Source organism: Psychrobacter sp. AOP3-A1-26, from assembly GCF_052378235.1.
GTDB lineage: Bacteria > Pseudomonadota > Gammaproteobacteria > Pseudomonadales > Moraxellaceae > Psychrobacter.
On sequence record NZ_JBQSXN010000013.1, the window covers coordinates 1 to 53,535 of the forward strand.

A 53,535-nucleotide genomic window follows, 5' to 3' on the forward strand; every position below is an offset into this window, starting at 1 on the left:
ACTTAATATAAGTCGTTATTGCTGAGCAGGTGTTTTGTCCATAATTTATTGATTATTTGTTAAAATTTTATTAAAAATATTAACATTTCTATTTAAAATAAGACTCCGTTAGTTGCATACTGCTAAGTTATCTTTGTTTGCAATAATTCAAAACAGATACGCTAAAGTCTTTGACTTTGCTGCTATTTTTAATTAAAATAGGCGCCCTTGTGCTATTGCGCAAGATTATCCTAGTTTGAGCTGATGCCAGTAATCTTGAGATATTACGGCTAAATACTAATACACAGCCAAACTAATGCCCTTATATCTCATCCTAATCGAGGAGTCTTCATGCCTGCAGTTAAGGTTAAAGAAAACGAACCAGTTGACATCGCTATCCGTCGTTTTAAACGTGCTTGTGAAAAAGCTGGTGTATTATCAGACGTACGTAAGCGTGAGTTTTATGAAAAACCAACGCAAGTACGCAAGCGTAAAAAAGCAGCTGCCGTAAAGCGTTATAAGAAAAAATTACAACGCGAAACTATTCGTACCACTCGTATGTACTAATCGACAATACGATTAGCTAAATACTAGCGCTACACTAACGCCACTGTTATCGATTGATATCAGTGGCGTTTTTTATGCTACAATTTTTTTATCACGCCCTAGGTAGGCGCTGTATAGAATTCAGCCCCTAATACTCAGCCCCTAACACCAAGTCTTTTTGCAGAAAAAATTATCAGCAGTTTATTATCTAAAGCTTTATCCATACTAATAAGGAATAATAACCGTGAGCCAACTTAAACAGACTCTATCAGACAGCATTAAAACGTCTATGAAAGCGCGTGAGCTTGAGCGTGTTAAAGTATTGCGCAACGTGCAAGCAGTCGTCAAGCAAATCGAGATTGACCGTCAAATAGAACTCGATGATGCAGCTGTTTTAGACGTGTTACAAAAACAGCTAAAACAGCGCCAAGAATCGCTTGGTATTTTTACAGAAAATGATCGTGATGACTTAGCCGCCAAAGAGCAGTTTGAAATCGATATCATCAATGAATTTATGCCCAAACAAATGGACAATGACGAGCTTGCTGCCTTGGTCAATGCAGAAATCGCGGCGCAAGGTGCCACTTCTATGCGTGATATGGGTAGCGTGATGGGTGTATTAAAGAATAAAACCGCGGGTCGCGCTGACCCTGCCCTCATCTCTAAGCTGGTAAAAGACGCTCTACAAGGCTAAAACCTATTATTCATTAGCTGATTTACGACAGTAGTGGCAGTTTAGAAATTGGTAAGTTAAAAGCTGACACGTTAAAAAAATAACCGCCTAAGGCTCGAAGTCTTTGGCGGTTTTTACCGCTTTGATTTCGGCATTAATATTGGCAAGTAGTGGACGAGCACTATTGGCTTGCGCAGTCGTTTGCAGCTTCTCCGCCAGTTGCTTGGCTTGGGTCAATGAGGTCAGTGCGCGCTCATAACGACCACTCCACAACTGGTCATGGCTGCGATAGCGTAGCGCATTAATAGTGGCAATGTTTTTTAGTGGTGTAGAATCGGTGGTTTTGGCCAGTTTTTCATTGGCCAATTGCAAACTTTGCCAAGCATAACGGTCACTTGGCTGCTGTTCGGTCAATGGTTTGAGTAGTGCCTGTGCTTTGATGGGCTGATTGCTATTGGTCAGTGCTTCAGCCAGATACAGACGCAGGTCACGGCGTTCAGGAGATAGCCGCTGCTGGTTCTCTAATATCTCAGCAGCTTGTGACCACTTACCTTGTTCCGTCAAAATTTGACTATGGGTAATTGACAGTAAAGGCTCTAGTTTTTGACGCTGTACAGGCGGTAGTTGATTAATCTCAGCCAGCACGTCGATAGCATCTGTAAAGCGCTGCTGCTCACCATACCAATGCATCAGAGCCAACTTAGCACCCGCGCTATTTTTGGCGGCTGTCGTTAATTCTGTCTCAGAGGCATGCTTGCCAGTGCTTTGAACACGCCAATAGAGCAAATCAAATAACGCTTGATGGCGCTGCTGCCGATTCAATGACAATGGTGGATAGTGCTGCGCGCGACTCTGTGATTCACTTAAGCGCTCATTACTCAATGGATGCGAGCGTACAAAACTGGGTAAAAATCGATTTTCAACTTGATTCAGCTGGCTGCGTTGGTTCATCGTGGCGAAAAACCGTGGCATGGCTCTCGGGTCATAGCCCGCTTGGGTCATGATTTGCATCCCTACCCGATCAGCTTCGCGCTCATTACTACGGCTAAACGCCATGGTGTTATTCATCGTCACAGTTTGGCTGCCCATCATCACTGCCGCCGCCGCATCACCATCGACGGCTGACGCTGCAATCGCTGCTAGCATACCGCCTATCTGCATCAGCAGAGCTTTTTTGCGCTCATCAACACCACTTTCATAATGACGCTGGCTAATATGAGCGACTTCGTGGGCGACCACACTAGCCAGCTCATCCATACTGCTGGCGGCCAATATTGTCCCTGTATTGAGACCAATGACACCGCCTGGTGCTGCAAAAGCATTGATACTTGGGTTATCAATAATAACCAAGCCCATTGGTGCCTGCTGTCGTGCTTGGGCATTGAGGCGCCAGGTCATATTTTTGATCGTTTCTTGAATCCAAGGGTCGTGCTCCATCTTGGTGCGACCATTGACGTTGCGTAGCGACCATTCACCGAGCAGCTTATTTTGATATTGTTCCGCGAAGCTTAAGCTTTGCCCGCGCAAATTGGGTAAGTTTAAATCTTTTGAGCCTGTAGACTGCCATGAGTTATCATTGAATGCCGCGATTTGGTTACCGCTCGCACCTCTCATGTTGCCATCACTACTATTGGCAGTACTAGTCACTATCAGTAATACCGCTAACCCTCCCAGCCTAATAACGCTCGACACGGCTATAGACAGAAGGCTTGTTTTGCCCTGAGACTTTCTATGCTGACACTTTTTATATTGGTACTTTTTATATTGATAAAAAGGCGATATCACCGCTCGCGAACGCGTGGCTTCCTCGTGTGTATTTGACTGGTGCATGAGCGCTCTACCAAGCATCGACTGTCTATTAGAGTGGTACAAGTGCGTATCCTATACAGGTGAGTAATGACAATGTTTTTTCGACTATACGAGCTTGTTTATATAAGGTCAATTCTAGTCTGTACTCGACTACCAATAACTCAGCTGCCCGTCACTATTGTGCAACATGGCTTTAGTCAATCCCATATAAAATGGATACGTTTATAATAAAGCAAATAGTAACCTGCTATTGCTATAAACTTTTCTTGCTTGCTGTTCGCAGGCGTGACAGAGGCGGCAAAAAATTTATAGCCAATAGCACTGTCTCGGTTGTAAAGTGAATCCACTATATATATGTGATTCTAGTGAACCGAACATGGCGTTGATTATATTCAACTGCAATTGAATAGTGGCAATTTGCTATAATGGTGCACTGTAATGCATGCTGCACAGCAAAATAACCGCTGTGTCATCGTGAAATGTTAAAACCAACGAATATGGCCAAGTGGTGTACTAACATATTTATTGATATTTTAAAGGTTACCTTTATGTCCGCTGATAGCCACTCCATCATGATACGAGCCTCTTACCAGATACTTTTATCAGAGCATTTACCTGAGGCAGAGCAGCAGTCGATTAGACCACTGCTAGCATTGCTACCAGTAGATAGCGATAACAACAGTGTTGACGATGCTAACCTCAATGACACCACAAACGAAAAGCAACCTAGCCTCACTATCAAGCGTTTCGTCGATGGTCGCGGACTGGCTTGCCCGATGCCGTTACTAAAAACCAAGGTAGCGCTACGCAATGTTGGCCTTAATGAGTCTTTATACGTGGTCGCAACAGACCCCAACTCACAAGCAGATATCATGGCTTTTTGTCGACAAAGCCAGCAAACAGATACCACAGAGCAGCTGCTACTAACGCTACATAACTCCACTAAGCAGCCGCCTGCTGATAGCATATCATCACAGCCTTTTGATACAATATATCACTTCATCATTACCAAAACTGATAGCAACTAAGCATCGCTATCCTTTACAATTACAACTATAAAGATTTTATCTGACTATTTGCGTCACTATTTAACCAAGGTCAAGAATATGGCTAATACTTCTAATGATGCTGCAAAAACGAGTAAAAAAGACGATGCAGCTCCTGTAAAAAACGAAGCACGTGATGCAGCATTGAAAGCTGCCGCACAGCGACCCCCTTATGATTCGAGTGCACTTGGTAATACCAGTACCCGTGATTTGGTGCCAGCGATGCCGACCCATTTATCAGCGCCTGGGGTCAATCTGGGTGCTTATATCAACACTGTGCATCAAATTCCTATCTTGACACCAACCCAAGAGCAAGAGCTGGCTCATCGCTATTATGATGAAGGCGATGTGGAAGCCGCGCGGCTGCTGGTGATGTCGCACCTGCGTTTTGTCATTCATATTGCCCGTAGTTATTCGGGCTATGGCTTGCCGCAAGCGGACTTAATTCAAGAAGGCAACTTAGGCTTGATGAAAGCGGTGAAACGCTTTGATCCCAATAAAGGCGTACGCTTGGTATCGTTTGCTGTGCATTGGATTAAGGCGGAGATTCATGAATTCGTGATTCGTAACTGGCGCATTGTGAAAGTCGCGACGACCAAGGCCCATCGTAAGCTATTCTTTAATTTACGCAGTCTTAAAAAAACCAATAACCAGCTGACATTAGAAGAAGCAGATGCGATTGCCAACGATTTAAACGTGACGCGCAAGCAAGTGTTAGAGATGGAGTCGCGCTTGACCTCTTATGATGCCTCATTTGAAGCGCAATCTAGCGATGATGATGATGGACGTTATGCGCCGCAGCTGTTTTTAGAGGATGGTATTGATCCTGCTGAGCAGCTAGAAGAAGCAGACTGGGAAGAAAATAACTCATCAGCGTTGATAGCAGCCATGGATACCCTCGATGACCGTTCACGCGATATCGTCGAGCAGCGTTGGCTGTCTGAGCAAAAATCAACCTTGCATGAATTGGCAGCGGTCTATTCTATCTCTGCCGAGCGTGTACGCCAAATCGAAAAAAATGCCATGGACAAAATTCGCGATGCCATGACTATTGATAGCGTTATTTTGCCAGATGACATTCAATAGCTGTTATTTTCAGTCGCAGTGATATGGTCGATACCAAATAAAATACATACACGACATTATGATGCGTGACTGGTAAAAATTTTTCTTGCCTGCTGTGCCTACGCCGACAGAGGCTACAAAAAATTGATAGCAGTCCCACTACATCTCCTTTATATTGACCTGACTATATTCCAGTCGCGGGTACCCTTTGAATAAAGCGTTCTTAAATAAAGCGCCTTTAAATAATACGAGTTTGCCATGTTAAATTGGATAGGTATTGCAGCGATTAATATGGCCATCGCTGTGGCTTTGGGCGCCTTTGGCGCGCATGGTCTAACAAACATCGCCAGCACTCAACAACTCGAATGGTGGCATACCGCAACCCTGTATTTATTTGTCCATGGTCTTGGCCTACTGCTGGTTGGCCTATTGATTCGACTCAAATATGCCACTCAAACCACTGCATGGCTATTGCAAATAGGTATTTTAATATTTGCGGGTAGCTTATATGCGATGACGCTTGGCGCGCCGCTTTGGTTTGGAGCAATTACCCCTATCGGTGGCGTTCTGATGATTGCAGGTTGGCTATGGTTGGCGCTGTCGGCATTTAAACTCAATAACTCGGCGATGAAATAACCGATTGCTAATAAAAGAAATGTCAAATACCACCTGAATGGTGACAATGCTGCAAAAAGTAATCTTGATTGATAATGTTGGTTAATTAAGGAGTATATTTTATGAGCAATATCAGTGTGAACGGTAAAAACCTACAGACCACTCACCAGACGGTACAAATGGTCGTCAATGAGCTTGGACTCAGTAAAGGACGTTATGCCGTAGAAGTGGACGGTGACCTTATCCCAAAAAGTGAGCTTGATAAAATGCATATTGTTGAAGGTATGAGCATCGAAGTAGTACAAGCAGTTGGTGGTGGTTAAGCGTTTTTCTACGCTCAAAGAGGCTGGTAGTGTTAAGTTCACTATAGTCGATTTTCTAAAGAAGCGGACAATAAAAAAGACCTCAACGTCTCGTACGTTTGAGGTCTTTTTCCTTTTTATATGTTTGGTTTAGAGATATCTAAAGATATGGTCATTGATACTATTTGTTATTATATTAGCCAGCAGCCATTTATCCTCAAACACCCTAAACATACATTATAAAATCAAACTGCAGGAGCTGCATCTGCTGTCGTCAGCTCTTCATAGCGTCCATCACGCCCTGCACCCTGTGTCTTTTTACTCTCCATTTTGGTTTTATATTTGCGTACTTGTCTATCAAGTTTGTCTGCCATCTCATTGATAGCTTTATACATATCATCGTCAAGCGCTTGGACAAACATCTCTTTACCCGAGACTCGCATAATCGCTTCAGCTTTATGACTTTTTTTACCACCGTCACTTGCGCCGCTGTTATCTAGCGATAATATTACTTTAATACTTTGAATCTGATCGAAGTGACGCTCTACTTTTTCAAGCTTTTCACGAACTGCTGTGTCCATTGCATCGGTAATACTGATATGGTGACCACTGATAGAAACATTCATATTATTGTCCTTTTATCGTTGCTTACATTGATACTTACAGTCAACAGATGAGTGAGCATTCCTGCTTTTATCATCCTACGTTACCAATAACTGCCCTCGTTTTTTTATTAACCAAGGCTTTATAACCAGTGCCTTTAGCAAAATGTAAACGTACCATTCTCTCATCTCTTTAATTATTGAAGTGATTAAATATGCTAAATCGACACTTGGATTTTGTTGTTGGTATGACTCTAATTTGTCATGAAAATTGAATAGTAGCAAGCCAGTAAGTTGTAATTAAATGTAATAAAAGCAGTTGTTTCTTCAATGTTTCTATATAATCAAAAAATTTTATTTTTTATTTTTGAAATAAAATTGTTGATGATGCTGTCAGTCAGTTGATAACCTATTGAATTAAGACACTAATATTTCTTTTTGCGCTGGGTAGATGAACCAATATTCATTGCTTCACGATATTTGGCCACTGTTCTTCTGGCGATATCGATACCTTCTATTAATAAAAAATCTTTTATTCGACTGTCGGAGAATGGTTTTTTCGGATTTTCATCGGTGATGAGCTGCTTAATCATAGCGCTAATGGCAGTCGATGAGATGTCACCATCTGTGCTGCTGACGTGGGATGAAAAGAAGTACTTGAGGGAGAATAACCCTTGCGGGGTCAAAATGGTCTTACTCGTGGTGAGCCGCGAGACGGTAGATTCATGCAAGTCAACTTCTTCGGCGATTACCTTTAATATAAGTGGTTGCATGGCAGTCGCACCATACTGCAGAAATTGTTGCTGATAGCGCACAATACTCGTCGCCACTTTTAATAGGTTTTGATTGCGCTCTTCAATACTGCGAATAAACAAGCGTGCATCGGTAAGATTTTCGCGCAGATATTGATTATCGGGGCTGTCATCACCTCGCTTAACCAAGTTGGCATATTCTTGATTAACCCGTAGCTTTGGCAGGGTGTCAGGGTTGAGGCGCACATACCAGCCATCGTCTTGTGTTTCCATAAATGTGGTGACATTACCGTCGCGGCGACGAGTAGGCGTGACTAATACATCAGGAATATCATAGCTGGCTGGCGGCTGGGTATAGTCTGGCTGATTGCTTTGAAATAGCAATCCGGGTGAGGGGTTTAAGGTGCGCAATAGATTGAGTGCAGGTGTGATGTCATAAGCGGTGAGCCCTGTTTGCTCAATAAGCACTTTGATATTATTGCTAACTAAATGCTCACTGGCTGACAATAACGCTTTTGCTTGTTTTAGATACTCGGTGTCGGGCGCAAGCTTGGACAGTTGAATCGCCAGGCATTCACTTAAATGACGGGCACCAACACCAAGCGGATCGCAGGATTGAATAATATGTAACACCGCCATTATTTCGTCGTGTTCGACGCGCTCATCCCATTGATAAAAACTTGCCATGGTATCAAAGCTTTGTAACAACTCGTTAATGTCAAGCTGTATAAAACCCATGTCATCCATAGAATCCATTAAATATTCAGCAATGAGCGTATCTATCTCAGAGAGACGTTTAAAATTTAGCTGCCAGCGTACATGATCCTGAATCGTGGCGGTGGTGCTGCCTTGATAGCTATCAAAGTCATCAGAATCTGAGCGTGCTAATGCGCTCGATGTACTGCCCGAGCCGATATTGCTACTATCAAAGCGACTGTTATCAACACTATCACCATCATAGCTATCTATTGCATAGCTATCCATATCATAACTGTCTATTGCGTCATCATCGAAACTGGCTTGTTGCAACTTATCCAAGCTGTCACTAACACGGTCATCGTATTCAAAAGTATCGTCGTTATTACTAGCGGTAGAGGATGTGGTAAAAGAATCAGCCTCAGCATTTTGATTCCAAGTATCTAGCGTTAATGGCTCACCAAACTCATTTATCGCTTCATTATTTTTTTCATTACTGGTCTCGTATTCATCTTCATCTTCCTCAATACGCTCCAGCAATGGATTGCTGTCCAGCTTCGCCTGAACCTCCTGCGCAAGCTCAAGACTAGAGAGCTGTAGCAATTTAATGGCTTGCTGCATCTGCGGGGTCAGTTTTTGTGAGGTGCTTAGCGTGGTTGCCAATCCGAACGACATACTCATGGGTGGCTTATTACACTCCGATGCTGGTGATACGGTATAGGTTATGCTGGTTAATGCCTCTACTCGTTGGAACGAGGCTTTAACTCTATCAGGACGAGACGATAGCATTTTTTGCTATAATGTTGCTATGATAATTTATACCCTCTCCAGACGAGACTTTATAGCCGTTTTACCAAAACATAGAGATATTTATACTTTTGTGGCAATATTTAAATGATAAATACCAGAACACTTCTTAACTTTAGCCTCTTTTAACCTTATCACCTTTTGAATTTAGCATTTCTTAAATTTAACTTTTTAAAACCCAGCATCCTTCAATAGTTATTAGGCTTGATAATAAGAATACGCCAAAAGAGCCCTAAAGACTTTGAAAAACTATAAAGCATGAAAAATTGAGAATAATATGATGACTAACACCTTGATTAATGAGCAACTGACGGTTGCAGCCATTCAAATGAATAGCCAGCAGAATATTGAAGACAATTTGGCCAATATAAAAGCCGCTATTATCAATGCAAGCACGCAAGGCGCACAGCTTGTCGTCCTACCAGAAAACTGCTGTAGTATGGGTAGGCAGTTTGCTACCGCAGAGCGGTTCGATGCGCTATCAGCAACGATAGCAGAGTATGCCCGCACCTATGGTATCTATGTATTGGCAGGCTCGCTGCCCTGCCCTTATCGTCCCGATGGCGTTATCGTTCCTGACGGTAGACTACGTCAGGTCAGCCAGCTATTTGCACCCGATGGTACCTGTGTTGCGCGCTACGATAAAATTCATTTGTTTACCGCAACCGTTGCCGATAAACAAGGCAGCTATAACGAAGCGGCAACGGTTGAGCCGGGTACACAAACGGTCGTCGTAGCGCTGGAAGTTGATTCAAGCGTTTATCAGTTGGGGATGATGGTTTGCTTTGATTTACGCTTCCCAGCCTTGGCACAGCGTTTACGCCAAGCGGGCGCGGAACTATTAACTGCGCCGTCGGCATTTACTTATTTAACAGGACAAGCGCATTGGTCGCTGTTACTACGGGCGCGTGCTTTAGACAGCCAATGTATGGTGATTGGCGCAGCACAAGGCGGCGAGCATGCGTATAAGGATGGCAATACGCGTCAAACTTGGGGGCACAGCACAATTACTGCTTATGATGGCACGATTATCAACAGCTATAATGATAGTGAATTGAACAAAGAAGCTGTGAATAAAGAAGCGATGAATCAACAGCAGAAAAATTATGAAATTGTATTAGCTACTTTAGACAAGCCAGCCCAAATACAAGGACGACAAAAAATGCCTATTTTTGATTGTCATCGTTTGGCGTAAGGTGATTTTTTATAAAATAGTTTTTGATAATATAATTTATAACAAACCTTTAAAACTAAATTATTGAATCACTGTCTTTAGGGGCATGTGACGCGCGCGGATGGGCGCGGTCATAAACTTGGGTGAGTTTAGCAAAATCAACATGGGTATAGATTTGCGTGGTGCTAATATCGCTATGCCCAAGCATTTCTTGTACCGCGCGCAAGTCACCGCTGCCAGATAACATGTGTGAGGCAAAACAATGACGCAATAGATGCGGATACATGTTTTGCGCGATGCCCGCACGTGTCGCCGCGACTTTTAGCCGTTGTTGCACCGCTCGGGTTGATAGACGTGTGCCTAGTTTTTCACTGATAAATAATGCACTATCCATCTGCTCTACCCACAGATTGCGATGCGGTAGATAACGATTAATGGCTTCTGCTGCTTTTGCGCCCAATGGTACCAAGCGCGTTTTATTACCTTTACCCGTCACGCGAACACGCAAGTCAGCCAAATCTACATCTGCCATATCTAGCGCCACCAACTCGCCCACACGCAGACCGCTGCTATAAAGCAGTTCAAACATGGCTTTATCTCGTAACCACAAACGCGCTTGTTCGGGCGTATCAGGGATTTCTTGGTCGAGCAGTTGCGTGAGTAAATCGACGTCAGCGATAGACGGTAGCGGTCTAGGGCTACGCTTAAGCTGGTAGCCCGTCGTTGGATTGATACGCGCCAAACCCTCTTCAATCAACCAGCCATAAAAATGGCGGATAGCCGACAGCTCTTGCTGGACGCTAGCAAGTGCAAGCTTATCTTCATCAAGCCGTTGACTGATATGCTGGGCTAATTGACGCTTATCACAACGAGTCCACGTCAGCCGCTTACCACGCAAAAACAGCGCCAATTGATTCAAACCCGAGAAATAAGCCACCAGTGTGTGTTCGGAGTGGTTACGCACTGACAAGGTATTTAGCCAACGATGCACAGGTATCAACAGTTCGCGTAGCGCTGCATCTGCTTCGATGGTTTGAGCCAATTCTGCTGATAGCCATGATTGCGGGTCTGAATCTACTGTAGGCGCCATTGTCATATCGATTAGCCTTCTGAATTGGGTTTAATACCCGCTTGCGCCATCAGACCATCTGGACTAAATACCCCTTCATAAACAAAAGCGGTTGGCCCTGTCATCATCACAGAATAGCCTGGCTGCCACTTAACAATCATGCTGCCACCGTAGAGCTGGGCGCGCACATCTTCACCTTCATCGAGCCAGCCTTCGCGTATGCCAACGGCCACTGCCGCACAAGCGCCTGTACCACAAGCTTGAGTCTCACCCACGCCGCGCTCATAAACCCGCAAACGAATATGACGCTGGTTCATCACTTGCATAAAACCGACATTGACGCGCTCTGGAAAGGCTGGATGCGCTTCGATAGCCTTGCCCAGTTTTTCGACGTCAGCATCGAGTACGTTATCAACTTTGATAACGGCATGCGGGTTGCCCATATTGGCGACATATAACTGCACAGGTGTGCCATTAACATCGAGATGATAGGCGTTTTGAATCTTGGTGGTGGCTTTTGGGGTAAAGGGAATCTCACTTGGTTCAAACTTGGGTTTACCCATATCGACTTCTACCCAGCCATAGCGGTCAGTCGTCAAAGAAATAATACCGCTCGCCGTCTCAACGCGCAGGCGTTGTTTAAAGGACAGTTTACGTGCTTGCACAAAACGGGCAAAACAGCGTGCGCCATTGCCACACTGCTCGATCTCTGTCCCATCGGTATTAAAAATACGATAACTAAAATCAACGTCAGGGCGCATTGGTGGCTCAACGATGAGCAATTGATCGAAGCCAATGCCCAAATGACGATCGCCCAATAACTGTACCAAATCCTTGGTTAATTCTAAGCGTTGGGTCACCAAATCGATGACCATAAAATCATTACCCAGCCCATGCATTTTTGTAAATTCTATTAGCATATCCTTGTTATCCTATCCTATTTTTATGTATGGCTTATATTAGCACGCTGCCAGATACAATCATAATTATCACCGCTACCAAACACTAAGTTCACTTTATACTAATACCAAACCCAAAAAGTACGATTAGCTGCGTCAAACTCGTTTAGTCTACAGCTCGTAGCACTTACACTCGTTTTCCTTGCTACTCTAATTTTTGTGAATGGTATAAACTATATCTTATACAGGCAAACTGATGCCCTTTATTAGAGCCCACCATAATTAAAGCTCACCATAATTAAAGCTCACCATAAAAAACCCATCGCCGTTATGACAATGGGTCGTTTTTTATTAATAGATCGAGAAAAACGTAAAGTTAGCAATGATTAATAGGATTATTTATCCTGCCACAATACTTCATCCGCATATAGCGCTTCAATGGTTTCGCGCTGTCGAATCAGTTGATGACAATCATCAGCGACCATTACCTCACTAGCACGCGGACGCGAATTATAGTTGCTACTCATGGCGAAACCATAAGCACCCGCACCAGTTATCGCCAAGATGTCGCCTGTAGCTAACGATAATAAACGGTCTTTTGCTAGAAAGTCGCCCGTTTCACAAATTGCACCGACGATATCCCACGGCTGCGTGCCGTCAGTCTCCAAACCATTTTTAGGTAAGGTTGCAGGAATAACGGCCATTTCAGCTTGATATAAAGCGGGACGTATCAGATCATTCATTGCCGCATCGACGATGGCGAAATTTTTGTGCTCGGTTGGTTTTAACACATCGACACGTGTTAACAGTACACCAGCGTTGGCGACGATACTGCGACCCGGCTCGAAGAATACCGTCAAGCCAAGCTCGCTAAGTTTGGGTAATAACGCGCTTGCAAACTCACCGATAGATACAGGGGTTTCGTCGATATAGCGTACGCCAAGACCGCCGCCTAAATCAATATGACGCAGCTCGATACCTTTATCACGCAATTTATGTATCAGCTCAATAACTTTATCTAACGCAGCAACAAATGGCGCAACCTCGGTTAATTGCGAGCCAATATGGCAATCGATACCGACGATATCGATATGAGACAGCTCAGCAGCTTGTTGGTAAACAGCAACCGCTTCTTCATGGGCGATACCAAACTTATTGTCTTTTAACCCTGTTGAGATATAAGGGTGGGTCTTGGCGTCGACGTTTGGATTAACCCGTAGCGATATCGGCGCTGACTTATCAAGCTGCTGAGCAACCTCATTGATTAAAGTCAGCTCACTAATAGACTCGACGTTAAAGCAGCCAATACCTTGGTTAAGCGCGTATTCAATATCGCTATAAGTTTTACCGACACCTGAAAACACCACCCTTGACGCCGCGCCACCTGCGGCTAATACGCGCATCAGCTCACCGCGTGAGACGATATCGAACCCTGCCCCTGCCTGTGCCAATACACCAAGTACAGCCAGATTAGAGTTGGCCTTCACCGCATAACAAATCTGATGGTTTAAGCTGGCAAAGCTATCGGTATAAGCCTGATAGACATCCAAAATAGCTTGTTTAGAATACACGTAACACGGTGTATCGTAGCACTCGACCAACGCTTCAATACTCACTTGCTCCATATGTAAAGCATTATTTTGGTAATGCAGCTCGGGTAAGTGGGCAGTTAAAGCTTCAGGATTGACATAAAGTCCTTGCTCCGTTTGGGTAGTAACTGATTGATCGACGCCAGCATCAGTTGCGCCAGCTTGTAGCTCAGAATGACTCATATAAACATCTCTAATTTAATCAGGTTATCAAGGTAAACATAAAATTTAGGACCAACCCTAAAAACTCTGTGACAGATTTATTTTAATGCCAATCAATAATCATTGGGATCGTTACTAGGCTCAGGTAGCACTTGCTTTTGCTCTAGGTAGCGCTCTTTTTGATAATCGTTATCGTCAATACCGGCGAAGGCTGCATCTTGTGGGTTGCTGGTACTGTCGAGCGCGGGCGTATTGCTCTCAACCGTTTGACTGCTAGAGTCGACAAGATATAAACCACCTTTTTGCCCGCAGCCCATTAATGCGGCCGACCCTATGACCACAGTAGTACCGAGTATTAAATGATAAATGACATGACGGCTGACGCTAACAACTGAGTTAGCGCCTGTAAATTTTTCGGTACGGCTTATAGTAAACATAAAAAGTATAACCTGTAATCTTGCGACGGTTTATAAATGATAAATGGGGTAAATAAGACCACTTTTAATCATAGCATTATTTGATAAAGCTGTGCACATACTAGAGCGCATTGCACACAGCAAGTGAGGAAAAACTGTCCCAGCAGTGCTGTGTCTTTTAACTTGAATTGACTATATTAATAACAGCACTCTCCATTCAGCACTCAGCTAATGAAAGCGACTTTATGCTTATTTAGAAAAATTTACTTACAATTTTTATTAGTATTTGTTTTCAGTTGTGGCCTCTGATAAATACTGGCTAAGCTCGGTGTACAGTTGTATTGAGCCATCCGAAGCCCTAATTTTTAAACCTTATAGTTATCGTGGTATAGCCACCAAAATATGTTACATTATACTCAGGTCTTGTGGCTGTAATGAGGCGCTAGCGTGCGACTCATCGATACTGATAGTGTTACTGATAGACCGTGACAAATAGTTCCAGACCAAGAGTAACCGAGATCAGCAATGTACTTGTTTGGCGTTTGTCAGCATGGATATGGCTGGTTTTTGTGTATTTACCGGTGTTCATCTAGGATGAGTCACCATTTATAAAATATAATCTAAGGATAGAGTATGAGCGCCAGCCTAACCACCACTTTTGATGATAAAAACACCGAAGCATCAACCTTGACCAACCCTACCCTAGTCCTTAACTGCGGTTCCTCTTCTATCAAATACGCGCTGATTAGCGACGACGACACTACTCGTATCACTGGCCTAGCCGAAAACTTAGGACTCGATACGGCCCGTATCAAACATACTACCCTCAATGGCGACAAGTTAGAAATTGCCATTACTGGTGGCCGCCATGAACTTGCCTTGAAAAAAATTCTTGAACTATTAGAGCAGTACCACTTTATCGCAGTGGGGCATCGCGTGGTGCATGGTGGCCGTGAGTACTCTGAGGCGGTTCGTGTTGACGACCATGTCTTAGCAGAAGTTAAACGCTTAAAAGTATTAGCACCGCTACACAATCCTGCTAATGCTTTGGGCATCGAAGCGGTACAAGCCATTTATCCTGAAATCCCACAAGTGGTCGTCTTCGATACAGCTTTCCATCAAACCATGCCGCCTGTTGCCTTCCGCTATCCGCTACCAAAAGCTATGTACGAAGAGCATAAAATCCGCCGTTATGGTTTCCATGGTACCTCTCATGCCTACGTCTCAGAACGTGCAAGCGAAATTACTGAGTCTAAAGCGCCACATGGTTGGCTCACAGCTCATCTAGGTAATGGTTGCTCAGCGACGGCCGTTTATGATGGCAAAAGTCTTGATACCAGTATGGGACTGACGCCACTTGAGGGCCTAATGATGGGGACACGTAGTGGCGATGTCGACCCAAGCTTACACATACATCTAAAGCGTCAGCTTGGTATGAGCTTAGAAGATATCGATACGATACTCAATAAAGAAAGTGGTCTGCTTGGTATCTCAGGCCTATCCAATGATCTACGCACTATCGAGCAAGCGGCTGATGAAGGTCATCAAGACGCCAAACTTGCTATCGAAATGTTCTGCTACCGCGTCGCTAAATATCTTGCCAGTCTAAGCTGCGCTCTACCTACCTTTACTGGTATCGTCTTTACTGGTGGTATCGGTGAAAATTCTGTCACCACGCGTACACGTATCTTAGAGATGATGCCGCATTTTGGTATCAAAGTAGATACTGATAAGAACGCCAGCTTGGTCGGTGGTAGTGAAGGCAGCTTCCATTCAGACGATAGTAACATCGAGCTGTGGGTGGTGCCAACCGATGAAGAATGCCGCATCGCTCAAGAAACTCGTCAGGCTTTAAACTTAGATTAATCTCGATTATTTTTGCTCAGCGCTTCTTATAGAAATACTGTCTTTTAGAGACCTTTTTTTAGAAGTACTGTCTTTTAGAAATACTGTCTTTTAGAAATGAGACAAGAAGCGCGACGTTTTGCTCATTTCAGCACGGATGAATTGAGCTTTAAAAATATAATAAACCGTAGGATACTTTATGCAAACCATTTTACTCGTTCCCATCAGCCGCGGTATCGGTGTGACTTCAGCAGCACTTGGACTGATCCGTGCTTTTGATTACAACGGTATAAAAGCAGGCTTTATGAAGCCATTTTTGCAGGACGATACGCTCGATAAGCAAAACAGCTTAGACAGCTCAAGCGCCTTAACCATGCATGCTTTTGGCCTAACCCCGCCTAAGTCTATCAACCGTCAGCGTGTTGAGCGCATGATTGGTGATGGCAATCTCGATGATCTGCTCGAAGAAGTGGTCGTCAATTATAATACCATCGGTGACGACCATGACGTGGTCATCTGTGAGGGGCTGGTACCGACCACCGAGACCTCTTATGCCTCACAAATCAACCGCGCCATTGCTCACGCGCTTGATGCCAAAATTATATTTGTCAGTACCGCTGATACCAGCAAACCCGCTTATCTGGCCGATAAGCTCGATGTCCACGCTCGTGAGTTTGGCGGTATCGCCCATGAGCGCACGCTTGGTGTGATTTTGATGCGTGTGCAAAATGTACCAAACACTTTTGAGACCCAACCTGTCGCTCCTGGTGAAGCCGTCGTCAGTTTAGATGACAATTTCATGCAAGAAGTCCAGCGTTTATCACCTCATTTTGACACAGAAGCCTTTCGTTTAATCGGCGTGGTACCTTTTAGTGACTCACTCTCTGTGCCTCGCACCTGGGATATCGCCGCTGAGCTTGATGCCAAATGGCTCAATGTCGGTGAGGCAAAATCACGCCGTATCAGCCGTATTAGCTTAACCGCACGCTCCGTTGCCCGTATTGATGAAGTCTTTAAGCGCGGCACCCTTGTCGTGGTACCTGGTGATCGTGATGATTTGCTATTGGCGGCTGGCTTGGCCTGTATCAACGGCATCCCACTAGCAGGTCTGGTATTAACAGGTGGCGTCGAGCCAAGTGACACCGTCGCTGAGCTATGGCATTCTGCGCTCAAAACAGGCATCCCGGTGATGAGTGTCGAAAGCGACAGTTATGAGACGGTACAAAGCCTTGTCCATATGAGCGCTGAGATTCCAAGTGATGATACCGAGCGCGCCGAAGAAGTGGCTCGTTATGTTGCCGCACATCTAAATCTTGACTGGATTAAAGAGTATTTCAGCCAAGATTATGAGACGCGTTTGTCACCATCAGCGTTCCGCCATCAGGTAGTCAAAAAAGCACAAAATGCTAAAAAACGTATCGTCCTACCAGAAGGCTGTGAGCCGCGCACGGTAGAGGCGGCTTGTATCTGTCAAAGCCGTGGTATTGCCAATTGTGTGTTAATTGCTAAGCGTAGTGAAGTCGAACAAGTGGCCAAAAACCGCGACTTGGTATTGCCCGAAGGGTTAGAGATTATCGATCCTGATAGCCTCGATATGAGCAAATATATCGCTGCCGTCGTGGAACGCCGCAACGGCAAGACTGGCCCAGATGTCGCTGCTGAGTACCTAAAAGATACCGTTTATCTAGGCACTACCATGCTCCAAATGGACGAAGTCGACGGCTTAGTCTCTGGGGCGATTCATACTACGGCCAACACCGTCCGTCCAGCATTTCAGTTGATTAAAACCGCACCGCAGTACTCGCTCGTGTCGTCAGTATTCTTTATGCTGTTGCCTGAGCAAGTGGTGGTCTACGGTGACTGTGCCATCAACCCTGATCCGAATGCAGAAGAGCTGGCAGAGATTGCTATTCAATCAGCACAGTCTGCTGCCGCCTTCGGTATTGATCCAAAAGTCGCGATGATTAGCTACTCTACTGGCTCATCCGGAACGGGCGCAGATGTCGAAAAAGTCACTCGTGCGACCCAAATCGTACGCGAACGTGCGCCAGATCTAAAAGTCGATGGTCCACTACAGTATGATGCGGCCTCTGTGATGAGCGTCGGCAAGCAAAAAGCGCCTGACTCACCGGTTGCCGGACAAGCCAACGTCTTTATCTTCCCAGACCTCAATACGGGTAACACCACTTATAAAGCAGTTCAACGCAGTGCCAATGTCATTAGTGTCGGTCCGATGTTGCAAGGCTTGAACAAACCAGTAAACGACTTGTCACGTGGTGCACTGGTCGATGATATTGTCTATACCATCGCTCTCACCGCCATCCAAGCTTATAGCGATGCGATTTAATTGCGTTAAAATTTATTAAGCGTTTTCATATATAACCGACTGTCATTATGATAGTCGGTTTTTTATTAGCTGTTAAAGATGATATAGTCAATGCTGAATATATTCAGTGAAAAGTAATAAAGTAATATTGATACATCGTCTACAGCTGGTATAACTTTTTCTTGCTTGCTGTGCCTGCGCAGACAGAGGCGGCAAAAAACTGATACCAGCTGTACCCTAGTGTTTTGACAGTAAAATAAAAACCTCCCTTTTCTTATTATTTCCTTACTACTCATTCATTTATGTTAAATACGTCTAATAAGCAATCAAGCCAAAGTCAAAAGTCCAAACCTGCCATTCGTGCTTACTTAGGTGGCTCATTTGACCCAGTGCATGATGGTCATTTGCAAATGGCGTTGTACGTTTATGAATGTTTATTGCCGATAGCTAAGCAACAACAGCGTGCGCTACACGTCTCATTATTGCCCAATGCGCGCTCGCCATTTAAACAACATAGCACCAATCCTGAGCATCGATTGGCTATGTTAAAACTGGCGACCCAAAATACACCGCTAGAAGTTAATGAGCTTGAGCTATGGCAAACGCCGCCTGTCTATACCATCGATAGTGTGACAACATTGCGCGCGCACCACCCACAAGACAGTTTGATATTTATGATGGGAATGGACAGTGCGCGCAGTTTGGAAAAATGGAAAGACGGTTTAACACTGACAGATTACGTCAACTTATGGGTTTTTAATCGTAACGACCCCGTTAATATTAATAAAAACGTCTTTAAAAATAATATGCCGACTCAATTACAGTCTCAATTACAATTGCAGTCTCAACTTCCCACATCGCTACACCCTTTCGTCGTCGACTCGATAGCCAAGCTTTTAACGCCAAATACTCAAAGCTCAGCGGATAGCAGTGTTTTAAAAAATAGATATCAAGGCCATATTTATATAGACTCGCGCGCTATCGCCGCGGTATCGAGTACACAAATACGGCAGCAGTTACAGCAAGCGTCTATGTCATTAGATATAAAACACGCCACCCAAACGCAAATTGCCTCTGCTGTGCCAATAAATGATATTATGAGCCATCCCAAAGCCAATCCAGCAACTAAATGGCTAAATCCTGCTGTTTATCAATATATTATCGCCCATCAGCTATATTCTGCTGCTCAATTCCGTTAAAATCACCTTATCTTTATCATTTTGCCCATGCCAACTCTAAAAACGTCTGGCTACCTATACTCAGTTGGACAACACCAACTCAAGCAAGTTGATAATTTACCCCTTTATTTTTAATATTTACGATTCAAGAGATTAAGATCTATGACCAACACCATGACCGACGACCGCTTAAAAGAGTGTTTGACCCTCGTTGAAAGCGCGCTAGACAATATGAAAGCGAAAAACATCACCGTCATCGACGTCGAAGATTTGACCGACGTAATGGAGCGCATCGTCATCGCTGACGGTACGTCAAAACGCCATGTACGGGCAATGGCTGACAGTGTCGGCGCTGAAGCTAAGCAAGCGGGCTTCATGCCACTTGGCCGTGAAGGCGGTGTCGACTCTGACTGGACGCTGATCGATTTGGGCGCTGTCGTCGTGCATATGATGACCCCGCAAGCACGTGAGTTCTACGACCTAGAAGGTCTATGGTCATCGCCTGATCAATTGGCTGAGCTGGTCGCTGTACCACGTGAGAAAAAAGCGGGTCGTCGTAACTAAAATCACTTTGCTGCTATATGTTGTATAAATAAAAAAGGCTAGAATTATCTGGCCTTTTTTTATGCCTGAGCGTTGATAAATAGTCATAGGCGTGACCAGTTCAAAATCAAATCGATACGTCAATAATCAGGTGTTGCTGCATCGGTTTTAAAATGAATCTTCTATATCGTCCCTAAGTTGAACCTACTGCACGTTTTAAATAAGCTGAAAGCCGCCAACGATTACGCTAAGATAGTTGCCATGATTCAAGAATATTTTCTTAGGACATTCAATGAGCATAGAAACAGTAAAAACCTCTACCCGATCCACTCAGACCACCAAGGCTAACTTCAACCAAGCGCTGCCGCTACATATCGCTAACCTAATCTGTGTCCGTGCTGGCAAAGCCATGCCGTTCGCCCGTGAGCAAATGAGCGCTATCGATAAAGCGCCCATCAAAGCACCTGTCGCTGTCGATTTTATGGGCTTGACCACCGATGAACAAGCCGATCGACGTCATCATGGTGGCCCATTAAAAGCGGTGCATCAATTGCCAGTTGCGACTTATGAAAAAATTAACGCAGAATTTGCTTTAAAAGTACGTATCGGCACATTGGGCGAAAACCTAACCACCGAAGCGGTGAACGGTTTTCCAGAGATGGACGAGACGACTGTCTGTATCGGAGACGTTTTTCAGTATGGCGGGCAGTATGGAAAAGATGAAAAAAATGGCACTGATAATAATAGCGACAGCGTGCAATTACGCATTGTTCAGCCGCGCCGTCCTTGCTATAAAATCAATGACCAAATCGGACAGTTTAGCAAAGTACCCAATATAGCCTCGTGGGTGACCAAACAAGGTATCGCTGGCTGGTACTTTGAGGTAGAACGCGCGGGCATTATTAGCGCTGATTTGCCGGTTTATTTGATTGAGCGACCTTATCCGTTCGCAACAGTAGATAAGCTATGGCAGCTGTCAAACTCAAAAGAAAAATTTGACGCAGAAGTGATTGAGCCTTGGCTTGCGATTGGGTGTTTGGAGAAGAGTTGGAAGGTGGTTTTGGCGAAGAAGATTGAGAAGGATTGAAAACAAAGCCTTAAAGAACCTCATAATCATTTAATAGCAATACAAACTTAAAATAAGGTGATCTTATCAGCACGCCTTTATTCACATAGAGCATTTCATGGCAAAAAATATTACTGCTTTAGCATTTTCGACATTGTTTATAGCCTCGCTACTCACTGGATGTGCTACGACGACCTCTCAAGTAGCCACTCCTGAAAAATACATCATAGATAGCGAAACCTATCAAGCCACTGGCAAGAGCGAGCGTATTAAAACCATCGTCCTGCATTATACGGTAAGCAATAATGCCAGATCTATAAAAACATTGACCACCGGTCAAGTCAGCGCCCACTATCTGGTTTTAGACAGCAACGATGACAAGATTTATAACTTGGTACCTGAGTCTGAGCGCGCTTGGCATGCTGGTAATGGCGGCTTTGCAGGCAGAACGATACTCAACGATACCTCTATCGGTATAGAAATCGTCAATGCTGGTATTAAGCACGAATATCGCAACGCCTTAAAAAACGACAAACTCGACTACCATCCTTACGAGCACTATGTCGAATTTGATGAATTGCAGATTAAAAAAGTCGGGCAACTGGTACAAGACCTAGCAAAGAGATATGACATCTCACCAAAAAATATCATTGGTCATGCTGATCTAGCGCCTACGCGCAAAATCGACCCCGGTGCAAAGTTCCCTTGGCAGCGATTATATGTCGATTACGGTATTGGCGCTTGGTATGATGAATTTGATAAACAGTTCTTTATGAATAAAAACGAGTTTGCAGCGGCAACGATACCCGAGATCAAACAAGCCTTTCGCGACTACGGTTATCAAATTAACGACAGCGATGAGTGGGATAAAGCCAGTCGTGATGTGATTTATGCCTTTCAATTACACTTTAGACCACAGCAGTCAACTGGCGAGATGGATTTAGAGACTTATGCGATTTTAAAGGCACTAAACAATAAGTATGCGGATCGTGATGATTTTTATTAAGCTCATGTCTTATTGAGGACATGGCCTAATATAAGGCTCTTTAATGAAAGGTATAAAATGACACTACGCATCCACGCCCTATTCCATACCGATTACGAAGACCTGAGTTTCATCAAACACTGGGCAAATAACCACCATCATAGGATGAGCGTTAGTCGATCTTACGATAACGACTCCTTGCCAGCGCAAGACAGCTTTGATTGGCTCATCGTGATGGGTGGACCGATGAGCGTCCACGATGAGGAAAAACATCCTTGGTTAAGCGCTGAAAAGCATTTGATTAGACAAGCTATTGATACTGGAAAAACGGTAATCGGTATCTGCTTAGGAGCGCAACTGCTCGCGCATTGTTTGGGCGCTAGTGTCCAGCCGTCTGGCGTAAAGGAAATCGGTTGGTTGCCCATTCGTTTGACGCCCGAAGGACAGGCGCATCCTTTATTACAGGATTTACCTAAGCAAGATTTTACCGTGTTTCACTTTCATGGTGATGGTTTTGACTGTCCAGAAGGCGCGAGTATTATCGCAACGTCAGAGGCTTGGGCGAATCAAGGCTTTATCTATCAAACACCCCTGCATAAACAGCTTGGCACTTGGGTTGTAGGCTGGCAGTGTCATTTTGAAGTGACCAAAGACAGTCTCGTTAAAATGGTCGCAAATGGCAATGACGCTATCCAAAGTGGGCTTAAAGAATATCCCAAAACCGTGCAATCAGCGGCTGAGATCATCGCGCTGAGTGATAAATATATCGAAGAGAATAACGCAAGATTAGCCGCTATACTAAATCGGATAGCGAATAGCGGATAATTAAATAATCAGGAGAATAAACCATGGGTCACTCACAATATAACGAACAAGATGAGCTGCAAAAATATCTAGAAGAAAAAGCCAAACAAGAGCAAGAAAAAGAGCAAGAAAAAGAGCAAGAAAAAGAACAGAAATCTGAGCCCCTCTCTGCGTATGACGCTTGTGTATTAAAAGAAAGCGCTAAGATTCATGAGTTGATCGCTGAAGCGCAAGGCGAGACTTTAGAGAGTTCGAAGGATGAATAGCCATCTATCCGTCAATACCTTATATCATTGGCATTATGAAGATGCGCAAGTTGATGTCTTTTGCTTGATGAGACAGGAATAGGCAGCCTTGAGGCCAATACTATAATCAAACAACATATATAGTTTCAACAAAATAGTCTCTGTCAGTTCCTTAGCTGAATTCTATACAGCCCCTTAGCTATTTAGGCTACTTATTGAGATGGGCTAATGATAAAATTACCGCTTACGGGGTTATAGGTAGTATCACTGCTCGCACCATATCGCTGGTTTCTAATATCGTCAGTTTTACTGAAAGCTAGGGTGATGCGCGGCTTTGATAATTTGGTCTTATCATCGGCCCTAATATCTGCATTATCAAAGCAGACTCCCATAATATTAAAAAAGGAATCTTTATGTATCAAGCTTTTCAGAAGCATCTACAGCAAGAAATCAGCGATATACGCGCGGCAGGATTGTATAAAACCGAGCGCATTATAACTTCCCCGCAAGATGCGCTAATAAAGATCGCCGATGGCCGTGAGGTGCTTAACTTCTGTGCCAATAATTACCTTGGATTGTCTGACCACCCTGAGATTAAAAAGGCGGCTATTCAAGCCATTGAAGACTCAGGTTATGGCATGTCATCGGTGCGTTTTATTTGTGGTACGCAAGATTTGCATAAGCAATTAGAGGCGGCGATTTCTAAGTTTTTTAATACCGAAGATACGATTCTTTATGCGGCCTGTTTCGATGCCAATGGCGGTGCATTTGAGCCACTACTGACCGGCGAGGATGCCATTATTTCTGATTCGTTAAATCATGCCTCAATCATTGATGGTGTGCGCCTGTGTAAAGCCGTACGTTTCCGCTATGCCAATGCGGATATGCAAGATTTAGAGACTCAATTACAAGCGGCGCAAGCACAGCGTTTTCGTTTAATTGTCACCGATGGTGTGTTTTCAATGGATGGTAATGTGGCGCCAATGGATGAGATTTATGCGTTGGCACAAAAATATGATGCCATGGTGATGATTGACGAGTCGCATTCAGCAGGCGTCGTCGGTCGCACTGGTGGCGGCGTGACTGAATTGTTTAATCTACGTGGTGATATTGAGCTTATCACTGGTACCTTAGGCAAGGCATTTGGCGGTGCTATCGGCGGCTTTACGACGGGTAAAAAGGAAATAATTGAGATGTTGCGTCAACGCTCACGCCCGTATCTGTTTTCAAACTCCATTCCTCCCATGGTGGCTGCAGCTGGGGTAAAAGCGTTTGAGATGCTAGCGCAAGACAATACCTTACAAGACCAATTGCATGCAAATACCGCCTATTTCGTTAAGCAAATGCAAGATGCGGGCTTCGATATCAAGCCCACCGAATCGGCAATTTGTGCGGTTATGCTTTATGACGCAACTGTCTCTCAGCAAATGGCAGATGCGCTGCTTTGCGAGGGCATTTATGTGATTGGCTTCTTCTATCCTGTCGTACCTAAAGACGAGGCTCGCATCCGTGTCCAGCTCTCTGCCGCCCATACTCGCGAGCAGCTAGACCAGTGTATCGCCGCCTTCATCAAAGTCGCCAAGCAAATGAAGGTGATTGATTAGAACGTGTTTAACACACCCTAAGAGCAGTTCAGTATTTATCTAGATTCAACAATAAAATGCAACACAGCTAAATAAGAGAAAAGTATGAAAGCACTGGTTAAAGCCCATGACAAGAAAGGCATCTGGATGCAAGACATGCCAGAACCTACAGTTGGCATCAATGACGTTAAAATAAAAATTAAAAAAACCGCCATTTGTGGTACAGATTTGCATATTTATAAGTGGGATGAGTGGTCACAAAAAACCATAAAAACGCCAATGATTATCGGACATGAATACGTCGGTATCATTAGTGAAGTGGGCGATGGTGTGCAGCATTTTGAAGTGGGCGACCGAGTCACAGGCGAAGGACATATCGCTTGCGGGCATTGTCGTAACTGCCGCCGTGGTAAGCTACATGTGTGCGAAAACACTATAGGCGTGGGCGTTGACCGCGATGGCGCGTTTGCCGAATATTTGGTGATACCTGCCGATAATGCCATAAAACTCGATGAGCGTATCAGTGATGACATGGCAGCCATTATGGATCCCTTTGGCAATGCCACTCATACCGCCTTATCATTTCCTGTACTTGGTGAGGATGTGCTGATTACCGGTGCGGGGCTGATTGGTTCAATGGCAACGGCGATTTGCCGCTTCGCAGGGGCACGTAATATTGTGGCGAGTGATATCAGCGATTATCGCTTAGAGCTTGCCAAAAAAATGGGCGCGACTATGACCGTAAACCCAGCCAAAGGTGAAACCATCGAAGGCGCTATCGATACGTTAAACATGCACGGCTTTGATGTTGGGCTTGAAATGTCTGGCTCACCTCAAGCTTTTGATTCGATGATTAGTAACATGTATAACGGCTCTAAAATCGCTCTCTTGGGCATTTTACCTAACACCACCACGGTAGATTGGAGCAAGATTATTTTTAAGGCATTAACCCTGAAGGGTATTTATGGACGTGAGATGTGGGAGACGTGGTATCAGATGGAGCAAATGCTGATTAGCGGTATTGATTTGTCGCCCATCATTACCCATCGCCTGCACATTGATGACTTTCAAGAAGGCTTTGATATCATGGAAAGTGGGCAATGTGGTAAAGTGATTTTAAGCTGGGATTGATTTTGGTGACTCTTAGTTAGCTTTTAAATTATCATGACTTATAAAACGGCGCTGATTTCAGTGCCGTTTTTTGTGGATATTAAAAAGTAAGAAAGAGAAACGATTAATAACTCTGACCAAGATGATCTGCAAAAATATCTAGAACAAAAAGCCAAGCAAGCACAGGCAAAGGAGCAGGAACCTGAGCCGCTCTCTGCATATGACGTTTGTGTGTTAAAAGAAAGTGCCAAGATTCATGAGTTGATTGCTGAGGCTCAGAAAAATGTTAAAAAATAGCTGTGTGCAAATAGTATGCTAAAACCCAACTTTAAAATTATGGCAGCGTACAAAGCTCTAATAAATAAGAAAACACTTGTTATTGCATTTTTCGCTGTAGGATTGTTTGGATTTGGTCATGGTTACTTAATTACCAAAAAAAATCATAATGATGAATTAAATGACGCACGCTATCTAGTTGATAAGAATTATATACTTATGAAAAAATAAATTGATAAAATCATCATAGAAGAAGGAGTAGAGTCAGCAAATTAATATATAGACCAAATGGAAAATAAATATAACGAATTATATGGCTACTAATATTTTCAGAAGTTGAGTATTAATATGAAACATAGGAAGTTTTTTAGAAGAACTTCAATATCAATTGCTTTTAATATGGTTAAGTTTTTTTCTAATTGGAAAGGGTTTTTATCTTAATAGCGATGATTTTACTCCTTCTTGGCAGGTTTACTACAATGAATCACTGGACAGTTATGATTAACTGAGAGAATATATTAAGAGTAGAGAGTAATATAACGAAATGAATTTAATGCCAATAACAATATTAGGGCGTGTTCCTAATTCAGTTTACAATGAATCATAGTACAAGCCAAATACAGCATAGACTTATAATTTCGTGCCAGTTTTTCGTAGCGAGTCGCCATACTACAAATTGTTTTAGCCTTGCAAACGTGTTTTCAACCAAGTGTCGTATAGTTACTACACTACAAAAGAGTTATGATTTGGATGTATATCATAACTCTTTTGTAGGTTGGTATCGAAGAACGAAACCCAACAAGTTATTGGTTCAGATTATTAACTCTAAATTGTTGGGTGTCGCAAACTTCACCCAACCTACGCACTTTTTACTATTGTTAAATCAATAGACAATGTCCACTGTTATCCATACTTTGTCTGCTTGACAATCATAAAGATATGGATTTTTCCATTCCGTACTAGACCCCATATCGTTGTCCATAAGATCAGAGTAATCAATTGAGAACCCACCTAGGGTTACTGTATCTCCTATTCCAAAACTGACTTGGTTTTCCTCATCATACAAAGCTGATATATCCTCGTTAAAAGACAAGCTCTCGGTTTGAATCAAAATTAAATAGTCATCAATATAAAGGCACTTTCCCTTTTTATTAATTAAGCCTTTCATTGTATCGAAATCACTTTCAACGTAATCATCTTGTTCCGTAATCGGCGCCATCTTAACGTTATCTCCTGCTTCTTCATCGTCACTCATTATTTTAGAATCCATGTCTACTTCGAGGCTACTATTTGGTGTGTCGTTTGAATTATTATGTGCCTCTGGTTGACAAGCTATTAATAAAAAGCTTGCTAGGATAAAAATATATTTACGCATGCTTTAATCTCAAAATACAATATTTATTCAGATCTTCAGATAGTTCATAAGTAGATAATAGCAAGAACACGATGTTACTGCTAGCCCAGACTGGCAGATACAAGTGGAAGGCGGGAGTAGCTCCACTACTTCTCAAAAACCCAAGCCACAAACACAAAAAAGGTGAGCTTTGAGCCCACCTTTTCATTTTAAAAAACAGCTATCTAAAACTACAAGCAATTGCTAGAGGTTTGAGTAGCGAGGAAAACATGTGCAAGCACTACATGTCGTAGGCTCAGCAAGTTTGACAAAGCTAATCAAGCATCTAGGTTTGCGACTAGCGCAACCAAGCACGGGCGTTACGGAACATACGCATCCACGCGCCGTCCTCATCCCACGCTTCTGGTTTCCAGCTGTGGTTATAGGCTTTTAGGTTACGCTCAGGATGTGGCATCATAATCGTCACACGACCATCAGTGCTACACAGACCCGTGACACCGCCGACCGAACCGTTTGGATTAAGCGGATAAGTCTCGGTTGGATGACCTTGGCTATCGACATAACGCATGGCGAGTTGACCGTGTTTTTCCATACCGTCGATTTCAGTCGCATTAAGCGTGGCATAGCCTTCACCGTGAGCAACAGCGATTGGTAAGATGCTGTCTTGCATACCTTTAAACAAGATAGACTTGGTACGCTCGACTTTGACGTTGACCGTACGCGCTTCAAAGCGAGCTGACTTATTGGCGATAAAGCGTGGGAAGTTTTCCGCGCCTGGGATGAGGTCTTTTAACTGCGCCATCATCTGACAGCCGTTACAGACGCCTAAGCTAAAGGTATCAGGGCGAGCGAAGAAGCGCACAAACTGCATGCGCAATTCGTCATGGAACAAGATAGAGTTCGCCCAGCCAGAACCTGCGCCCAGTACGTCACCGTAACTAAAGCCACCACAAGCGACCAGACCGTCGAAGTCGCGTAAGTTAATGCGACCGCTAAGCAAATCGCTCATGTGGACGTCGACCGCTTCAAAGCCAGCTTGGGTAAAGCCTGCTGCCATCTCTGTCTGACCGTTGACGCCTTGCTCACGGAGGATGGCGACTCTTGGCTTGCTTTCACGGCTAGCTAAATATGGCTCTTCCACTTTTTGGTTAAGATCAAAGTTTGGTGCAGCGATAAGCCCTTGATGGCTAGCGTCACTAATCAAATCATATTCTTGCTGTACGCAAGCTGGATTGTCACGGCGGCGGGCGATTTGATAGCTGACCTGACTCCATTCTTGCTGCAACTCGCTACGGCTAAATCGTAAGGTTTTATTAATACCATCGTCACCCATATGCAGCGGCGTTTGGATGATTAAGCTATCTTCCTCAGTGCTTTGACCGACGAGGCTGAGCATATCGCTAACGTTAAACTCTTCTGCCATTTGCATTAAAGCGGCGACGTTTTCTGGCAACACTTGAATGACCGCGCCCAATTCTTCACTGAATAATTGACCGAGTAAGTTCTTATCATTCAATGACAGCTTGATACCTTGGCGGCTAGTGAATTGCATCTCAGCGATAGTAGCTAATAAACCACCATCACCGATATCGTGATAAGCGCTGATAACGCCTTGCGCATTGCCCGCTTGGATAAAGTTAAAGAAGTCGACCAAATCACTTGGCTGATCAAGGTCTGGGCACTCGTTACCCAGTTGGCTTGCCGTTTGCGCTAGGATTGAGCCGCCGAGGCGCAGTTTGCCTTTGGATAAGTCAATACGATAGAACGCGCTGTCACCATTAATGAGTTCAGGCGTTAGCGTTTTTGCGACATCAATAACAGGCGCAAAAGCGGTAATAACAAGGCTCATTGGCGAAACGACTGATTTATCAGTGCTGCCTTCATCGCTGCTATCTGTCCAGTTGGCGCGCATCGATAGCGAGTCTTTACCGACTGGGATTGCGATACCAAGCGCTGGACATAATTCTTCACCAACGGTATAGACCGCATCAAACAAGGCGGCGTCTTCGGTATCATCGCCACACGCTGCCATCCAGTTTGCTGACATGGTGATATCTGATAGCTGAGTAATACACGCGCCTGCGATATTGGTAATCGCTTCACCAACTGCCAAGCGTGCAGAAGCTTTTGGGCTGATAAGCGCAACAGGTGTGCGTTCGCCAACACTCATCGCTTCACCGCTCATTGGCTGACCATCTAGCGCAATCAATCCTGAAGCAGTTACTGCACAATCGGCAACGGGCACTTGATAGCGACCAACATATTGATCACGCACCACCATACCAGTGATAGAGCGATCGCCAATGCTGATTAGAAATGATTTACTAGCAACGGTTGGATGACGTAAGACATCTTTGATAGAGTCAGCTAAATTAAAGTCATTGAGCTCTAGCGGAGGTAGCTCATTCTCTTGACGATTAAAACTACGCTGCATTTGCGGCGTACCACCAAGCAATACTTGCATTGGCATATTAACTGGCTGATCAGAGAGTAAGTCATCATTAACAACGAGCTGACGTACTTCCGTAGCTTCGCCTAAGATGGCATACGGGCAGCGCTCACGGGCACAAATCGCATCGAACTGGTCTTTGCTTTCAGGGCGAATCGCTAACACATAACGCTCTTGCGCCTCATTTGACCAGATAGCCATTGGCGACATACCAGCTTCTAACGACGGGATTTTACGTAGATTTAGTATGGCGCCCATTTCATGGTCATTGACCAATTCTGGCATCGCATTCGATAGACCGCCTGCACCGACGTCATGGAGAGAAACAATTGGGTTGCCATCTTTACTGTTGTTGCTTACGTCAATATCGTTGCCAGCAAGTGCCCAGCAGCGATCCATCACTTCTTGACAGCGACGCTCCATCTCAGCGTTATCACGCTGAACTGAGGCAAAGTCTAAGCCTTCATCGAGTGAACCACTATCGACCGATGATGCCGCGCCACCACCCAAGCCAATTTGCATCGCAGGGCCACCCAAGACGATTAATAGATCACCTTGCTGAATAGAATTTTTTTCAATGAGGTTGCGTTTGATATTGCCGTAACCACCGGCAAGCATGATTGGCTTATGATAGCCGCGCATTTGGCTGCCGTCTTTTGCCGCTGACGTATCTAACTGGAAGCTACGGAAATAACCGCATAAATTTGGACGACCAAATTCGTTTGAGAAGTTGGCACTACCTAGTGGCGCTTCCGTCATAATCTCAAGGCTGGTTGCCATACGATCAGGCGTACCATAATCCTGCGTGCTTAATTGACCTGATTGCTCCCATTTTTCAGCAAGCTCTGGAATATGCAAGTGCGATACGTGAAAACCCGTTAGACCGGCTTTTGGCTTACCACCGCGACCTGTTGCCCCTTCATCGCGAATCTCACCGCCCGCGCCCGTCGCTGCACCCGCATAAGGGGCAATCGCGGTTGGATGGTTATGCGTTTCGACTTTCATTAAGATATCGATTTCTTCTTGATGGAAATCGTAAGGATGCGCAGAATTGGCATCCATCGCGTCGGTTGGTATAGGATAAAAACGCATGCCGTTAGAGCCAGCCATCACCGCAGCGTTGTCTTTATAGGCAGATAAGATGCCTTGCGGATTGGCTTTATAAGTATTTTTAATCATTTGGAACAGTGATTTAGGTTGTACTGCGCCATCTACTGTCCACTCAGCATTGAAGATTTTATGACGGCAATGCTCTGAGTTGGCTTGCGCGAACATCATCAGCTCAACGTCGGTTGGATTACGCTTTAGCTCGTTGACATAGGCATTCATTAAATAATCAATATCTTCGCTCGATAGCGCAAAACCAAATTCTTTATTGGCTGACTCTAACGCGGTGCGCCCTTGTTCAATCACATCAATATGATTGAGCGATGCTGGCTGCTCATCGTCGAACAAATGATTAACAGCTGCCAAGTCATAAACCAAGCTTTGGGTCATACGGTCAAACAATAATTGCTCAGCGTCTACTGGCAGTTTTTCGCTCAGCTGACCTTTACTAACGTCGCCATCTGCTTTTCCATCAACGGTCAGCGTATAAACAATCACCCGCTCAACACGCTTAATCGCAATTTCACAGTTATTAAAAATATCGGTCGCTTTACTTGCCCATGGCGAAATCGTGCCAAAGCGTGGTCCTACGATCACTTGTATTTGATTGTCTTGCGGGGCTGCAAGGTCAATACCTTCATTAATCCCAAACAAATCCAGCGCTTTTTTATGCTCAGTACCGCTTAGTTCACGCGATAGCACATAAACTTGCTGACTATTGATTTGGCTGACGTTTAGCGCGGTTTTTTGCTGAAACTGACTGATGAGTTGTTGCGTCTGAAAATCGGTAAGAAACGGTTGTCCGGCGATGGTCATCATAAAGGCATAATCCGTAAGATCAAGGCATCTCTGCCATGCTAAGTAAATGGTCCGCGTATTATAACAAGAAGCCCTGTAATAAGCAGTTCTAAACCAAGATAAATTACTGTTACCTACACTCAAACTGCCATAAAACGATTATCATAAAAAAATGGTTATTACTTTTACGACACGAAGATTGCATGGCAGAAACTTTCCGATATTGGCGTCACAATTTTTACTTAAAAGGAGCACTCCTTACAAACCGTCACATCGCATTACTGGCAACCTATATAAATAGTCTATCAGTCATCGGTATTCTAGATAACAGTTATTAACGAGCCAAGTGTTTACTCATTTGAGCTAAAGATTCAATAAGTTAAAGCAATCAAAATTAAAAATAATCAAAATATAGCCGATCCACTATAAAAAATACAGTGCTACTGGGATAAATTTTGCGTAGCCTCTGTCTGCGCAGGCACAGCAAGCAAGAAAAGTTTGTCCCAGTAACACGTGATAATATTTGTACTTATTTTATTTAGGACTGACTATATAATTAGCAAAAACCCAATTACTATAATGAAAAAAGGATAATCACTATGAGTAGACAGGACCATATCGATAAAGTTCAGGAGTTGGTAAAAGACGTTAAATTTGCCATGATGACCACCCGTACCCACGAAGACCATCTGCATGCTTGCCCGATGACCACTAGCGAAACCAGTATTGGCGCCAAAGAGATTTGGTTTATCGGTGATAAGACCACAGAAACCGTCAAAGATATCGAAAAAAACCCACAGGTGAACTTGGCTTATGTCAGCCAAGACTCGAAAGATTATGTGTCCATTAATGGCAAGGCTGAATTGGTTGACGATCAAGAGAAGCTCGATGAGCTATGGTCGCCAGTTTATAATGCCTTTTATGAGCAAGGCAAAGAAGATCCAAATGTGCAGTTGATTAAAGTCGTACCGAATGGTGCCGAATACTGGCTCAGCGGTAGCTCAGTGGTAAATATGTTTAAGATGACCACTGCTGCGGTGATGGATGGTAAAAAAGCAGCAAACCTCGGTGAAAATAACTCTGTAACGCTATAAATTATTTTTAAGCTAAACACTAAAGAAGCATAAGCTATAAGATCACAAACGAAAACGCCAGTGGCTGATGCGACTGGCGTTTTTTATTGACTGAGTTTTAATCTTAAAAAGCTGTCATTAACCACTTTGTTTTAAATAAGGCCAAGCAGCTCTTAGATAAATCATCATTGACCATAGCGTTAAAATTACCGCTGCAACCATGAGTACATAGCCAATCATCTCTAACGATTCCCAGTTTAATAGTAGCACGGTAATCGCTACCATCTGAAACGTGGTTTTAAGCTTGCCCACATAAGAGACCGCGACACTGGTGCTTTTGCCCAATTCAGCCATCCATTCACGCAGTGCTGATACGGCAATTTCACGTGAAATAATCACAATGGCAGCAATCGCCATGATGATATTAGGATGCCATTGCACCAATATAATCAGCGCTGCGGCGACCATCAATTTGTCAGCGACGGGGTCCAAGAAGCGCCCAAAGGCTGATACCACATTAAGCTTACGAGCAAAATAGCCATCGAGCCAATCGGTAATGGCGGCAAGGATAAACACGCCCGTCAATAATAAATGGCGTAATAAGCTGTCGCTAAACTCACTCATACCGACCCGCGCAATCACATTATCTGAGATGGCAGGCATACCAATCCCCATGGCAGGTGGCCAATAGGCAATCGCCACAAATAGCGGAATCATCAAGATACGCGCAATAGTCAGATTGTTGGGCAAGTTAAAAATACTCTTGTCACTTTGCGTACTTGATGGCTCCTGCGTATGCAAATGCGTACTCTCAGTCATGGCAAACCCAGTTTAATATAGTCACAATAATGGCAGATAGCTTAGCATTTTTCAGGCAAGCCGTCATGCCATCTCTTTGGTTATCCAGTTATCTCTATTTATTTCAAATTATAGTCGTGTGAAGCCATAGACAAACCCAACGTCACCCTACCCCTTCTTTAAACGTAATGTCATGTAACCAAAACAGCTAAAGACTCACTGATTGGGTTATGATAACAACTTAAATAAAACAGTTGTACACTTAAATATGTAAGTAAATATATATCGCTATTGAATTGGCCATTACCACCCTAATCTTAATAACTAGCCCTATAAAATAATGATAAATAAAAACTTATAATAACAACAAATCACCACCGCTGCCTTTGTAGATTATCTACATAATCAGTTTTCCTCAGCCCACAGCTCCTCCTCTGTGGGCTCTTTTTTTGCCTAAAAACTATTGATTTATATAGCTTTGATTTTTCTATATATTGGATTGACTACCAATTTGACCACCATCTGCTCAAAACTTTGATAGGTTAACCACCAATAAAATAAACATACCTGCCATTTAGTTGACTAGGCTTTGAGTTTCAACATTTTCCAACATGCAGACATTTTTATAACCAGTATTTTTTAGTATTAACCGATGGGCTATGTACTGTTAGGTACATTCTATATATTCGTTTATCCAGCTATTATTTAATCAATACTATTATGAGCTTGCTACTTTCTTTCATGGGGTTGAATTGCTAATGATTGCACGCGCTCAATAATGGCGCTTAAATGCGTGCGTTTAGCTCGCATCAATTCGCACTTACTCCTTCTTAATGGCTATTACTTCCTCCGTTCCTTCAGCTCATGCTTTTCTGATTTTGCCCTAGCTGCTTTTCCTTCTGCATTGGACTCTGCCCAAACTGCACGTGCTTTTGCGTACGCTTCTGCCCTTGCTGCTTTTTCTTTTACCATAGCTATTTTCTCTTCTGCCCTAGCTGCTTCTATTTTTGCAATGGCTGCGTCTGCGTCTGCAATAGCTTCTGTCCTAGCTGCATGTGCTTTTGTGTATGCTTCTGCACTAGGGTTTATGGCTGCAGCCATGACATATTCATTATTGGCATTTGCTACTCCAAAGGTAAAAACAGCCAAAATTATTACACCTGATAGAAATGTGAATAATCGGTTTAATGCTTTCATAATACCTACTACCTTAAAGTTGGTGCAAACACAATCGCTATATAAGTTATCTAAATTATTAAGCAAGTTTGTTTTGTCCGATCTTAGCTTACTTATTTCATGCTCTTTTTATGGACTCTAATTATTATTTTAATTACCTCACTATGGGGAGGGTAGCAAGCAAAAAGGCTGTTAAAAAAGTTGCATCCTGTTAAACTTAATCGTATTTGAAATATCACCATGCGCGTTTGAAACGCCTCTCCATTGATATTTGACTGCCTAATCTTTCTTTATCTTAAACGGCTCTGAGAATTGTAGGATTAAAAAACCAACCGCAGACAATATAATGGCAATCTCATAACGACCGTACGCCACCGAAATACCAATAGCGCCCGTATTCCATAAGCTTGCTGCTGTTGCAGTACCTTTTGAGCCTTTCTCATTTTTGAAAATCGCCCCACCACCGATAAACCCCATACCCGTAATAATCGCATACATGATTCTCGCCTCACCAGCCGAATCATAAATATCCCGACCAACCAACATAAAAGCACAGGAAGCAATGGTGACCAAAGGAAATGTCCTAAGCCCTGCGCCATTGTCTTTCATTTCGCGGTTCAGAGCGATTGGCAATGACAATATAAAAGCGATGCCCAACTGAAAAAAATGATAGCCCAGTAGCTCTAAATCTATGTCAAATCCAAACATCATTTATTGCCTTTTTATTTTGGAAAAATACGCTTATCTTGCTTTATTAAGCACCTCAATGGTCTGTTTTGCCATTTGATAGCAGCTTTCGATATTGCCCTGTGCACACCAATCGCCACTGACAATCCATTGGCGCTGCTTATCTACTAATATGCCTGATTTTTGGTTGTTAGTGCTGTTGTTGTCTTTATTTTTGTGCTCAACCAGTGTTGCCGCATAACGCCAGCGATGACAGTCTATTTGGCTAGGAGTATTAGCATTATTCCAGTTGAGAGCCTGCTGTGCTGCTTGCAACAGTTGTGCTTGGATTGACTCGATATCATCATCGACATGCGCCTCCGACCAGTCATTGCGCGCATGGATAGTGACACTGGGTAGTAGCTCAGCATGGGCAGGTTTTTGATGCTCAATAAATATTCTATCGAGAATAGACTCATTCAAATAAGCAACATCCCACTGCGATATTGATGGGTTGCTTAAGTTGTTTAATGTCTCTGGTAGTTGAGTAATATCATCCCAGCCTAACATCAAGGTATAGCATGCCAGCATCTGTGCTTCGGTAATCTTGGTTTGCTCACCAAAGCCGCTATCTGCCATTAGCTCTATAGCTTGTCCATTTGGCGCGGTACAAATCACCCAATCAAAATGACCTAGACTGGCGCCATCTTCATCAAACAGCTCGGTTTTTTTATCGACGTTATCTGCCAAATGATGGTTATACTCTGCCAATGGGGCAACACGAGTTTTAAATTTTATAGTTGTGTGCGTTAGTTCTTCGGCCAATGTCCGTCCCCAACTGGTCATTTTGGGAGTGCTGATATAGCGGGCTTGCGTGGTATTCCATTGTTCCTTTTTTTGCCTGTCTGATGATTGAGTAGCATCGCTCGTTTCAGTAGCAGTCGCTGGCGTTAAATCGATCACTTGCGCGCGCCACTGTTGCAGCAATCCTGTGTCCAACCAAGGCGTGATAAATTGTTGAAAGCTATTAGTCTTGGCGGTAAAAAATTGCGCCCCAAATGCCCATTGCCAGTTTTTACCAGTATGACTATCGGTACGATAGCGCGTGGCTAAACGCCCAACGCTTCGAGACTTTTCAAAGACAGTAATGTGCGGACTGCTGGGTTTGTCTTGATTGTGGCTGCGGTTTTGTTCTTGGGTTTGGTTTTGAGTGAAGGCACGCTCTAATAATGTGGCCGTAAACAGTCCGGTTAGACCGCCACCAATGATGGCTATCTTCGGTGAAGCAATATCAGTCGCGTGTAAAGATTGATGCGTCATGGTGACAGTCGCCTTTATTAAGTATAGTCAGTGAGAAGTAATATCGCTACATCACGTACTGCAGGTACTGTTGGTATCAATATCATCTACGTAAAAAAGCCATGCTACCTTCAATAACATGGCTTTTTAAAATTTGAACATTGGCATTTAGAATGATTGGATTTTAGCTGCTTAGTATTTAAAAGAACGGCTAAAGCTACTCTCCTCGAGATGCTTTGACCACCTCGACCAATCGATTAATCACCGAGCTATCAGCAAGGGTCGATAAATCACCCAAACCAACGTATTGCCCCGCCGCTAGGTTGCGTAAGATACGGCGCATAATTTTACCCGAGCGAGTTTTGGGTAGCGCATCGACGATGAGGATAGAATCCAAGTTGGCAATCGGTCCAATCTCAGCGCGTACATGTCGATTGAGCTCAGCTTTTAGCGCTTCTGTTTCTTCTTCGCCAGACTTTAGGATAATAAAGGCACAAATTCCCATGCCTCGAACGTCATGCGGCATACCAACCACCGCCGCTTCAGCCGTGGCAGGATGGGCGACCACCGCACTCTCAACTTCTGCCGTACCTAAACGATGCCCTGAGACGTTGAGTACATCATCGACACGACCGGTAATCCAGTAGTGCCCATCTTCGTCACGCTGCGCCCCATCACCGGTAAAATAATAGCCCGGATATTCAGTAAAGTAGGTTTTTAAAAAGCGCTCATGGTCATTATAAATCGTACGCATTTGCCCCGGCCAGCTACTATTAATCGCCAAGTTACCCGCAGCCGAGCCTTCTAATATCACCCCATCACTATCCACCACTTCTGGTTTGATACCATATAAGGGGTTCATCGCTGCACCCGGTTTTAGCGCAACTGTACCTGGGATTGGAGCCAGTAAGATACCGCCCGTCTCAGTCTGCCACCAGGTATCAACGATTGGGCACTTGCCGCCGCCAACGACATTATAATACCAATCCCACGCCTCTGGATTAATCGGCTCACCGACCGTGCCAAGAAGTCGCAGACTTGAGCGATCCGATTCACGAACAAAGGCATCGCCCTCTTTCATCATCGCTCGAATAGCCGTCGGTGCAGTGTATAAAACAGACACATTGTGCTTATCGACAATACGGCCGATACGAGCCCATGTTGGGTATTCTGGAACCCCTTCAAACATCACTGTGGTCGTGCCATTGGCCAGCGGTGCATAAGTCGCATAGGTATGACCGGTGACCCAGCCGACATCCGCTGTACACCAATAGACATCATCTTCTTTGATATCAAAGACATCGCGGAAAGTAGACAAAGCATAAGTGATATAACCACCCGTGGTATGCAATACGCCTTTAGGCTTACCAGTGGAGCCGGAGGTGTATAATAAAAACAGCGGATCTTCGGCATTCATCACTTCAGGTTCACAATGCTTTGACTCACCATCGATCAAATTATGATACCAAACATCACGGCGGCCACTCATCGGCACAGAGTTGCCAGTACGGTGCACGACGATGACATTGGTCACGCTATCAGTGCCATCCATATCAAGCGCGCGATCGACATTGGCTTTGAGCGGCGTGTGTTTGTTACCGCGCAAACCTTCATCCGCAGTAATGATAACTTTTGAGCGACTGTCTATTAAGCGATTGCCCAAACTTTCAGCAGAGAAACCACCAAATACCACTGAATGCACCGCCCCGATGCGGGTACAGGCCAACATTGCTATCATGGCTTCGGGTATCATCGGCATATATAAGGTGACGCGGTCGCCCTTTTCGACCCCAAGCTTGCGTAATGAGTTACCCAAACGGCAGACCGCTTCAAACAACTCTTTAAAAGAGATTATTTTATGTAATGAAGGGTGATCGCCCTCCCAGATGATGGCTGGTTTGTACGGGGTTTTTTTGACATGGCGATCGAGACAGTTGACAGAAATATTTAGCTCACCGTCTTCGAACCATTTGATGCGAAAATCATCTAAATCATAATTAACATCGCTGATTTTAGTGGGTTTTTTTATCCAATCAATTAGCTCAGCACGCTCAGCCCAAAAGGCATCTGTCGCCTCAGGAGATTCGATAGATTTCTCGTAGTCTTGGCGATATTGTTCGGCGCTAATATTGGCAGCAGCGATGAATTCAGCCGCAATAGGAAATGATTTCTGGGTCATAGTGGTTATCCTTTTTTAATTATTATGACCTGTACTAACAGTCGTTGATAACGAAGGCATGCGCAGGTTATAAGAGTCATCTTCCATAATGTCTGACCCTTAAGGATAGTTTGACAAATAAGCGGAATAGTTGCAAGACATCAACGGCTAATCACAACAATATCACTGTATAGCGGTGTACTTGATAATACCCTCTTATTTTATCGGTAGGCTCATGATTTGCAGTTATTTTTCAAGTAATAGCATTGCATCGTTTTTACAATGAATCTACTATATAAAGAATGTATCACAGCGCTATTTAATCCTTGTAACCTGACATAAAACATGGGCAATAGCACCCCTAAAGGCATCACTATATAAGCAGTTCTAAATAAAACCGATACACTGCTAGCCACAGTGCTACCGTTATAAATTTTTCTTGCTTGCTGTGCCTACGCCGACAGAGGCAGCGAAAAATTTACTCCAGTAGCACTCGTATCAGTTTTAAGCTGAATCAACTATATTGGTGGCAAACTATATTGGTGGCAAACTATATTAGTAACAAACCATATAGACAACTCTCTATTTTTTGTATAAAACACGCTACTTATCTTATTTTTCGTTTTCAATTTTAATCTCTACTTTTTAAAGCTTATCGCTTTTTGGAAAAACCGCCATGAACCATCCTCGCAATGCACCTCAAAATAACCATTACGATGTCATTATCATCGGCGCGGGTGCGTCTGGATTATATTGTGCGCTCACGGCGGGTCGCCGTGGTCGCCGCGTATTAGTGCTCGACCATGCCAATAAAGCGGGCAAAAAAATCCTGATGTCAGGTGGCGGTCGTTGCAACTTTACCAATTACTTCGTTGAGCCTGAGCATTTTATCGGCAGCAATCCACATTTTTGCAAATCATCGCTCAGTCGTTATCCTAGCTGGGAGTTTATTGGCATGGTTGAGCAGCATAAAATCCCCTACCACGAGCGTGAACACGGTCAGTTATTTTGTGATGACTCAGCACAAGATATTTTGACCATGCTGCTTGATGAATGTGCCGCCGTCGGTGTGCAAGTAAAGCTCAACACTCACATTGAAAGCGTACAAGTGAGCGACAACAATGAAAACACTCGCTTTCAGTTAATAACCAGCAAGCAGCTCAGTAAAAAAGAGAAACAAGAGAGAAAAGAGTCGAACCATCAAACCAAGCTACCGCAAACAGGTTATCGCTGTGAGTCTTTGGTGGTGGCGACTGGTGGCCTATCCATTCCAACGTTGGGCGCTAGTGGCTTTGGGTATGAATTGGCGCAGCAGTTCGGCCATACTCTCATAACCACTGATGCTAGTTTAGTGCCTTTTACCTTTACCGATAAAACCGGTGAGCTGATTCGTTCGCTTGCTGGAATCAGCCTACCAGTGATTGCTAGTAATGAGCGCATCTCATTTAAACTGCCGCTGTTATTTACCCATCGCGGACTATCTGGCCCTGCGATGCTGCAACTATCAAACTATTGGCATATCGGCGAAACCATTAGCATTAATCTGCTACCTGATAGTGATGTGACTGCGCTTTTGCTTGCGCATAAAAAATCACATCCCAAACAACTTATCCGCACAGTTCTGGCGGACTATACAGATGGTGCGTTGCCTAAAAAGCTGCTGGCCGCACTACAAACGCATCTATGGGAAGATATCAAAGATACCGAGCTTGCCAATATTAAAGATGAGCGTTTAATAGAGCTGGGCGCAACGCTCAACGGCTGGCAACTTAAGCCTTCTGGTACCGAAGGTTATCGTACTGCTGAAGTGACGCGTGGCGGCATCAAAACCGATGAAGTCTCGTCAAAAACCATGCAGAGTAATTATCAAGACGGGCTGTACTTCATCGGTGAAGTGCTTGATGTGACTGGCTGGCTTGGTGGTTATAACTTCCAGTGGGCGTGGGCAAGTGGTTTCGTTTGCGGTGAAGTGGTTTAACTGTAACGAATAGACTGGATTTAAATTGACTTTTATCTCAGCCAAACACTTGATAACTGTTAAAATAAGCATAATATAGATTGATATAAATTTAGGACGGCTTAACAGTGTCCAGTTTTTAATATTAATAAAATTATTGGTATTAAATAATATGCTTAGGCTTATGAGGTGATAAATGCGCTCAATCAAACATATCCATAATGAAAAAGAACCACATTGGGTCGGCGACGGTTTTTATGTAAAAACCCTAGTGAATCACCTTGAGGGTAGCCCTGACTTTAATTACCATCATACCGACCCGTTTTTACTATTAGATTACGGTAAACCTACCAGCTTCGAGCCAAACCCCAACTATGAGTCGCAGCCACACGGCGTGGGTCAGCATCCGCACAAAGGCTTTGAGACGGTCACTATCGCCTATGCAGGAGAAGTCAGTCATGGCGATTCGACCGGCGGCTATGGTGTGATTCAAGAAGGTGATGTGCAATGGATGACGGCTGGACGCGGCATTATGCACGAAGAGTTTCATTCGCCAGAATTTGGGCAGCGTGGCGGTGACTTTAGTATGGTGCAATTATGGGTCAATCTCCCAAGCAGCCACAAGCTGACTGACCCTAAATATCAAACCCTTAAACGTGCTGAGCTGCCTGTCATTGACTTAACCGATAATGGAAATACAGATTTTCAAAATACAGGCTTTGAGAAAAAAGGTTCTGATATTAAAAGCTCTAAAATTAAAGCTACTATTGGCAAAGTAGCCATTATTGCAGGTGAATGGCAAGAGACGACAGGCGCAGCAAGCACCTTTACTCCTATTAATTTATGGGATATCGAATTGCATAGCGCAGGGTCAACGACGCTGCAAGTACCCAACACGCACAATGTCATGATATTGGTCCAAGAAGGCGAGCTACTTATTAATGATACAGCAGTAGCAGCGGGTAGCCTGATTCAGTTTACAGCACCGACTGACAGTGATACAAATTCTACAAATGCATCATCAGTGATGCAGGCAAACGATACGATCGAACTCACTTACCCTAAAGTACCTACTGATAAGCAAGCGCCAAGTCCTGTTAAATTACTACTGTTAAGTGGCGAGCCTATCGGTGAACCGATTGCAGGCTACGGACCGTTTGTGATGAACACAGAAGCGGAGTTAAAACAAACGTTTCGTGACTATCAAACCGGTAACTTTGGAAAATAGCTGACGTTAAAACACTTTAAAAACGGTACCTGCAGTACGTGATGTATGGTTTATTGATATTAATTTTCACTGATTATAGTGCAATATAGTTAAGTTGAATAATTAAAAAAGCCACCTTGCTAATAATAGCAAGGTGGCTTTTTTGGCTTTTACTCTATTTTAGTAAAGTGACTTAAGGTCTAAACGATTATGCTTGGTTTAAAAATGGATAATCGGTATAGCCCTCTGTGCCGCCACCATAAAAGCTTTGTGGTTGCTGCTCATTGAGCGGTGCGCCTTCGCGGATACGCTCAGCCAAGTCAGGATTGGCAATATAGTCACGACCAAAGGCAACCGCATCGATATAACCATCGTTGATATTTTTCTCTGCTTTTTCAGCGGTATAACCACCAGCGGCGATAATCATTTGACCAAAGGCATCGCGAACGCGCTGACGGAATTCGTTGCTATACGGTGTACCGCCTGCCCAATCAGGCTCAGATAGATGCAGATACATGATTCCACGTTTATTAATCTGCTCGACCATCCAAATGTTTTCGTCTTCATGATAACCGGCTTCGACATTATTGAAAGTACCAAGCGGTGAAATACGAATACCGACATGGTCAGCATCCCATGCATTCACACAAGCATCGATGACAGCCAGCGTCAAGCGCGCACGGTTCTCACGGCTACCGCCGTAGTCATCATCACGCTTATTGGTATGTTCAGCCCAAAATTGATGCAACAGATAGCCATGCGCACCGTGAATCTCTACCCCATCAAAACCTGCTTCTTTGGCATTTTTGGTGGCAAGACCAAAGTCAGCGATGACTTGCTGTATTTCATCCAGTGTCGCAGGACGTGGTGGCGTCGCATCCGCACGAATCGCTTGGTTATTACTATCACGCAACGTAGTACGTACGCCAACTTCAACATCAGAGGCAGAGATAGGCGCTTTGCCGTCAGGTTGGACACTTTCATGGGCGACCAAACCCGTGTGCCATAACTGTACGACGATTTTGCCGCCTTTTGCATGGACATTATCGACGATGGTTTTCCATGCCGTCGTTTGGTCTTCGGTATGAATGCCAGGCGCGCCCGCATAGCCTTTTGCCTGAAAAGATACCTGCGTCGCTTCGGTAATCACTAACCCTGCACCGCTACGCTGCGAGTAATATTCGCTAGCGAGCGCCGTAGGAACATCACCCGGCTCGACTGCACGTAAGCGCGTTAATGGTGCCATGATTATGCGGTTTTTTAACGTCTGGATGCCCATTTTGACGGGTTCGAATAAATTATCGTGTGCCATAAAAAGCCTTGTTTGTTGTTATAAAACCCTATTGGCGGGTTTATTACTCATAAGTAAATAGCGCTTAGTATTTTGTCTTTAATTACAAATGAATTGATCTTTACATGAACATAAATCGCTAAGCAGCTATTGGTCAGCCGTGTTCTTTATAAGGATAATTGCGGCTATTCCAAGCAAAACTTACAAACAAAAACAGCGTCACACGTATATTTGCAACTTTTAAAAACTCACTATTTATGTGCACTTATAAGCCTATTAAGATAATAGAGTGAGTGAATTTTAATGACCAACAGACCATTTTTAATTCATAGTATTTTTACGACTTTAGCATCTTTTTAATCGACAGCTCTAACGACAAATACGTACCAAACAATATTACCATTGAGCCAACGATGGCTTGGATATCAAGCGCTTCGTCAAGCAACAAATAACCAAAAATAATGGCGAAAATCGGAATTACTAAGGTAATACTGGTCGCCCGCGTCGGGCCGATATTTTTAATCAATTGGTTCATAAAAATCAGGGCGATGGCGGTTGAAAACACACCGATACAAATCACTGATAGCCAAGCTTTCATGCTGATACTTTTGCCATAGGGGAATTCATATAACGCCACTGGTAGCATCATTATACTGGCGATAATGAGCGACCCTGCGGTAATTGCCACTGGTGAGACGTTATCCAAATAGTTTCTAGTAATATTGGCCCCGACCGCATAACCGACACAGGCCAATAGCGCATAACCCATGGGCAATAATCCTGCGGCGACATCTGTCCCCTGCCCGTTACCGCCAAACAAACTCTCACTCATCAAAATAGTCACACCAATCACACCGATGAGCAAGCCAAAAATTTGTTTCTTGGATAGTTTGTCTTTAAAAAAAGTACTGGCGATCAAGCCACTGATCATCGGTACAGACGCATTGAGCACCGCCAACACGCCAGCATTTACTGAGCGCGCCGAAAAAGAGAACAGCATGAATGGCAAGGCGGCGGAGAATATACCAACCAACGCCAGCAGCTTCCAATGCTCTCGAATCCCCACTCTGTTTTTTTTATTTAGCAGTATAAAGGCCAGCATAACCAGCCCAGCAAATATCACCCGCAAGCTGGCAAAGGCCAACGAGCCAAACTCAGGCACGCCAATGCGATAAAATATAAAAGACAGCGACCACATAAAGGACAGGGTTATAAAAGTAATGAGGTCGCGTTTGGACATGGGATCTTTCCTATCAAGCGTTTGAAAATGGGGCGTAAAAAAACCACGATGATAACTTTTTAAGTGCTCAATAGGTGTTGTTTTTTTATACTGCTCGCAGGTTTTTCTATAGCTTAAATTTTTCCAAAATAAAATCGATATCCTTATCGCTGCACCCTGATAAATTAGAGGCGGTATAGCGCCATATAGATTCTGATTATTGGGCCATACCGCGCGAGTTTAAAAGATAATAATCGCATCAACATCCGCTTTGTAAACTCAATTTATACTGATGGGTCATAGGAGTAATCAGGCAAAAGCAACAAATAAGAAACCTATGTTTGCTAATATAGCGCTGTCTTACTTTAAACTGCAGCAATCACTTTTATATATAGCCAACTTTACGAGCAAAAACGCTGACCATTAGGACATAGCATGCAACGACGTCAACTGATTAAAGCCATGGGTCTGAGCTTAGGCGCTATCGGTACCTCCGCTGCGGTGAGTGGCTGCCAAACGCTTGCAAAGCAGCCAAAACTACCCAATACAATTACCCAAGCGGGGCACTTTCCTAATATTATCGTTGGTAGTGGCTATGGCGGCGCGGTATCAGCGCTACGGTTAAGCGAAAAAGGTCATAAAGTATTGATACTGGAGATGGGTATGCGCTGGGATCGCACCTCCAAGCACGATACCTTTTGTAAAATGATCAACGCTGACGAACGCTCAAGCTGGTTTAGCAATTGGCCGAATGCGCCCATAACTATTCCGATTCCCATTAAAAAATATCCCGGCGTTCTAGACTTAATCGAATATGACGATATGAAAGTGTTTGCCGGACGCGCTTACGGTGGTGGCTCTATCGTCAATGGTGCGATTGCCATTCAGACCAGACGTTCGCACTTTGAAGCGGTATTTCCGTGGATTGATGCTGACGAGATGTACGACACTTACTTTCCTCGCGCCATGAGGGAACTCAAAGTTAGCCAAATTCCTGAATCGTTTTTTAATGAGTCCGAGCATTATGAGTTTACTCGTGCTGCTGAACGCCAAGCGTCGAGAGCCGGACTTAAAACCGAATTTTTCGGTAATAGCTATGACTTTGACTATATGCAAAAGGAAGCGCGTGGTGAAGTCTATAAATCAGGACTGGGCGGCGAAGTCATTTATGGCAATAACGCTGGCAAGTTCTCACTGGACTTAACCTACCTAAAAAATGCCGAAGCCACTGGCAATGTATCGGTCAAAACCTTACGCAAAGTTAATAGCATCCAAGCGCTCGATAACGACCAGCTGCGCTTAGAAGTTCACGTCATTAATAAAACTGGCGGCATTGATAAAGTTGAGCATTACACCTGCGATAAGCTATTTCTTAATGCGGGCAGTACTGGCACCTCAGAGTTGCTGCTTAAAAGCCAAGCTGAAGGAAAGTTAAACCATCTAGACCAGCATATTGGACAGCATTGGGGTCCCAACGGCAATATCATGACTGGCCGAAATTTCGTCCACGCCGCTGGTACCACCCAATCCACCATTCCGGTCAAAGCCATCAATATGTGGGATGGTGATAGAGATGGCTCAAAGTATAAAATCTTTGCTGAGCTCGCGCCATTGCCGTTAGGACTTGAAACGTGGACGACGCTATACCTTGCCATCACCGACAATCCAGAACGTGGCAACTATTACTATGATAAAACCTCAAAAACCGTCAAGCTTAACTGGAAACGTAAGCAAAACGAATATTCAGTAAATGCCGCTAAAGAGCTGTTAGATAAGCTCGCCAAAGCCAATGGCGGCTCTACCTCAAGCTTGCTATTTAACAAAGGCTTCGGCGATGACTTTTGCTATCACCCACTCGGTGGCTGCGTATTAGGCAAAGCGACCGATGAGGTTGGGCGCGTCAAAGGGCACGAAAATATCTATGTGCAAGATGGGGCGTTGATTCCTGGTAGCGCTGGGGTCAATCCGTATGTCTTTATTACCGGACTTGCCGAGCGTAATATGACAAGTATTTTGAAGGAAGATTTTGGTTAGGTTGTTGAAGCTTTTCAAAAGTTAGAAGTATGAAAAACGCTCTTGAAGAGCGTTTTTTATTGTTAGATTTGGTGGAGTTTATATTCTCCAACCCCGCATCGACAACAATGACCGTATCTCATTTATCCAACTTACACAGAGGCGATACCCCAGTTATTGCGAAGCGATTCTAGCTTTGGAATGACGCATGACTCATGCTCATTGTTCGCTGCTACAAAGATAGAAACTTCATCCCCTGTTCTTTTATCGCTTATAATTGAGAAGTCCGTGGTTAATGACTCTCCTATCACTTTATTACCATTTCTCGTTTCATACTCATAATGCACGATGACACCTTGTCCTAAACTGATAATAGGAATGGCGTATTTTGGCATCATAGAAACGATACGTGCCGTAGCGACTTGCCCGTACTTGTAGAGTTTTAGCTCTTTTCTAGTGCTAATAAATAAATAAATTAAAAATGGCATGCCAAATAGTAAGAACGGTATAGGTATCAGAAAAAGCAACACCACTGGAAAGCGGTAAGGCTTTAAATTCTGTATGATTGATTGACCATTTAGTTCTTTAATAGCTAGATTATTGCCAACCTGGAGATCTTCGATCCTTTTACCTTCCAGAACTTTGTATTTAGATCTAACTGCCTCATTATTTTTGAGGTATTGGTATGAGATGATTGTCGGATGAATATCGTTTATGGTTACGTTGCTTTCGACCTCAATATTAGTGACTTCAGCGCTCGTTTTTATACCTTGAGAGTCGATTAAATCATAGTCTATTTTTGGGCTATCATTACCCGTAAAAGAGAATATCAGGGTGAAAATAACAGCCATCAGCAAGGCAAAAAAAGAAAATATTAATCCAAAAAATAGTGCAATCGGCTTCTTTTTTAGAAGGCTCATTTTAGTAGAGAACTTGACTTTCCTTGGTGTACTATTCATTTTTGAGTGTCACTATTTTAATAATGAGTGTTTTATGGGCGATTCTACTACGTTATAGAGCCCTATTTTAGTAGGCATTAATCCAATATAAAATCGCTCAAACGTATCTTAGGTAGCATTATACCTAGTCATTCCATAAAGTCAGTAAAAGATATAGATTATTTGCCAACTTTTTTCTATTTTTTTAACCTATATAAAATAATAGTTAATTTTAAAACTTTTAAACTCACACCCTAAAAAAGGATAAATAAATGAAACTACGCATCTTAAAGTCTGCCGTGACCAACCCTTGGTTTAACCTCGCCACTGAGGATTGGATATTTAATACGCTCAATCCCGACTCACACACGCTGTTCTTATGGCGCAATAGCGAGACCGTGGTCATTGGGCGCTCGCAAAATCCCTGGGTAGAATGCAAAATCGATAAGATGAAAGCTGACGAGGTGTTTTTGGCGCGGCGGCAAAGTGGTGGCGGCGCGGTATTTCATGACTTGGGCAATACCAACTTTACCTTTTTATCACCCAAAGACGACTATGACCAAGAAGCCAACTTTACTATCATTATCAATGCGCTAAAGAAATTAGGTATAGACGCGGATTTATCTGGTCGTAACGATATGCAAGTCGGTGATAAAAAAATATCAGGCAGCGCCTTTAAACATGCCGCCGATCGCAGTTTTCATCACGGGACTTTACTGGTCAATGCCAATATGCAAAAACTGGGCGATTATCTCAATCCGCACCCGCTTAAGCTGAAAGCCAAAGGCATCAAATCGGTACGCGCTCGCGTCGCTAACTTAGTAGAATTTAACGAGGAAATCAATCACGAAACCTTATCCGAAGCCATTATCGAGGCGTTTTGTGAATATCATGGTAATACTGCGCCAGTAGAAGAATTGGATGAAGCCAGCCTCGCCAAGCAGCCTAATCTTAATAAATACTATCAGCAAATGGCAGATTGGGATTGGCGCTTTGGCAAGACGCCTGAATTTACCCATCATATTGAAACGCGCTTTGATTGGGGCATTATTGATTGTCACCTTGATGTGAAGCAAGCAGTGATACGCGAGGTGGTTATTTTCTCTGATGCACTAAATGTTGAGCTGATTGACCTATTAAAAGACGCGCTGACTGGCATCAAATACAACAAAGTCGATATTAAAAACAAGCTCGATGACTTAGCCAAAGCGCATGCTGAATTGGCAGCGCAAATTGATGATGTGTCTAAGTGGATGATTAGTGAGATGGGAGGTTAGATTTTTGCTTGTATTAATACTGATTAAAGAGTCTCAAGTCTTTACTACCGTCAATCACCTTTATACTTTGCGCAGGCTGAGCTTGCCATATAGATTACACCTTTAGACAACTTAAGTTTGATATTTAACGCTCTAGCCATCTATAATGTGATGCAAATAATAGATCCGCGATAAAAGTCCAAACTTTAAACGCTTAAGCAAGGTAGCACTATGGCAGCCTATATCACAGTTGGCGCAAAGACCTCTCACGGTGGGACGGTCATCTCCGGCTCACCGCACACCACTCATAACGGTATCCCAATCTCGCGTATAGGCGATAAAGTTATTTGTAAAAAATGCAAAAAGGTCACCACTATTCTTAGTGGTGATGCATCTTTTATCGTCGATGGCGCACCCATTGCACGTGGCGGCGATGTCACTAGCTGCGGCGCTAAACTAATTGCTAGTCAGCAGTCGTTTGCAGAGTCAGGATTTGATGTAGGCAGTATTGCGCAGGCAGCGCCTTTGGCGTTTCCGAAGTCGGAGCCAGAGGCTTTGTTTGGGAATAGCTTTGTAGAGGATGATGAGGAAGAACCTGAAGAGGTTCATTTTTCTATTGAATTTATCGAGTTCAGTAATGAAGGTGGTTATTTAGATAGTTATGCTTCAGAAGACGACTTTAGCAATATTGCAGTCGATGAATACAATAACGAAGGAGATTATTTAGGTAGCTATGATTTAGCAGATAAACCAAGCAATTTATCAGCAAGCACCTCAGGATTTGGAAACTATAATCCATCCAACCCAAATATGAAGTGGGATCCCGATATGAATCGGATGATGCCTAACAGAACAGCACCTAAGAACAACGGTGTTAACTCTAATCTACCTTGGTATAAACAAAACGGAAATAAAAACAAAGCGATTGCACTTGCAGATGAAATTGGTCAAAGCATGTCTAATAGTGTACATTCGACTGCTAAAAGCTACGAAAGAAGAGCAGGTAAATTAGCTAAGGAAACAGTTGAAGTTGCCAAGCATACTCAAAATGCAATGATTGTAAATCTTGGTATTATAGAAGCTGGATTTAAGGATTTCCCCGAGAGAACTAAGGCATCAGCAGCAACTGCTATGCTGCGATTCGGCCAAAGATCGAACGTAGACTTTATATATATCGCAGGTGGCGCGGGTGTTAAACATTTTGGTATTGATATAGGAATGTCTGTAAACGTTCATAACGGGAACGTATATGAGCCCGTAATAGCAAATGCTAACCTTAATACTAATAAAGCGCCATCTATTAGTGTTCAAGTAGGGGTTGGACGTATTATAAGCAGCAATACTGGTGATAATGTTAAAGCCACAGATGCCATACTATCAGGTCAAGGACATTCATACTCAGTCGAAGTTGGTCCAGCCAGTGCTGCTATTGAAACTACCAATGATGGTACAACAGTAGCAGGAAGTGGTGGTTTTGGTAAAAGTTGGACTGTTACAGGTTCCAACGGCAGCTCTACTATGGGTGCTAGTAAAGGTTCTACAAATATGGAACTAGCAGCAGATATGAAGTATAACGCTGCAAAAAAAATCATAGAATATACAGGACAATAATCAGTGAAAATAAGAGGTAAAGAGTATAAATTATCCAACATCTTATTTGTTTTTGTATTTTTTATTTTTTTTATATCGTTTATTGATTTAGAACCAGATAAAGAGCTTGAAATATATCAACAAGAATTGATTGAGAAAGAAAGTTGGTTAATATCTCAGTTGAATGATGTCGCAAACTTCATTAACTTTAACAAAAGTGAATATGATTATATTAATCGAGAAGTTTGGTTCACTGCTTGGTACGTCAGTCCCGAATTTAACAAGAATAAGCTGTTACGTTTACATAGCTATCTTCTCAAAAAAGGTTGGGTAGACATGACTGATAAAATTGACAAAAATAATTATATAGTCAAAACCTCAAGCAGCTCTGATGAAATAGCTAAACATATTCGTATACTCTGCAATAATAAAGCCACTATATTTATGTATATGACGGATATGCGAGAAAATTACGAATATGAATATGAATATTCTGAAGCGCGTACTTTAATAGAACTACTATATGACTATAGTTTGCCTTGCTATGACTTGAATGAAAAACAATATAATAATCCTAGTACTATAGAATTGAATAATTAATATTATTCCCTAAAAATTAATAGCTAGAAAAATTAACAAAAGGAATTTTAATGTATCAAAAAAAAATTACCCCTTTAATTCAGACTTTATTATTAGCCACAATACTATCCAGTAGTTTTCTAGCTTCTGCTTGCTCAGCGGAATCATCAAACACACAGATATCACCCAATCAAAGCACTCCTACTGAAATATATAAACTCGGACTAGCCTACTACGAAGGCGACTCAGTTACTGAAGATGATGACAAAGCTTTTGAACTGTTTCAAAAAGCTGCCAATCAAGACTATGCCCCTGCTAAACATTATCTAGGTATTATGTATTATGAAGGTTTGGGCGTAGATCAAAATTACCAAAAAGCATTCGAATGGATTGAACAAGCCGCCAACCAAGGATATGCTAATGCTCAATTCGATCTTGGAGTTATGTATCATGAAGGTATTGCTGTTAAACAAGATGAGATAAAAAAACTTGAATGGTTTCGACAAGCTGCTAACCAAGGATACACTGATGCTCAATTCAATCTCGGGATTATGTATCATGAGAGTATTGGTGTTGAGCAAGACTATCAAAAAGCAATGCAGTGGTATCTATTAGCAGCTAACAATGGATCTTTTGACGCTCAAAATAATATTGGTAATTTTTACGAAAACGGCTACGGCGTGACGCAAGATTATGATAGTGCTTTAGAGTGGTATACCAAAGCTGCTGATCAAGGGTTAGACATAGCACAATTCAATATTGGTGGTCTCTACGAGAACGGTTACGGCGTACCGCAAGATTATGACACAGCTTTTGAATGGTATAAAAAAGCGGCTGACCAAGGCAATCAAGAAGCCAGCAATAGAATCGGTAGATTGGTTATGGATGATAAAATCGACGATACAGGCATCACTATCTTCAGCACCCAAGAAACTGGTCTCACATTAGGTAATATTGAAAAAATGAGCCAATAATAACGACAGCTGTGTGAGCCAGTAGTTTTTAGCTCATACAGCTACGTATGAAATGTCTAACAACCCCATCACTCCACCAAACCACCCAAAATAGTCTTAACCTCAGTCACATACTGACCCAAATCCGGCTCCAAATGAAAGCCTTCTACCGGTGTGGGCAAACCTTTCTGCTTGCCTAATCTGACAATAATTGCATTTTCTTCTGGTAAAACCAATACGCGCTGACCTAAATGACCCAGCATGGCATAAAACGGAATCGGACTGTCCATATCCATCCACACCGAATGTCCGTAAACTTGCGCTTGCCCTGCTGCAAATGCTGATGCGTTGGGCGTAACCATAAAGTTAACGTGTTCTTTGCTAAGTAGCTGCTCGCCTTGCCATTCGCCACCGTTTAATAATAGCTGCCCAAATTTGGCAAAATCTAAAGCGCTGGCATTAAGACAGCAATATACTTTTTCGATACTTGAAGCCCCATCAAGCGACCAATACGCATCACCTTGCATACCAAGTGGTTGCCAAAACTTCTCTTCTAAATAGCTAGAAACGGTATAGCCATGCGGCTCTAATGCCCGTGATAAAGCAATACCGAGCATTTGCGTGTCGCCGGACGAGTATTCAAACTGGCCACCACATTCTTCGACAAACTCTCGATTGACCATTTGCTTGACTAAATCATGTCCGTAGTAAGATTCTGCCGTGGGATTAATAGGAAAGTAATAATCCTCGGTCCAATCATAACCCGAGGTCATCGCTGAGAAATCTGCGAGGGTACAGTTTTGCGCATACTTGTTGTCCGCGTATTCAGGCAGCCACTTGCTAATTGGTTCATCAACGCTTGATATATAACCATCTTCTACCGCTTTGAGATACAGCATAGTGGTGACGGTTTTTGCCATCGAAAAGCTATTGGTGTGCGAATCGCTGCCGTAGCCTTGCCAGTAGTTTTCGTACAGCAGTTTGCCGTCTTTGATAATGGCAAAGGCGACAGTTTCATCGGTATCTAAAGCATTTTGTAAGGTAGGCGTCAGTTTGACTTGCTCAAAGTTAGGATCTTTCTGCCAAACGATAGCGTCTTTGGCGCGGATAGTACGATTATCAAAATCGACATAATCATCGATATTGGCGGTATTTTCACCTTTAAGATAAGTGAGCTGTAAGCCGCGAAAGATATAAGCGTTGCCCGTCACCACTAAGCCCAAGCTGATAATAATCAGTAGCGCTATAATAGGTAAAACGATCCATTTAAACAGTGTTTTTAACACTACCATTATAAAATCCTTTTTTATGGCGTGGTTGATGAGTACGATCGATTATCGCTGAAGGGTTTAGCCTAGCATGGATGTGGGGTTTTGGGAGGTAGTTTCTGGGTAGCGAGTGTAGAGCTAGTTTCTATACCATCTTGCTAATAGTTTGAGCTACATTATGAAAATTAGTTTATTGTTTGAGTACCATTTATAATACAAGAGTG

43 protein-coding genes and 1 pseudogene are annotated in these 53,535 nt (G+C 43.4%); 25 read left to right on the forward strand and 19 right to left on the reverse strand.

Features of this window, described 5'->3' with window-relative positions; all coding sequences use genetic code 11:
• The first annotated feature begins 330 nt into the window (after positions 1-330).
• Together rpsU and ACT3TU_RS03935 are read left to right on the forward strand one after the other, a co-directional pair.
• Positions 331-546, forward strand: coding sequence for a 30S ribosomal protein S21 (gene rpsU, locus ACT3TU_RS03930; protein WP_010195908.1), 216 nt, complete (start codon positions 331-333; stop codon positions 544-546).
• Between the two features lie 223 nt (positions 547-769).
• Entirely contained in the window at positions 770-1,219 is a 450-nt protein-coding gene (locus ACT3TU_RS03935) for a GatB/YqeY domain-containing protein (RefSeq protein ID WP_192523662.1), read from the forward strand.
• A gap of 87 nt (positions 1,220-1,306) precedes the next feature.
• Here ACT3TU_RS03935 and ACT3TU_RS03940 read toward each other — a convergent pair whose 3' ends face one another.
• Positions 1,307-3,070 (reverse strand): M48 family metalloprotease, encoded by a 1,764-nt coding sequence (locus ACT3TU_RS03940; protein ID WP_444784053.1) that lies wholly within the window; start codon positions 3,068-3,070, stop codon positions 1,307-1,309.
• 485 nt (positions 3,071-3,555) lie between these two features.
• On the opposite strand from ACT3TU_RS03940, the gene ACT3TU_RS03945 reads away from it, so the two are divergent.
• From ACT3TU_RS03945 to thiS, 4 genes are all read left to right on the forward strand, one after another.
• Positions 3,556-4,035, forward strand: coding sequence for a sulfurtransferase TusA family protein (locus tag ACT3TU_RS03945; protein ID WP_192529663.1), 480 nt, complete (start codon positions 3,556-3,558; stop codon positions 4,033-4,035).
• 240 nt (positions 4,036-4,275) lie between these two features.
• Positions 4,276-5,139, forward strand: a complete 864-nt coding sequence (gene rpoH, locus ACT3TU_RS03950; RefSeq protein WP_225735374.1) for an RNA polymerase sigma factor RpoH — start codon at positions 4,276-4,278, stop codon at positions 5,137-5,139.
• Between the two features lie 237 nt (positions 5,140-5,376).
• Entirely contained in the window at positions 5,377-5,754 is a 378-nt protein-coding gene (locus ACT3TU_RS03955; protein WP_192523665.1) for a DUF423 domain-containing protein, read from the forward strand.
• Positions 5,755-5,855: 101 nt separating this feature from the next.
• Complete coding sequence (thiS, locus tag ACT3TU_RS03960) at positions 5,856-6,056, forward strand: sulfur carrier protein ThiS (protein WP_192523666.1); 201 nt, start codon at positions 5,856-5,858, stop codon at positions 6,054-6,056.
• 224 nt (positions 6,057-6,280) lie between these two features.
• Here the strand turns inward: thiS and hpf are convergent, their stop codons facing one another.
• Both hpf and rpoN read right to left on the reverse strand, forming a co-directional pair.
• Positions 6,281-6,661, reverse strand: coding sequence for a ribosome hibernation-promoting factor, HPF/YfiA family (gene hpf / locus ACT3TU_RS03965; protein WP_192523667.1), 381 nt, complete (start codon positions 6,659-6,661; stop codon positions 6,281-6,283).
• Positions 6,662-7,062: 401 nt separating this feature from the next.
• Entirely contained in the window at positions 7,063-8,766 is a 1,704-nt protein-coding gene (gene rpoN / locus ACT3TU_RS03970) for an RNA polymerase factor sigma-54 (protein ID WP_444784064.1), read from the reverse strand.
• Between the two features lie 406 nt (positions 8,767-9,172).
• On the opposite strand from rpoN, the gene ACT3TU_RS03975 reads away from it, so the two are divergent.
• A complete protein-coding gene (locus ACT3TU_RS03975) occupies positions 9,173-10,087 on the forward strand; it encodes a carbon-nitrogen hydrolase family protein (RefSeq protein ID WP_444784065.1) in 915 nt (304 codons plus the stop codon).
• A 55-nt stretch (positions 10,088-10,142) separates the two neighbouring features.
• Here ACT3TU_RS03975 and ACT3TU_RS03980 read toward each other — a convergent pair whose 3' ends face one another.
• The 4 genes from ACT3TU_RS03980 to ACT3TU_RS03995 all read right to left on the reverse strand — a co-directional run bounded on the left by ACT3TU_RS03980 (position 10,143) and on the right by ACT3TU_RS03995 (position 14,222).
• Positions 10,143-11,162 carry a tyrosine recombinase XerC gene (locus ACT3TU_RS03980; RefSeq protein ID WP_192524118.1) on the reverse strand — a complete coding sequence of 340 codons (1,020 nt, stop codon included), beginning with the start codon at positions 11,160-11,162 and terminating at the stop codon, positions 10,143-10,145.
• A gap of 5 nt (positions 11,163-11,167) precedes the next feature.
• Entirely contained in the window at positions 11,168-12,055 is an 888-nt protein-coding gene (gene dapF, locus ACT3TU_RS03985) for a diaminopimelate epimerase (RefSeq protein WP_192524117.1), read from the reverse strand.
• Between the two features lie 374 nt (positions 12,056-12,429).
• Positions 12,430-13,806 carry a diaminopimelate decarboxylase gene (gene lysA / locus ACT3TU_RS03990; RefSeq protein WP_444784054.1) on the reverse strand — a complete coding sequence of 459 codons (1,377 nt, stop codon included), beginning with the start codon at positions 13,804-13,806 and terminating at the stop codon, positions 12,430-12,432.
• Between the two features lie 92 nt (positions 13,807-13,898).
• Complete coding sequence (locus ACT3TU_RS03995; protein WP_444784055.1) at positions 13,899-14,222, reverse strand: LptM family lipoprotein; 324 nt, start codon at positions 14,220-14,222, stop codon at positions 13,899-13,901.
• Positions 14,223-14,834: 612 nt separating this feature from the next.
• On the opposite strand from ACT3TU_RS03995, the gene ACT3TU_RS04000 reads away from it, so the two are divergent.
• From ACT3TU_RS04000 to tdh, 10 genes are all read left to right on the forward strand, one after another.
• A complete protein-coding gene (locus tag ACT3TU_RS04000) occupies positions 14,835-16,067 on the forward strand; it encodes an acetate/propionate family kinase (RefSeq protein ID WP_192524114.1) in 1,233 nt (410 codons plus the stop codon).
• Between the two features lie 178 nt (positions 16,068-16,245).
• Entirely contained in the window at positions 16,246-18,393 is a 2,148-nt protein-coding gene (gene pta / locus ACT3TU_RS04005) for a phosphate acetyltransferase (RefSeq protein WP_444784056.1), read from the forward strand.
• A gap of 281 nt (positions 18,394-18,674) precedes the next feature.
• Positions 18,675-19,571: a nicotinate-nicotinamide nucleotide adenylyltransferase gene (locus ACT3TU_RS04010; RefSeq protein ID WP_444784057.1), complete on the forward strand. Its 897-nt coding sequence runs from the start codon at positions 18,675-18,677 to the stop codon at positions 19,569-19,571.
• Positions 19,572-19,712: 141 nt separating this feature from the next.
• Complete coding sequence (gene rsfS / locus ACT3TU_RS04015; RefSeq protein WP_192524111.1) at positions 19,713-20,114, forward strand: ribosome silencing factor; 402 nt, start codon at positions 19,713-19,715, stop codon at positions 20,112-20,114.
• A gap of 271 nt (positions 20,115-20,385) precedes the next feature.
• Entirely contained in the window at positions 20,386-21,180 is a 795-nt protein-coding gene (locus ACT3TU_RS04020; RefSeq protein ID WP_444784058.1) for an MOSC domain-containing protein, read from the forward strand.
• A gap of 97 nt (positions 21,181-21,277) precedes the next feature.
• A complete protein-coding gene (locus tag ACT3TU_RS04025) occupies positions 21,278-22,165 on the forward strand; it encodes an N-acetylmuramoyl-L-alanine amidase (RefSeq protein WP_444784059.1) in 888 nt (295 codons plus the stop codon).
• A 57-nt stretch (positions 22,166-22,222) separates the two neighbouring features.
• The gene (locus ACT3TU_RS04030) at positions 22,223-22,969 is read left to right on the forward strand and encodes a type 1 glutamine amidotransferase (protein WP_444784060.1); all 747 of its coding nucleotides are present in this window, start codon (positions 22,223-22,225) and stop codon (positions 22,967-22,969) included.
• Positions 22,970-22,992: 23 nt separating this feature from the next.
• Entirely contained in the window at positions 22,993-23,214 is a 222-nt protein-coding gene (locus tag ACT3TU_RS04035; RefSeq protein ID WP_444784061.1) for a hypothetical protein, read from the forward strand.
• Between the two features lie 392 nt (positions 23,215-23,606).
• Positions 23,607-24,797, forward strand: a complete 1,191-nt coding sequence (gene kbl, locus ACT3TU_RS04040; protein ID WP_192524105.1) for a glycine C-acetyltransferase — start codon at positions 23,607-23,609, stop codon at positions 24,795-24,797.
• Positions 24,798-24,881: 84 nt separating this feature from the next.
• On the forward strand, positions 24,882-25,907 hold the full coding sequence (gene tdh, locus ACT3TU_RS04045; RefSeq protein ID WP_192524104.1) for an L-threonine 3-dehydrogenase: 1,026 nt from the start codon (positions 24,882-24,884) through the stop codon (positions 25,905-25,907).
• Positions 25,908-26,743: 836 nt separating this feature from the next.
• Here the strand turns inward: tdh and ACT3TU_RS04050 are convergent.
• The 3 genes and pseudogenes from ACT3TU_RS04050 to purL all read right to left on the reverse strand — a co-directional run.
• Positions 26,744-26,877: pseudogene (locus ACT3TU_RS04050) on the reverse strand (IS5/IS1182 family transposase); the annotation flags it as partial.
• Between the two features lie 168 nt (positions 26,878-27,045).
• Positions 27,046-27,537: a hypothetical protein gene (locus ACT3TU_RS04055; RefSeq protein WP_192524103.1), complete on the reverse strand. Its 492-nt coding sequence runs from the start codon at positions 27,535-27,537 to the stop codon at positions 27,046-27,048.
• 316 nt (positions 27,538-27,853) lie between these two features.
• Positions 27,854-31,891, reverse strand: a complete 4,038-nt coding sequence (purL, locus tag ACT3TU_RS04060; protein WP_444784062.1) for a phosphoribosylformylglycinamidine synthase — start codon at positions 31,889-31,891, stop codon at positions 27,854-27,856.
• 578 nt (positions 31,892-32,469) lie between these two features.
• On the opposite strand from purL, the gene ACT3TU_RS04065 reads away from it, so the two are divergent.
• Positions 32,470-32,964 carry a pyridoxamine 5'-phosphate oxidase family protein gene (locus tag ACT3TU_RS04065; protein WP_192524716.1) on the forward strand — a complete coding sequence of 165 codons (495 nt, stop codon included), beginning with the start codon at positions 32,470-32,472 and terminating at the stop codon, positions 32,962-32,964.
• A gap of 117 nt (positions 32,965-33,081) precedes the next feature.
• Here ACT3TU_RS04065 and pgsA read toward each other — a convergent pair whose 3' ends face one another.
• The 5 genes from pgsA to acs all read right to left on the reverse strand — a co-directional run bounded on the left by pgsA (position 33,082) and on the right by acs (position 39,061).
• The gene (gene pgsA, locus ACT3TU_RS04070; protein WP_192524717.1) at positions 33,082-33,762 is read right to left on the reverse strand and encodes a CDP-diacylglycerol--glycerol-3-phosphate 3-phosphatidyltransferase; all 681 of its coding nucleotides are present in this window, start codon (positions 33,760-33,762) and stop codon (positions 33,082-33,084) included.
• 819 nt (positions 33,763-34,581) lie between these two features.
• Entirely contained in the window at positions 34,582-34,938 is a 357-nt protein-coding gene (locus ACT3TU_RS04075) for a hypothetical protein (RefSeq protein WP_192524279.1), read from the reverse strand.
• Positions 34,939-35,196: 258 nt separating this feature from the next.
• Complete coding sequence (locus ACT3TU_RS04080; protein ID WP_225736965.1) at positions 35,197-35,628, reverse strand: MgtC/SapB family protein; 432 nt, start codon at positions 35,626-35,628, stop codon at positions 35,197-35,199.
• Between the two features lie 30 nt (positions 35,629-35,658).
• The gene (locus ACT3TU_RS04085; RefSeq protein ID WP_192524278.1) at positions 35,659-36,903 is read right to left on the reverse strand and encodes an NAD(P)/FAD-dependent oxidoreductase; all 1,245 of its coding nucleotides are present in this window, start codon (positions 36,901-36,903) and stop codon (positions 35,659-35,661) included.
• Positions 36,904-37,099: 196 nt separating this feature from the next.
• Positions 37,100-39,061 carry an acetate--CoA ligase gene (gene acs, locus ACT3TU_RS04090; RefSeq protein ID WP_192524277.1) on the reverse strand — a complete coding sequence of 654 codons (1,962 nt, stop codon included), beginning with the start codon at positions 39,059-39,061 and terminating at the stop codon, positions 37,100-37,102.
• 655 nt (positions 39,062-39,716) lie between these two features.
• Between acs and ACT3TU_RS04095 the strand changes: the two genes are divergently transcribed.
• A complete protein-coding gene (locus tag ACT3TU_RS04095; RefSeq protein ID WP_192524276.1) occupies positions 39,717-41,018 on the forward strand; it encodes an NAD(P)/FAD-dependent oxidoreductase in 1,302 nt (433 codons plus the stop codon).
• 175 nt (positions 41,019-41,193) lie between these two features.
• Complete coding sequence (locus tag ACT3TU_RS04100) at positions 41,194-42,225, forward strand: pirin family protein (protein WP_192524275.1); 1,032 nt, start codon at positions 41,194-41,196, stop codon at positions 42,223-42,225.
• A gap of 187 nt (positions 42,226-42,412) precedes the next feature.
• On the opposite strand, the gene ACT3TU_RS04105 is transcribed toward ACT3TU_RS04100, so the two are convergent.
• The gene (locus ACT3TU_RS04105) at positions 42,413-43,516 is read right to left on the reverse strand and encodes an alkene reductase (protein WP_192524274.1); all 1,104 of its coding nucleotides are present in this window, start codon (positions 43,514-43,516) and stop codon (positions 42,413-42,415) included.
• 316 nt (positions 43,517-43,832) lie between these two features.
• Positions 43,833-44,735: a DMT family transporter gene (locus tag ACT3TU_RS04110; RefSeq protein WP_192524273.1), complete on the reverse strand. Its 903-nt coding sequence runs from the start codon at positions 44,733-44,735 to the stop codon at positions 43,833-43,835.
• A gap of 414 nt (positions 44,736-45,149) precedes the next feature.
• Here ACT3TU_RS04110 and ACT3TU_RS04115 point away from each other — a divergent pair, with 414 nt between their 5' ends.
• The gene (locus tag ACT3TU_RS04115; RefSeq protein ID WP_192524272.1) at positions 45,150-46,748 is read left to right on the forward strand and encodes a GMC oxidoreductase; all 1,599 of its coding nucleotides are present in this window, start codon (positions 45,150-45,152) and stop codon (positions 46,746-46,748) included.
• Between the two features lie 131 nt (positions 46,749-46,879).
• Here the strand turns inward: ACT3TU_RS04115 and ACT3TU_RS04120 are convergent, their stop codons facing one another.
• Positions 46,880-47,686, reverse strand: a complete 807-nt coding sequence (locus ACT3TU_RS04120; protein ID WP_192524271.1) for a hypothetical protein — start codon at positions 47,684-47,686, stop codon at positions 46,880-46,882.
• A gap of 251 nt (positions 47,687-47,937) precedes the next feature.
• Here ACT3TU_RS04120 and ACT3TU_RS04125 point away from each other — a divergent pair, with 251 nt between their 5' ends.
• The 4 genes from ACT3TU_RS04125 (at position 47,938) to ACT3TU_RS04140 (ending at position 52,064) form a co-directional block, all read left to right on the forward strand.
• Positions 47,938-48,942 (forward strand): lipoate--protein ligase, encoded by a 1,005-nt coding sequence (locus ACT3TU_RS04125; RefSeq protein WP_192524270.1) that lies wholly within the window; start codon positions 47,938-47,940, stop codon positions 48,940-48,942.
• A gap of 210 nt (positions 48,943-49,152) precedes the next feature.
• Positions 49,153-50,532, forward strand: a complete 1,380-nt coding sequence (locus tag ACT3TU_RS04130) for a PAAR domain-containing protein (protein WP_444784063.1) — start codon at positions 49,153-49,155, stop codon at positions 50,530-50,532.
• A 3-nt stretch (positions 50,533-50,535) separates the two neighbouring features.
• Positions 50,536-51,111, forward strand: coding sequence for a hypothetical protein (locus ACT3TU_RS04135; protein WP_192523794.1), 576 nt, complete (start codon positions 50,536-50,538; stop codon positions 51,109-51,111).
• Positions 51,112-51,161: 50 nt separating this feature from the next.
• Entirely contained in the window at positions 51,162-52,064 is a 903-nt protein-coding gene (locus ACT3TU_RS04140) for a tetratricopeptide repeat protein (RefSeq protein ID WP_192523793.1), read from the forward strand.
• A gap of 68 nt (positions 52,065-52,132) precedes the next feature.
• Here ACT3TU_RS04140 and ACT3TU_RS04145 read toward each other — a convergent pair whose 3' ends face one another.
• Positions 52,133-53,335, reverse strand: coding sequence for a serine hydrolase domain-containing protein (locus ACT3TU_RS04145; RefSeq protein ID WP_192523792.1), 1,203 nt, complete (start codon positions 53,333-53,335; stop codon positions 52,133-52,135).
• Positions 53,336-53,535 lie beyond the last annotated feature (200 nt).

Coding starts and splice junctions, on each gene's coding strand:
- rpsU (WP_010195908.1), top strand. CDS start 331: ATGCCTGCAGTTAAGGTTAAAGAAAACGAACCAGTTGACATCGCTATC.
- ACT3TU_RS03945 (WP_192529663.1), top strand. CDS start 3,556: ATGTCCGCTGATAGCCACTCCATCATGATACGAGCCTCTTACCAGATA.
- rpoH (WP_225735374.1), top strand. CDS start 4,276: ATGCCGACCCATTTATCAGCGCCTGGGGTCAATCTGGGTGCTTATATC.
- ACT3TU_RS03955 (WP_192523665.1), top strand. CDS start 5,377: ATGTTAAATTGGATAGGTATTGCAGCGATTAATATGGCCATCGCTGTG.
- thiS (WP_192523666.1), top strand. CDS start 5,856: ATGAGCAATATCAGTGTGAACGGTAAAAACCTACAGACCACTCACCAG.
- hpf (WP_192523667.1), bottom strand. CDS start 6,661: ATGAATGTTTCTATCAGTGGTCACCATATCAGTATTACCGATGCAATG.
- rpoN (WP_444784064.1), bottom strand. CDS start 8,766: ATGAGTATGTCGTTCGGATTGGCAACCACGCTAAGCACCTCACAAAAA.
- ACT3TU_RS03975 (WP_444784065.1), top strand. CDS start 9,173: ATGACTAACACCTTGATTAATGAGCAACTGACGGTTGCAGCCATTCAA.
- ACT3TU_RS03980 (WP_192524118.1), bottom strand. CDS start 11,162: ATGACAATGGCGCCTACAGTAGATTCAGACCCGCAATCATGGCTATCA.
- dapF (WP_192524117.1), bottom strand. CDS start 12,055: ATGCTAATAGAATTTACAAAAATGCATGGGCTGGGTAATGATTTTATG.
- lysA (WP_444784054.1), bottom strand. CDS start 13,806: ATGAGTCATTCTGAGCTACAAGCTGGCGCAACTGATGCTGGCGTCGAT.
- ACT3TU_RS03995 (WP_444784055.1), bottom strand. CDS start 14,222: ATGTTTACTATAAGCCGTACCGAAAAATTTACAGGCGCTAACTCAGTT.
- ACT3TU_RS04000 (WP_192524114.1), top strand. CDS start 14,835: ATGAGCGCCAGCCTAACCACCACTTTTGATGATAAAAACACCGAAGCA.
- pta (WP_444784056.1), top strand. CDS start 16,246: ATGCAAACCATTTTACTCGTTCCCATCAGCCGCGGTATCGGTGTGACT.
- ACT3TU_RS04010 (WP_444784057.1), top strand. CDS start 18,675: ATGTTAAATACGTCTAATAAGCAATCAAGCCAAAGTCAAAAGTCCAAA.
- rsfS (WP_192524111.1), top strand. CDS start 19,713: ATGACCAACACCATGACCGACGACCGCTTAAAAGAGTGTTTGACCCTC.
- ACT3TU_RS04020 (WP_444784058.1), top strand. CDS start 20,386: ATGAGCATAGAAACAGTAAAAACCTCTACCCGATCCACTCAGACCACC.
- ACT3TU_RS04025 (WP_444784059.1), top strand. CDS start 21,278: ATGGCAAAAAATATTACTGCTTTAGCATTTTCGACATTGTTTATAGCC.
- ACT3TU_RS04030 (WP_444784060.1), top strand. CDS start 22,223: ATGACACTACGCATCCACGCCCTATTCCATACCGATTACGAAGACCTG.
- ACT3TU_RS04035 (WP_444784061.1), top strand. CDS start 22,993: ATGGGTCACTCACAATATAACGAACAAGATGAGCTGCAAAAATATCTA.
- kbl (WP_192524105.1), top strand. CDS start 23,607: ATGTATCAAGCTTTTCAGAAGCATCTACAGCAAGAAATCAGCGATATA.
- tdh (WP_192524104.1), top strand. CDS start 24,882: ATGAAAGCACTGGTTAAAGCCCATGACAAGAAAGGCATCTGGATGCAA.
- ACT3TU_RS04055 (WP_192524103.1), bottom strand. CDS start 27,537: ATGCGTAAATATATTTTTATCCTAGCAAGCTTTTTATTAATAGCTTGT.
- purL (WP_444784062.1), bottom strand. CDS start 31,891: ATGATGACCATCGCCGGACAACCGTTTCTTACCGATTTTCAGACGCAA.
- ACT3TU_RS04065 (WP_192524716.1), top strand. CDS start 32,470: ATGAGTAGACAGGACCATATCGATAAAGTTCAGGAGTTGGTAAAAGAC.
- pgsA (WP_192524717.1), bottom strand. CDS start 33,762: ATGACTGAGAGTACGCATTTGCATACGCAGGAGCCATCAAGTACGCAA.
- ACT3TU_RS04075 (WP_192524279.1), bottom strand. CDS start 34,938: ATGAAAGCATTAAACCGATTATTCACATTTCTATCAGGTGTAATAATT.
- ACT3TU_RS04080 (WP_225736965.1), bottom strand. CDS start 35,628: ATGATGTTTGGATTTGACATAGATTTAGAGCTACTGGGCTATCATTTT.
- ACT3TU_RS04085 (WP_192524278.1), bottom strand. CDS start 36,903: ATGACGCATCAATCTTTACACGCGACTGATATTGCTTCACCGAAGATA.
- acs (WP_192524277.1), bottom strand. CDS start 39,061: ATGACCCAGAAATCATTTCCTATTGCGGCTGAATTCATCGCTGCTGCC.
- ACT3TU_RS04095 (WP_192524276.1), top strand. CDS start 39,717: ATGAACCATCCTCGCAATGCACCTCAAAATAACCATTACGATGTCATT.
- ACT3TU_RS04100 (WP_192524275.1), top strand. CDS start 41,194: ATGCGCTCAATCAAACATATCCATAATGAAAAAGAACCACATTGGGTC.
- ACT3TU_RS04105 (WP_192524274.1), bottom strand. CDS start 43,516: ATGGCACACGATAATTTATTCGAACCCGTCAAAATGGGCATCCAGACG.
- ACT3TU_RS04110 (WP_192524273.1), bottom strand. CDS start 44,735: ATGTCCAAACGCGACCTCATTACTTTTATAACCCTGTCCTTTATGTGG.
- ACT3TU_RS04115 (WP_192524272.1), top strand. CDS start 45,150: ATGCAACGACGTCAACTGATTAAAGCCATGGGTCTGAGCTTAGGCGCT.
- ACT3TU_RS04120 (WP_192524271.1), bottom strand. CDS start 47,686: ATGAATAGTACACCAAGGAAAGTCAAGTTCTCTACTAAAATGAGCCTT.
- ACT3TU_RS04125 (WP_192524270.1), top strand. CDS start 47,938: ATGAAACTACGCATCTTAAAGTCTGCCGTGACCAACCCTTGGTTTAAC.
- ACT3TU_RS04130 (WP_444784063.1), top strand. CDS start 49,153: ATGGCAGCCTATATCACAGTTGGCGCAAAGACCTCTCACGGTGGGACG.
- ACT3TU_RS04140 (WP_192523793.1), top strand. CDS start 51,162: ATGTATCAAAAAAAAATTACCCCTTTAATTCAGACTTTATTATTAGCC.
- ACT3TU_RS04145 (WP_192523792.1), bottom strand. CDS start 53,335: ATGGTAGTGTTAAAAACACTGTTTAAATGGATCGTTTTACCTATTATA.